Consider the following 54640-nt stretch of genomic DNA (forward strand, 5'->3'; position numbering starts at 1 on the left):
GGTGCGAGATCTACATCGCTGGCTTTGAGCCTAAGGGCGGATACGGCATCCAGTTACCCGGTCTTGATATGCCTACCGAGAATTTTGACAGCGGTCGATGTTGTTCGCAACACCACCAACCGCATGAGAGGAATAATACAAGGTCGGATTAGGCGCAAAGCGCCGTAATCCGACAACATTGTTGGCGCCGGTGGTGTTGTCGGATTACGGCCTGCGGCCTAATCCGACCTACGGTGATTTACTTGAGTATCAATTTCAACGCCGGCTTCTCGCCATAATCCTCATAGCGCTCGTTGATGCCGGCGATACAGAACGTCACTTCTTCCAGCAGGTCCGGCGCCTGCGCCTTCAGCGTGTCGGCATCCTGCACCACGATCTCCAGCACTTCGTTCGGCTTCAAACGAAATTTGCTCATGCCGTCCTCGTCGCGCAGGTAGCTGAGGCAATCGACCCAGGCGTCCATGCTGTTGCCATAAAACTCAGGGAAACCGAAGGCCTGCACGCATTGCGCGTGAAAGCTTGCTTCGTCGGTAATTGCTTTTCCATTCAGGATGGCAGTGGCCATGGTCTTCCTCAGTTCTTCAGCGACAGCACGTCCTGCATGTCGTACAGACCGGTAGGCTTGTCGGCCAGGAAACGCGCGGCGCGCAGGGCGCCGTGGGCGTAGGTGACGCGGCTGCTGGACTTGTGGCTGATCTCGATGCGCTCGCCGATGCCGGCAAACAGCACCGTATGGTCGCCGACGATATCGCCGCCGCGGATGGTGGCAAAACCGATGGTCGACGGGTCGCGTTCGCCCGTCACGCCTTCGCGGCCGTACACGGCGCATTCCTTCAGGTCGCGGCCCAAAGCCCCCGCCACCACTTCACCCATTTGCAGGGCGGTGCCCGACGGCGCATCGACCTTGTGGCGGTGATGGGCTTCGATGATTTCGATATCGTAGCCTTCGGACAAGCTTTTCGCGGCCAGTTCCAGCAGCTTCATGGTGACGTTCACGCCCACGCTCATGTTCGGCGCGAACATGATGGCGGTCTTTTCGGCGGCGGCGGCAATCGCCGCCTTGCCGGCCTCGTCGAAACCGGTGGTGCCGATGATCATCTTGATGCCGTGCTCGGCGCAGTACGCCAGGTGCTGCAAAGTGCCTTCGGGACGGGTGAAGTCGATCAGGTAGTCGGCATGGGCCAGGCCTTTGGCCAGCTCGGATTCGATCGCCACGCCGGCCGGCTTGCCGAGGAAAGCGGCGGCATCCTGGCCGATCGATGGCGCACCGGCACGGCCGAGCGCGCCGGCCAGCACGGCGTCGGGCGCGTTGCCGACGGCTTCGATCAGGATATGGCCCATGCGGCCACTGGCGCCGGCGATTGCAATTTTCAGTTCAGTCATTTTAATGTGTACAGCAACTTATTTGGTGGGGGCAGGTGCCGGCTCGGCCGGCGTCGCGGCTGGCGTCACGACGGGCTTGGTCACCGGGATCATCGCCGGCGTATTGTCCGGGTTGGCCGGCACGGCGGACGGCGCCACCGGCGACGGCACCACGGCGGCCGGCGCACCGGCCTTGGCCAGCTTGGCGAATGGCGACGGGCCGGCGATGCGGTCGATATATTCTTTTTCGGTCGGCAGGTTGCCGCCTTCGAAGCGCGCGACCTTGCCTTCCTTGTCAAAGTAGACGACCACGCGGCTGCTGGTGGTTTCGCCACTACCGCGGGCCAGGCGGAACGGGTAATCCCAGCGGTCGGCGTGGAACAGGTCGGCCAGCAAAGGCGTACCGAGGATAAAACGCACCTGGTCGCGCGTCATGCCTTCTTTCAGCTGGGCCAGCATCTCTTCGGAGACAAAGTTGCCTTGCTGAATGTCCGGGCGATATGGCGAGAAAAACCACATGAATTTCTGCAGCGGTGTAACTGTCGTGGTCTGGGCGCCCTGGTCGGGCACGACTTCCTTGCCTTCTTTCTGGGTGATCGCCGGTTTTTCACCAAGGATGCCACGGCTGGCACAGCCGGTCGCCATCAGCGCAACGCAAACCAGGCCTGCAACGACCGGTGCTCGGAATGAAATACGGTGACGCAAGGATGGCAATACAGCCGGTGTGACGCGCATAAATGACCTCAATTTGATGAACAAAACGCCAGGAGTGACTGGTCCACCCAAAAATGCTTATTTTGGCACTCGCCGACAAAACGCTATATGATAAAGCACCTGACCCACATACGAGCAACAAACATGAGTAACAATCCTAGTGATCTCAAGGCAAGCGGCCTGAAAGCCACCCTGCCACGGCTGAAGATACTCGATATCTTCCAGAGTAGCCCGGTACGCCACCTGACGGCGGAAGACGTCTATAAAATTCTTCTGGCCGACAATATGGACGTCGGCCTGGCAACTGTCTACCGTGTCCTGACCCAGTTCGAACAAGCTGGATTGCTTAACCGCAACCATTTTGAAACGGGCAAGGCCATTTTCGAGCTCAATGAAGGCTCGCACCACGATCACCTGGTGTGCCTCGATTGCGGCAGGGTCGAAGAATTCTTCGACGAGTCGATCGAAATACGCCAGCAGAAAGTGGCTGAAGAGCGCGGCTTCAAGATTGCCGAACACGCGCTGGCCATCTATGGCAACTGCATCAAGCCAGCCTGCCCGCACCGGCCAGCCTGACGCAACGCTGCTACGGCCTTAATGATGGCTCAATGCATTTGAGAGCAATTTGGCCGTAATATCGACAATCGGAATGACCCGCTCGTAGGCCATGCGGGTCGGTCCGATGACTCCCAACGTTCCCACGATCTTGCCGTTGACTTCATACGGCGCCGTCACCACGCTCATTTCGTCCATCGGCACCAGGTTCGATTCGCCGCCGATAAAAATCTGCACGCCGGTGGCCTTGCTCGACACATCGAGCAATTGCATCAGCCCCGTCTTCTGCTCGAACATGTCGAAGAGCTGACGCAGCGAACTCATGTTCGATGACAGATCGCTCACGCTGAGCAGGTTGCGCTCGCCCGAAATCACCATGTCGTCGCTATGGTCGGCCATCACTTCGCTGCCCGCCTCGACCGCCACCTGCATCAGGCTGCCCATATCGTCGCGCAACTGGCGCAGCTCGCCCTGCAGGCGCACGCGCACGGCGTCGAACGACAGGCCGCCATAATTCTGGTTGATATAGTTGGCCGACTGGATCAGCTGCGACGGCGTATAGTCCGCTTCCGTCAGCAGCAGCCGGTTCTGCACGTCGCCGCCCGGCCCGACGATCACCAGCAGGATGCGTTTTTCGGACAGGCGCAAGAATTCGATCTGCTGGAACACGGATTCACGGCGCGGACTCAGGACCACGCCGGCGAACTGCGACAGCGAGGACAGCATCTGCGCGGCGTTGGCGATGGTTTTTTGCGGCTGCTGGGTCTGCAGGCGCAGGCGCGAGTCGACCATGTGCTCGTCCAGATGCCGGACCGTCAGCAGGGTGTCGACAAAGATGCGGTAGCCGCGCGGCGTGGGAATGCGGCCAGCCGAGGTATGCGGGCTGGACACATAGCCCTGCTCTTCCAGGTCGGCCATGATGTTGCGGATGGTGGCCGGCGACAGGTCGAGGCCGGAAATCTTCGACAAGGCGCGCGAACCGACCGGCAGGCCGTCGGCGATATAGCGCTCGACCAGGGCTTTCAGCAGGGTTTGGGCACGAAGTTCGAGTTGCATGGTGTTTTCAGTTATACAAGTAGGCTGGCATGCAACAGGCGAACGCCGGCGCTGCAGCAACAGCAGCCATTATGCACGTTCGCCCGCGCAACGGCGATCAATCTTCCAGTTGCGCCTGCAGCCAGAGCAGCAATTCATCAAAGTTGGCGCAGATGGCGTCGGGCCGCACGCCGGCCGCCAGGTGGGCGTCGCTGCCGCGCCGGTTCATCCAGACGGCCCGCATGCCCGCATCCTGCGCCCCCGTTACATCGAAATACAGATCGTCGCCCACATACACGGCCTCGTGCGGCGCCACGCCCAGTGCTTCGCAGCCGGCCAGGAAAATCGACGCGTCGGGCTTGGCCACGCCAAACTCGCTGGCGGCGATCGATACTGTAAAGTGCTGCGCCAGGCCGATAATTTCAAGGTCGGCATTGCCATTCGAGATCGAACCGACCAGCAGCCGCTGCTGCATCCAGGCCAGGCCGGGCAAGACGTCGTCATACGGCGTGACCCGGTTGCGGGCGGCCAGGAACTGCCTGACGGCGTCATCGACCAGGGCCGGATCTTCACCGGCCGCGGCGAACGCCGTCAGCAGGCCGGCGCGGCGCAACTCGATCAGATTGCCGTGATAGTGCGGCTGTGCATTGAGCATGTCGAGCCGGTGCCGGCGCAGCGCCTCGATGGAAAACTGCTGCGCCACCCGGGGCGCGTGGCTGGCCAGCCAATCGTGCAGCAGGGTTTCGGCGGCGGCGATCACGGGCGCGATCGGCCACAAGGTATCGTCGAGATCGAACAGGATGGCCTTCGGCGGAACAACGGTGTGGACAGCGGTAGTGGTCATGGCGGCAATCATTATCAGGGCACAGGCAAGCCCTATTGTCGCACCGATCGCAGGGCGCGGCATGCCGGCTGGCGCCGCATATGCGGACGAATCAGGGCTGGCGCGGGAAAAATTGTTACAGGGTGATACAAGGCAAGATCAATCGCCTTGCCAGATAGACTAAAATAGGCGCCATTCCAATGCGGCGCCAGCGTCCGTGTTGCGCTACCCTACCTAATTCGTTTTGGAGAATGTATGAAAAATGTATACCTGCGCTCGATGCTGGCGGCGGCTTGCGCTGCCACACTGGCAGCCTGCGGCGGCAGCGGCGGCAATATGTATTTGAGCGGTTCGGTGATCGGCCTGGCCAAGACCGGCCTGATTCTGCAAAATGGCGGCGAAGAGCTGCCCGTGACAGCGGGCGCCAGCAGCTTTGTGTTCGTCAACCTGATCAAGTCCGAAGACCGCTACGATATCAAGATCAAGCAGCAACCGAAGGGAGCGACTTGCACGATGACCAATGGCAGCGGCAAGGCGAACAGTTATTCCGTCTCGACCGCCTATGTCTCCTGCATTACCGACACGTATGCCCTGGGCGGCTCGATCACCGGCCTGAACGCCAGCGGCCTGACCCTGGTCAATGGCATCAGCGGCAGCATCAGCCCGCTGCAGGGAGCGTTGACCTTTACCTTCCCGGCGGTCGCCGACGGTTCCACCTATAACCTGTCCATTTCCAGCCAGCCGGCCGGCCTGACCTGCAAATTCCAGGGCTCGACCAGCCCCGACGGCCACGATATCGTTGGCGTCATGGGCTCCGGCCCCGTCAGCTCGTTGGCACTCAACTGCGCACCGAAGTAAGCCGTGCGATCCGTGAACACCCTTTTGGAGAAATACATGAAGTCATCCTGCCTGCGCCCTCTCGCCGCGCTGTTGCTGACCGTCGGCCTGGCGGCTTGCGGCGGCAAGGCCTCGTACGATGTATCGGGCACCATTTCGGGCCTGAGCAATGCTGGCCTGGTGCTGGCCAACGGCAGCGACACCGTGTCGCCGGCCGTCGGCGCCACCACGTTCACGTTCCCGAAGCGCATCGACTACGGCACCAACTACACCATCACGGTGAAAACGCCGCCGGCGCACATGAATTGCAGCGTATCGGGCGGCACCGGCTCGGCAGGCCTGTATGTCAGCATTCAGGCAGCTGTCAGCTGCCAGCAAAACGCCTATACGGTCGGCGGCACCATCACCGGCCAGACGGTGGACGGCCTGGTACTGGGCAATGGCAGCACTGCAGCCCAGTTGACGGTGGCCAAGGCAACGGCCACCTTTGTCATGCCCGATTCGGTGGCCGATGGCAATTCCTACGGCATCAGCGTCATCACCAGCCCGGTCGGACAGACCTGCACGGTGGCGACCAATCCCGCCACCGGACTGTCGACCGGCGTCGGCATCATGGGCGAGGCAAAAGTCGAGAGCGTCCGTATCGTCTGCACCACGCCTTGATCGGCCGGCACACAATCAGATATCACCAATTCGTATACTCGGTATTTGAAAGATAAATTGGAGTTATATGTGGCGATGCAGCATACTGCATCTGTCTCCTCCAACTCTTCCAAGAATTGGATTTAGCCCGCTTTTACCAGCGGGCTTTTTTTTGCCCAAAAATAATCAAGCGGCGGCAGGCTTGCCCGGCGCGCCATGGAACAGTTGCACGATGCTGGAAAAATCCTGGCCGCCATGGCCGGCCTGCGCATGCAGCTGGTACAACTGGCGCACCAGGCCACCCAGGGGCGTGGCCGCGCTGGCCGACAGGCTGGCTTGCTGGGCCAGGCCCAGGTCTTTCAGCATCAGGGCCGTGCCGAAGCCGCCGCTGTAATTGCGTGACGCGGGCGCCGTGTCCATCACGCCCGGCCACGGGTTGTAGACTTCCAGGGTCCAGTTGCGGCCCGAACTCTTGGCCATGATGTCGGACAGCACGGACGGATCGAGCCCGTGCGCCACGCCCAGGTTCAGCGCTTCGGCCGTGCCCGCCATCAAGATTCCCAGCAGCATGTTGTTGCAAATCTTCGCCACCTGGCCCGCGCCAGCGTCGCCCGCATGGAAAATATTCTTGCCCATCTTTTCCAGCAGCGGACGGGCGCGCTGCAAGGCGTCCGCTTCGCCGCCGACGATAAAGGTCAACGTACCGGCTTGCGCCCCCGCCGTGCCGCCGGACACGGGGGCGTCCAGCATGGCAAAGCCGCGCGCGCTGGCCGCCTGCGCCACCTGGCGCGCCACCTCGGCGGCAATCGTGCTGCAGTCGATCAGCAGGGCGCCCGGCTTGGCCGAGTCGAGCACGCCACCATCAAGAAGGTACAGCTCCTGCACGTGTTTGTTAGCCGGCAGCATGGTAATGACGGCGTCGGCCGCCTGCACCGCCGCACTGGCGGACACCGCCGCCGTGGCGCCGGCGGCGACCAGCGAGGCCATGGCCTCCGGCGCCAGGTCGAATACCGATACATGAAAGCCGGCCGCGACCAGGTTGCGCGCCATCGGCGCCCCCATGTTGCCCAGGCCGATAAAGGCGATATGTTGCATGGTGTCTCCTCTTGTTTGTCTTATGCCAGGTCGGCCAGCGGATGCTGTGCCCATGGCGCCTGGAAATAGCCGTCCAGGTAGCGGTCGTCCAGTTCGCCCAAGCTGGCGGGGCGCCATTGCGGCGCATTGTCCTTGTCGATCAGCAAGGCGCGCACGCCTTCGGCAAAGTCGGGATGGGCGCAGCACTGCACCGCCACGATCAGTTCCAGTTGAAATACTTGCGCCAGGCTCAGGTGCCGTGTGCGCTCGCGCATGGCCCACACCAGGGCGGCCGAACTCGGCGCGCCCTTGACCAGCGAGTGGGCCGCTTTTTGCAGCCAGGCGGACTCGCCCTCGTAGGCGGCAATCGCCGCCACCACCTCTTGCAAGGTCGGTGCTTGCGTCAGCGCGGCGATGGCGTCGAAATTGGCGCGCACCGGCGAGGCAGGCAGCAGCGAGGCGGGCGCCGCTAGGGCGCGCAGCAAGCGGTCCAGCTGCTGGTGATTCGCTTGCGCTTCAGGCTGCCATTGCGCCAGCGCCAGCGCATCGAGCACCAGGGCGCGCGCCTCCTGCTGCAGGAAATAATCGCCCAAGCCGACGAACAGCGCATCGGCCGCATTCATCGGCGCGCCCGTCAACCCCAGGAACAGGCCGCTGCGCCCCGGCATGCGGCCCAGGAACCAGCTGCCGCCCACGTCGGGGAACAGGCCGATGGTAATTTCCGGCATGGCGATGCGCGTGCTTTCCGTTACCACCCGGTGGCTGGCGCCCGCCATCAGGCCCAGGCCGCCACCCATGACGATGCCGCCGCCCCACACCAGCAGCGGTTTCGCATAGGTATGGATGCGGTGGTCGAGCCGGTACTCCTCGGCAAAGAAGGCCAGCGCCTGCGGGTTCGGCACCACCCCAGGCTGCTCGACCACGGCCGTGCGCAGGCTGCGCACGTCGCCGCCGGCACAAAAGGCCTTGTCGGTCGACGACTGCAGCACCACGCAAGCAATCTGCGCGTCATCCGCCCAGCGCAGCAGCGCGCCGTCGATGGCGCGTATCATCTCCAGGGTCAGGGCATGCAGGGACTTCGGTGCGTCGAGCGTGATGACGCCCAGCTTCATGCCGCCGGGGCAGGCGCGCTCTTCAATGTTTACAGTCTCAACCATTCTTCCACTCCGCCGTGCGTTTTTCCAAAAAGGCCTGCACGCCCTCCTTCTGGTCCTGCGTTTCGAACAGGCCCAGGAACAGGGTGCGTTCATCGGGCAGCGACTGCGCCAACGGTTTGCTGCGCGCGCCCTGGATCAGCGACTTGGAGGCCGCCACGCTGCCCGGACTCTGGCGCGCCACCTTGGCCGCCAGCGCCAGCGCGGTGGACAACGCTTTGCCGGTCGGCACGACTTCCTCGACCAGGCCAATCGACAAGGCCTTGGCCGCGTCCACCCGCTCGCCACATAAAATCATGCGCTTGGCCCAGCCTTCGCCGACCAGCCACGGCAGGATCTGCGTGCCGCCCGCGCAGGGCAGCAAGCCCACCGACGCTTCCGGCAAGGCCATCTGCGCATGCTCTTCGGCGATGCGGATATCGCAGGCCAGCGCGCATTCGAGTCCGCCGCCCATGGCGTAACCGTTGATGGCGGCGATGCTGACGCCACGGAATGCCGACAGCGCCTCGAACGCCTCGCCAAACGCGGCCGCCATATTGAAGGCCATGTCCTTGTCGCCGTCGGCAAACAGTTTCAAATCGGCGCCGGCCGAAAAGAACTTGGCGCCGCCACCGGTGATCACCAGCGCGTACACCTGGTCGTCGGCGTTCAGGTCGGCCACCAGCTCCCTGAGCGCGCCCAGGCTGGCCAGGGTCCAGGTATGGGCCGGTGGATTGTCCAGGGTGATCTGCACCACATGGTCGTGGCGTTCCACTACTAAGTTGCTGTAAATCTTGGTCATCGTAAAGTCTCCGTGGCGCCATCCTTGAGGATCGCTCGCGCGATAATCAGGCGCATGATTTCATTGGTCCCTTCCAGGATCTGGTGTACCCGCGTGTCGCGCACATGGCGCTCGAGCGGATACTCGCGTATATAACCATAGCCGCCATGCAGCTGCAGCGCTTCATTGCAGACATTGAAGCCGATATCGGTGGCGAAGCGCTTGGCCATCGCGCAATAGGCGGACGCGTCCGGACTTTGCTGGTCGAGTTTCCAGGCGGCCAGGCGCACCATCTGGCGCGCCGCCACCAGTTCCGTCAGCATGTCGGCCAGCTTGAATTGCAGGGCCTGGAACTGGGCCAGCTCGCGGCCGAACTGCTTGCGCTCCTGCATGTAACCCTGGGCGCGCGTCAAGGCGGCCTGCGCCGTGCCCACCGAGCACACGGCAATATTGATGCGCCCGCCGTCGATGCCCTTCATGGCAATGCTGAACCCTTCGCCTTCCGCGCCGAGCAGGTTGGCTGCCGGCACGCGCACCTGGTCAAAACTGATAATGCGCGTGGGCTGGCTGTTCCAGCCCATTTTTTCTTCCTTCTTGCCGTACACGATGCCGGGCAGGTCGGCCGGCACGGCAAAGGCCGAAATGCCGCCCGCGCCTTCGCCACCTGTTCTCGCCATGACGATCAGCATGTGCGTCTGGCCGGCGCCGGAAATAAACGCTTTCGTGCCGTCGAGCACATAATGGTCGCCATCCTTGACGGCTTTGGTGCGCAGGGACGCCGCATCGGACCCCGACTGCGGTTCCGTCAGGCAATAGCTGGCCAGTTTCCGGCCGGCGGCCAACTCTGGCACCCACGAGTCGCACAAGGCTTCCGATCCCCAGCGCGACAGCATCCAGGTGGCCATATTGTGGATGGTGATATAGGCCGTGGTCGAGGTGCAGCCGCCGGCCAGCTCCTCGAAGACGATGGCCGCATCCTGGCGGCTCAAACCCAGGCCGCCCCAGCGCTGCGGCGTGTACAGGCCGCAAAAGCCCATCTCGCCGGCTTTCGCAATCGTCTCGACGGGAAAGATCGACTCCGCGTCCCAGTGCGCCGCATGCGGCGCCAGTTCGCCGGCGGCAAACGCGCGCGCGGCGTCCTGGAACTCGCGCTGCTCGTCGCTCAGTTCAAAGTCCATGGCCGCTCCTTACTTGAGGCTGATGGTGGTATTGACCTTGCCCACCGAGGCCGAGTCCGTGAACCAGCGCTGGGTAATCGTCTGCGTCTGCGTGTAGAACAGCACCACCTGCTTGCCGAACGGCCCCAGGTCGCCCAGCTTGGAGCCGCGCGAACCGGTAAAGCTGAACAGGGGAACAGGCACGGGAATCGGCACATTGATGCCGACTTGCCCCACGTCGATTTCTTCCTGGAAGTAGCGCGCGGCCGCGCCGCTCTGGGTGAACAGCGCCGTGCCATTGCCGTTGGGATTCGCGTTCACCAGGGCGATCGCTTCGTCCAGCGTGTCGACCTCGACCACGATCAGCACCGGGCCGAAGATTTCCTGGTCATACACGACCATGCCGGGCTTCACGCCAGAGAGTATCGTCGGGCCGACAAAGTTACCGTTCGGATAGCCATCGACTTTTACGTCGCGCCCGTCCAGGGTCAGGGTGGCGCCCTCGTCGACACCCCTGGCGATCAGGCCGAATACACGTTCTTTTGCCGCGCACGAGATCACGGGACCGAGGTCCGGATTGTCCTTGCCGGCGCCCACCGTCAGGGTCTGCGCCTTGGCGGACAATTCCGGCAGCCAGTCGCGCGCCTCGCCCACCAGCACGGCCACCGAGGCCGCCATGCAACGCTGGCCGGCCGCGCCAAAGCCGGCGCCCAGCAGCTGGTTCAGGGTCTGCTCCTTGTTGGCGTCCGGCAGCACCACGGCGTGGTTCTTGGCGCCCATCATGCACTGCGCGCGCTTGCCATTGAGGCTGGCGCGCTGGTAGACATGGGTGCCGACCTTGCTCGAACCGACAAACGAGATCGCCTTGATATCGGGATGGTCGCACAGCGCGTTGACCACGTCCTCGCCGCCATGGATCACGTTCAGCACCCCGGCCGGAATACCCGCCTGCAAGGCCAGGCGCACCAGCTTTTCCGTCACCAGCGGGTCCTGCTCGGACGGCTTCAAGACAAACGTATTGCCGCAGGCGATCGCCATCGGGAACATCCACAGCGGGATCATGGCGGGGAAGTTGAACGGCGTAATGCCGGCGCACACGCCCAGCGGCTGCAGCACGCTATAGGTGTCGACGCCGCCGGCCACATTCTGCGCATATTCGCCCATCTGCAGGGTGCCGATATTGGCCGCATGTTCCACCACTTCCAGACCACGGAACACATCGCCTTCCGCGTCGAGCAGGGTCTTGCCCTGTTCCATGGTGAGGGTGGCGGCCAGGTCGGCCATGTTTTCGCGGATCAGCTGCTGCAGTTTCAGAAAGATGCGGGCGCGCGCGCCAATCGGCGTCTTGCGCCATGTCTTGAAGGCGCGCTGGGCCGAGGCGATGGCCGCGTTGACTTCGTCCGGCGTGGCAAACGGCACGCGGGCCAGCACTTCCTGGGTGGCCGGGTTGACGACATCGCGCCAGACGGTGGTGGTGGACTCCACCCACTCGCCGTTGATCAAAAGGGGGACGGTTGGAACAGCAGCTTGATGGGTCACGCGGTCTCCTGGGTTTTATGGAATAAGGTGTTTGCATTATTCGCACAATGGCGGCGCCGTACAAGGCGTGAAAATGCGAGCATCTGCCAAGCCAGTTCTGTTAATCTGCGAAGATTGCAAATTTACAGACTCCACAGGAGACCACAATGGCCAAGGTATTCATGGGCGTGCGCCTGCAGCGCCTGCGCGAGGAGCGGCGCATGACGCAGGCGGCGCTGGCCAAGTCGCTGGGCATCTCGCCCAGCTACCTGAACCAGATGGAGCGCAACCAGCGCCCGCTGACGGTGCCTATCCTGCTGCGCATCGGCAGCGTGTTGAATGTCGATCCGCAGATCTTTTCCGAGCACGACAGCGCCAGCCTGGTGGCCGATGTGCGCGATGTCTTCGGCGAATTGCCGGACGCGCCGCCGACCTCGATGGCGGAATTGAAAATGCTGGTGGAGAACATGCCCGACCTGGCGCGTTCGATCCTGCTGCTGCAGCGGCGCTACCGCGTGATGGCGGAACGGGCCGATACCCTGGCCGCGCGCCTGGACGACGGCAGCCGCGGCGACAGCACCCTGGCGCTGGCGCCCTCGACCGATGAAGAAGTGCGCGAATACCTGAACCGGCGCCAGAACTATATCGATGAACTGGACCGGGCGGCCGAGCTGGTGGCCGGTGAACTCGTCCCGCAGCTGCGCATGCGCGACGCGCTGCAGGCGAGGTTATTGGAGCGGCACGGCATCCGTGTTGAACTGTCCGACGGCGACGCCGGCATGGTGCGCAAGCACCGCTACGACGCGCAGCAGAAAATCCTGTGGCTGCCCGACACGCTGACAGGCGGCCAGCGCGCGTTCCAGATGGCGGCGCAGATCAGCCTGCTGGAACACAGCGCGCTGATCGATGCGCTGGTGCTGGCCGCGCAGTTTTCCGGCGCCGGCGCGCAGAGCAGCGCGCGGCTGGCGTTGTCGAATTATTTTGCCGGCGCCCTCCTGATGCCGTACCAGCGCTTTTTGCAGGCGGCCGAAAGCCGCGCCTACGATATCGAACGCCTGGCGCAGCAGTTCGGCGTGGGCTTCGAGGCCGTCTGCCATCGCCTCAGTACCCTGCAACGGCCCGAAGCGGCCGGCCTGCCGTTTTTCTTTGTGCGCGTCGACCGCGCCGGCAATGTCTCAAAGCGCCAGTCGGCCACCGATTTTCACTTTTCAAGGGTCGGCGGCACCTGCCCGCTGTGGATCGTCTACGACGCCTTCAGCCATCCGGGCCAGGTACTGACGCAAGTGGCCAGCATGCCCGACGGCTGTACCTATCTGTGGATCGCGCGCCAGGTCAGCACCGGCGCGCCGGGCTTCAGGGCGCCCGGCAAGACCTTTGCGGTGGCGCTGGGCTGCGATATCTCGCAGGCGCACCGGCTGATCTATTCCAAGGGACTCGACCTGCGCGACCCGCAGGGCGCCACGCCGATCGGCACCGGCTGCAAGGTGTGCGAACGCCAGGCCTGCCCGCAGCGGGCGTTTCCGTCGCTGCTGCGGGCGCCTGGACCGCTGGCGTGATGCCACGCAGGCAGGCGTCAACCATGTTGTCGGATTACGGCCTGCGGCCTAATCCGACCTACGCTGCCTGGCGTGATGCGGTCATGGATGCGTCAACAATGCCAGGGCCGTAGGTCGGATTAGCCGAAGGCGTAATCCGACATGCCCCGCCCCAACGCCTCCAATTACTCCACCACGCGCGCGCGCAATGCATCGAAGGCCGCCGTAAATTCCATGCGCCAGGCCTGCCGCGTGGCCTCGTCTATCCACGCCGCGTCCAGGCCATTCAACATGAAACCGCGCATGTCGTCGATGCCGAAGCCGAACTCGCGCATCATCAGCCAGGCGCCGGTCGGCGTCACATGGTGCAGGGTCGGGTCGTCCGTATTCGGATGCAGCTTCAATCCCAGTTGCGCCATCGCGCGGATCGGATGGTCAAACGCCCAGCGCTCGGGCGCCAGGGTGCGCAGGTAGTAGGAATTGGTCGGCACCACGGTAAATACAATGCCACGCTCCGCATACTGGCGGGCCAGCTCGGGGTTGTCGACGATGGTATAGCCATGGTCGATGCGATCGACGTGCAGTTCGTCGACGGCGGTGGCCACGTTCATCCACGGCATGCCGAATTCGCCCGCGTGCGCGGTGCACTTGAAGCCGGCCTCGCGCGCGGCGCGGTAGGCTTGCAAAAACAGTTCGGGCGGCCTATCGTTTTCACGGTAGTCGATGCCGATGCCGATCACCTCCGGCGCGCGGTGCTCCTTCATCCATTCCACCATCTGCACGGCTTCTTCGGGCGATGCTTCGCGGTCGATGCTGGGGATCAGGCGGCCGATCACGCCAAAATCGCGCTCGGCGTCGCGGATCGCCGCCACGATGGCGTCCTGCGCCGCCTCATAGCGGATGCCCGACACGCGCACGGTGCCGGTCGGGTTCCAGAAAAACTCGGCATATACCACGCCGTGGCCGTGCGCGTCTTCCAGGTATTCATACGTCAGGCAGTACAGGTCGGCAGGCGCCACGATCAGGTGCGCATCGAGCGCGCGCAGCACGCGCAGCACGCCCACCGGTTTCTCGCCACGCGTATAGAAGGCATCGATTTCCTCGGGCGTGACGATATTGTTCGTCTTGGCGGCCAGGTTGCGGAAGGTGGCCTGGCGCACCGTGCCGAACAGATGGCAATGCAGCTCCACCTTCGGGATGGCGCGGACAAACTGTTCGATGCTCAAAGCGGAATGGGACATGAGTCGTTTCGTGTAAAGGCTAAGGGTAGGCGTAACGGCGTCAGGCGAGGATGGCCGACAGCCGTTGCATCAGGAGTTCAATCGCGGCCGGGCCGTCGGCCAGGTGCGCCACCTGGGTGGTGACGGGGGCGCGGCGCGGCACGCGGAATTCGCACACCGTCATGCCGCGCGTCAGCTCGCCTTTCAGTTCGATGGCGACGTGGGCCGGCAGGAACTGAAACAGCTCCGGCGCTTCCAGGTACAGGGCCACCACCGGGTCATACATCGGCATCGGCACGGAACCGTCGCTGCTGCGGATGCGCACATACGCTTCCAGGTAGCCGGCCAGCATGGTGGCGCGCGCGGTGCCCAGCGCGCGCAGCCGCTCCACTTCCACATTGGTCACCAGCAGCTGGCGGCACAGGTTCAAACCGAACATGCGCAGCGGGATGCCGGCCCTGAAGACCACATCGGCCGCTTCCGGATCGGCATAGATATTGAATTCGGCCGCCGCCGTATGGTTGCCCTGGTCGGTCGAGCCGCCCATCAGGATGATCTCGACGATCTTGCCGGCGATATCGGGCGCTTTTGCCAGTGCGGTGGCGATATTGGTCATCGGTGCGATCGCGATCACAGTGATCTCGCCCGGATGGGTGCGCACGGCGGCGATCAGGGCGTCGACCGCATGGCCGGGCGCGTCCACGGCGGCACCGGGCGGCAGGATGGCTCCCGTGGTCGGCATGCCGCTGTCGCCGAGGATGCGCTGCGCCGTTTCGATGGCGCCGGCCAGCGGCTGTTCGCAGCCGCGGTAGACCGGCACGCTCAAACCGTCATGCGCCTTGATGCGCAGCGCGTTGTCATAGGTGATGTCGACCGGCGCATTGCCGGTGACGATGCTCACGCCCAGCCAGTCGACCTCCGGATTGCTGCCCAGCAGCAGCATGGTCAGCCAGTCGTCGAAGCCGGGGTCGGTGTCGAGCCAGATTTTTTTCAGGGGTTTGTCCATGGCGGTCTTCCTCACTCGGCCAGGCACAGCGCGCTGTCGGGCGGCAGCACGAAGGAGACCGCCGTGTCTTCGCGCCAGGCCGCGCCGCCGGCCGCGCAGATGCCCTTGACGGGCCCCAGCGGGGTGTGCAGCAGGTATTCGACGGTGTCGCCCAGGAAGCCGCGCGCCAGCACGGTGCCGGGGTATTGACCTGCGGCATCGTCTGCCGCGCAGACGCGCACCCGGTCCGGACGCCAGCCCAGCACGCTGGTGCCGGCGTTGACGGGCGCCGGGTACGGCAGGCTGGCGCCCGCGTGGTGCAGCGCGCCGTCGCGGTAGTCGAACAGGTTTTCAAAGCCCATGAAGTTGGCGACAAAGCGCGTCGACGGCGTGTTGAACACGGCTTCCGGCGCGGCCAGCTGCTCGATGCGCCCGCCGTTCATGACAACGATGCGGTCGGACAGCGCCAGCGCTTCTTCCTGGTCGTGGGTCACGTACAGCATCGTGATGCCCAGCTCGCGCTGGATGCGGCGCAGCTCGGCGCGCATCTGCACGCGCAGCTTGGCGTCCAGGTTCGACAGCGGTTCGTCCAGCAGCAACAGCGCCGGCTCGACCACGATGGCGCGCGCCAGCGCCACGCGCTGCTGCTGGCCGCCCGACATCTGCGCCGGCAAGCGGGTCTCGAAACCGGTCAGTCCCACCGCGGCGATCACCGCTTCCACCTTGCTCTTGATCTGCGCCGGCGCGACCTTGCGCAGGCGCAAACCAAAAGCGATATTGTCGTACACGTTCAGGTGCGGGAACAGCGCATACGACTGGAACACCATGCCGATATTGCGTTTGTTGGGCGCCAGCTTGCCGATCTCGCGGCCATTCAAAACGATGCGGCCCGACTGCAGCGGCATCAGGCCGGCGATCGCGCGCATGGTGGTGGTCTTGCCGCAGCCGCTGGGGCCCAGCAGGGAAATCAGTTCGCCCTGCTCCACCTGCAGGTCCAGGTCCTTCACGGAGGTCGTGTTCTTCGCGTAGCCGAGGTTCAGCTTGTGCAGTTCCAGATAACTCATGGTGGTGTGCCTTACATGTATTTTGAAATGCCCAGGACCTTCTCGGTCACCATCACGAAGGCCATGGTGAACAGGACCAGCAGGGTCGACAGGGCGGCGATCGAGGGATCGAAACTGTTTTCCATATGGCCCAGCATCTCGATCGGCAAGGTGCTGATGCCCGGTCCCGTGAGGAACAGCGACACCGGCACCTGGTTGAACGAGGTGACAAAGGCGAGGAAGAAGGCGGCGATCACGGCGTTGCGGATATTCGGCAGCACGATCATGAAAAACGCGCGCAGGCGCGAGGCGCCCAGGGTAATGGCGGCGTCCTCGATATCGACCCGCAGGTTGACCAGGCTGGCGTACACCACGCGCACCGAATACGGGATCAACAGCGCGATATGGCCGATCAAGAGGCCCGCATACACCGGCGCATTGATCGTCAATACCAGGTGGTGCAGCAGGCCCAGGCCAACCAGGATCGCCGGAATGATCAAGGGGGACGTCAGCACCTGGCGGATCGCGCCGATGCCGGGCGGCGGCATGCGCGAAAACGCATACGCGACCGGAATGCCCAGCGCCAGTGCAATGATGGTGGCGATCAGGCCGATCTCCAGGCTGGTCTGGAAGGCGCGTCGGAACTCGGGCGCGGCCCACACTTCCAGGATCCAGCGCAGCGAGTAAGACTCGGGCGGGAAGGCCAGCGTTTCGCCGCCGGAGAAGCCCGCCAGCAGCACGATGGCGAACGGTCCCAGCAAAAACAGGAACACCAGCCACAGCACCACGCGGGAAAAATAGCTTTCTTTCATACCGAACTCCGACTCGAGGAAATGCGTTTAAGGCCGGCGTTGACCAGCAAGGTCATGGCGACCAGGATCACGGCAATCACATTGGCCGCGCCGAAATCGCTCTCCACGCTGACCTTCTGATACAGCAGGGTTTCCAGCATCAGCACCTTGGTGCCGCCCAGCAGGGCCGGCGTCACATAGGCCGTCACGCAGCCCGTAAATACCAGGGTGCCGCCGACCACCAGGCCTTCCTGCGTCAGCGGCAGGGTGACCTTGCAGAACACCTGCCAGGGATTGGCGCCCAGGGTGGCGGCAGCCGGTTCCACGTCGCGCGGCAGGTTTTCCAGCGCGCCGGCCAGCGACATCAGCATCAAGGGCAGCAGCAGCTGCAGCAGGCCGACGAAGACGGCAAATTCGCTGAACAGCAAGCGCAGCGGCTCGTCCGTAAAAGCCATGTTGACCAGCGCCGCGTTGACGGCGCCGTTGCGGCCCAGCAGCACGATCCAGGCGTAGGTGCGGGCGATCGGCGAGACCATCAGCGGCAAAATCATCATGCCGACCACCAGCCCGCGCCACTTCGGCGACACGCGCGCCACGGCCTGGGCGGCCGGGTAGCCGAGGATGATGGAGGCCAGCGTCACCATGGCGGCGATGCGCAGGGTGCGCCAGAAGATGGTGCGGTTGAATTCCTGCGAGAAGAACTCGACGAAGCGGTCGACGCCCCAGTGCAGGCCGTCGCCGACGCGGAAGGCGTCGACCAGCAGCGCCAGCACCGGCAGCAGGAAGCAGACGACGATGAAGATCAGCGCCGGCAGCACCAGCAGCAAGCCGGTGCGTTTTTTCGGATCAGCAAACATGAGAACCTTTTGTCAGCGTTGCCAGGAAAATCAACATCATTTGCTCATGGCCTTGTTCCACTGCTCCATCCAGCCGGAACGCTGCTTGAGGATGACCGATGGCTTGACGAATTTGAGCGAATTGATCTGGTCCTGGCCATAGGTATTGAACTGCGCGGCCGCCACCGACAGGCGCACGTCCTTGTTGACGGGGGAGTCGACCAGGTTGGTCGCCAGCTGGGTCTGCACTTCCTTGGACAGCCAGAAATCCATCAGCTGGTAGGCGAGATCCGCGTTCTTCGAGCCGGCGACGATGCCCATCACGTTCATGCCGGCCGCCTGGCCTTCGGCCGGGATGCTCCATTTCAGCGGCAGGCCCGTCTTGAGCATCTGCGACCAGGTAAAGCGCGCCACCGGGGCGGCCCAGATTTCATCCTGGGCAAACAGCGCGGCCAGCTGGGCGCTGTTTTTCGAGAACGTCACCACATTGCCCTTCAGGCCGACGATTTTCGCAAAGCCGGTCGCGTAGTCGTCGGTCTTGCCGCCCCAGGTCGCATCGGCCATGCGCAGCATCAGTGGCCCCTGCGTGGTGCTGACGTCAGGCAAGGCCACACGGCCCTTCAGTTCGGGGCGCCACAGGTCCTTCCAGGACGTCAGCGGGGCGATCTTGTCGGTGCGGTACACCAGGCCCACCGAGTACAGCGTATAGCCGACGGCGAAATTGCCGCCGATCGGGTCTTTCGCCGCGTCATACAGCTGGCTGTAGTTCGTCAATTTCGCATAATCCATCTTCTGGATCACGCCCTTCTGCGCCGCTTCCAGCATGCCGGAGTCCGACAGCAGCACCAGGTCGATCACCGGGTTGTTGCGGTGGACCACCAGCTTGGCGATGCGGTCGGCATTGTTCCCCGTTTCCACCTTGATATCGCAACCGCATTTGGCCTTGAACGGCTCGTACACATACTTCATGAACAAGGGCTGGGCGATCGGATAGGCCGAAATGACCAGCTCGCGTTTTTCCGCGTGGGCGGCGTTCGCGGCAAGGCCAAGGCTCAGGGCCAGCAGGAGGGATGTTTTCAAGATGCTTCCTTTCAGGGAACGGCGCTGGCGGGCAGCGCCGGTAAAGATGGGACAGATGTCAGAAATAATGGCGCATACCAAGGATCAGCACGCTTTGCGTCTTGCCGGACGAGGCGCCGAAGCCGAACACGCGCGCGAACGTCGCGTCGCCGGCCGCCTTCTGGTAGCTCCAGGTGATGGCCACATCGGTGCGCTTGGACAGGAAGTAATCGGCCTGAAAGTTGACCTGGTGCCATTTCGGCGTCTTGTTGATCACGTCGTATTTGCCGGTGGTATAGAAATACGAGGCGCCCAGGTTCAACGCTTCCGTCAGCTTGTGGTTCAGGTTCACGTCCACGTTCTGCAGGGTCAGATTGCTCTGGTCCATATAGTGGTAGCGCACATTGGTGTACAGCGCGCCGAACTTGGTCTTGCCCACATTATAGAAGCCGCCCGTGCCGACGATGGCCTGGCTGTCCACGCCCACGCCTTTGACCGCGCTCTTGTTAAAGATCAGCAAGGAGCTGCCATAGTCGTTGCCGATGGCGCCGTTCGGCGATTCGGCCGCGTTCGGATGGTCGAGCTTGGAATACGCCAGCGCCCAGCTGAACGCGTCGGCCTTGTACTGCGCACCGGCGCTGTAGACGCGGTTGCGGCTGGAGCTTTCCGGGTTTTCGCTGAAACCGTACAGGCCGGTGAAGGCAACATTGCTGATGGTCGGGCTGACATACTTGATGGCATTCTGCACGCGCAGGTTGTTGTAGCCATTGTCGTTGTCGCCGATATGCACGCCGTTACTGGCGATCACCACCGGGCCCAGCAGGTCCTTGACGGCCTCGTACTGGCGGCCCAGGGTCAAGGTGCCCTTGTCGTTGCTGGACAAGCCGACGAAGGACTGGCGGCCGAACAGGCGCCCGCTTTGCGCGGCCGTGCCGGTCATCACATTGAAACCATTTTCCAGCACGAACAGCGCCTTGTTGCCATTGCCCAGGTCTTCCTGGCCGCGAAAGCCGATGCGCGGGTTCTGGTTGGTGCCGCTCAGGGCATGTGTCAGGTTGCGGCCATTTTCATCCGAGGTGTAGCCGATGCCGGCCGAGATCAGGCCATACACCTGCACGCTGCTTTGCGCCTGCGCTGCGCCCTGCGCCGCCAGCAAGCCACCCACCACCATCGTTCCCGTCATCCATTTGTTCATTGCCGCCGCCCTGTTCAAGTTATCCGCTGAGTTATTTTTTGAGTTGTACTGTCTGCAGGCGTGGCTGCAGCCGCTGGTGACGGTGCGCCATTCCATGGCTTGCGGGAAAATGTTGCTTTCATAACAAGGCAAGACCAGTTCAGAATATGGTAAATTGCAGGATAAGAAAATTTGTTTATTTTTATAAATCCATTACTTTTTTTGATAAACAGATCCATGCATGAGCTGAATAAAAAAATTTCCTTACGTCATTTACAAGCTTTTGCCACGCTAGCCCGTGTAAACAGCTTCAGCAAGGCTGCACAGGAACTGTGCGTGACCCAGCCGGCGCTGAGCGCCTCGATCAAGCTGTTGGAAAATCAGTTGGGCAATAAGTTGTTTAACCGCACAACCCACCAGCTGGAACTGACGCGCGAAGGCAGGCTGGCGCTCGATTACACCATCCATTTATTGAATACGGCCAGCAATACCTTTGCCGATATCCAGCGCGCCATCGGCAGCGGACGGCACCGCATCCGCATCGGCGCCATCCCGTCGGCGATGGCGATGACGGCGGTGGTGGTGGCGCGCTACAACGAAGAGCATGGCGATGAAGTGGAAATCATGTTATCGGACATGCCCAACGACGGCCTGCTGCAGGCGCTGCATTCAGGCCAGCTCGACTTTTGCGTCGGCATCGAAGTGCCGGGCGCCGTCTCGCTGGAAACGGTGGGCCTGTTCGAAGACGAGCTGGTGCTGGTGACGGCGCGCAGCCATGCGCTGTCGGCGCTGCAGGAAGTGCGCTGGGATCAGTTGTCGGGCCAGGAGATCGTGGTATTCACCAAGGGCAGCATCTGGGAATTCGCCTCGAGCGCGCTGCGCCAGCATGGCCTGCACCCGTCGTCCCTGTACCAGATGGTGCACAGCGAGTCGCTGTACGGCGTGGTGCGCGCAGGCATCGCGGTGGGCGTCATGCCCAGCCTGTACACGACGTTTCTCAACGACGACGACCTGCACGTGGCGCCGCTGCGCCAGCCCACCTGCAAGCGCAAGATCGCGCTGATGCGGCGCAATGAAATCAGCCGCAACCACCATGTCGATCACTGCTTTCTGGCGCTGAAGCAGGATTTGAAGCAGGTGGATCAGTGGTTCTGATCAGGCCGGCGCTTTCAACAAATTCGCCAGCGCCACATACTGCTCCAGCCCCACGGTTTCCGGACGCTTGGTCGGGTCGATGCCGGCGGCGATGATCTGCTCTTCCGTAAACATGCCGGCCAGGCAGTTGCGGATCACCTTGCGGCGCTGCGAAAACGCCTTCATGACCACCGCTTCCAGGGTTTCCTGGTCGCACGGCAAACGTTGTTCAACGGGAATCATGCGCACGATGGCGGACTCGACTTTCGGCGGGGGATCGAAGGCCGTCGGCGGCACGATGAACAGCAATGACATCTTGTAGCGCCATTGCAGCATCACCGACAGCCGGCCATAGGCCTTGCTGCCCGGTTCGGCCACCATGCGCTCGACCACTTCCTTTTGCAGCATGAAATGCTGGTCCAGCACCAGCGGCGCGAAGTCCGCCAGGTGGAACAGCAGCGGGCTGGAAATGTTGTACGGCAGGTTGCCGACGATGCGCAGTTTTTGTCCTTCCGGCACCGGAATCTGCGCGAAATCGAATTTCAGCGCGTCGCCCGAGTGGATCGTCAGCTTGGCAGGATTAAATGTTTTTTCCAGGCGCACGATCAGGTCGCGGTCCAGTTCCACCACGTGCATCTGCTTCAGGTGGCGCAGCAGCTGCTCCGTCATCGCGCCCAGGCCGGGGCCGATCTCGACCATGGCGTCGTCCGGCTGCGGCGCGATGGCGGCCGTAATGTCGTCGAGGACGAAGCGGTCATGCAGGAAGTTCTGGCCAAAGCGTTTGCGGGCAACGTGTTTCATAGTCTGTTTTCTATCAATGCGGTAAAGCCGGCACGGGCCGGCGGGATTGGTTGAGCGGGCAGTGTCGGGTTACGCCGTGCCGGCTAACCCGACCTACGCTCCTGCTTCAGGTCTGGTTGCTGGCATGCAGCATGTCGTGCGCCGTGCGCAAGGCCTGCTGCATGCTGCCGCAGTCGGCCAGGCCCAGGCCCTGCGCCGCCACGTCCAGCGCCGTGCCATGGTCGACCGAGGTGCGGATCAGGGGCAGGCCCAGGGTGACATTGATGCCGCGGCCAAAGGTGGCGTATTTCAATACCGGCAAGCCCTGGTCGTGGTACATGGCCAGCACGCAATCGGCATCGGCCAGGTATTTCTGCTGGAACAGGGTATCGGCCGGATACGGGCCGCGCGCATCGATGCCGCGCGCCTGGGCGGCGGCAATCGCCGGCGCGATCACGTCGATCTCCTCGCGCCCCAGGTAGCCACCCTCGCCCGCATGCGGGTTCAGGCCGGTGACCAGGATGCGCGGCGCGGCGATGCCGAATTTGCTGCGCAGGTCGGCGTGGATGATGTCGAGCGTGGTGGCCAGGCCGTCCGGCGTGATGGCGGCCGGCACGTCTTTCAAGGGCAGATGGGTGGTGGCCAGCGCCACGCGCAGCACCGGCTGGCCCTGGCCGGGCTCGCCTGCCAGCATCATCACCACCTGTCGGGTAGCCGTTTTGTCGGCCAGGTATTCGGTGTGGCCCGTAAAGGCGATGCCGGCGTCATTGATCGTGCTTTTTTGCAAGGGCGCCGTCACCATAGCGCCGAACCAGCCGGCTTGTATGCCTTCGACGGCCGCATCGAGCGTGTCGAGCACGGCGCGGCCATTGTCCTTGTCGAGCACGCCGGGAATCACATTGTTGACGGTGGGGATGTCGATCACCGCCAGGCGGCCGGGACCGAAGTTCGGCAGGCCGCTGTTGCGCACCGCCTGCAGCGACAGCGCCGCCAGGCGGATCTCGGGGTCGATCAGGCTGGCGGTCAGCGCCAGATAGGCCGCGTCGCCGAGCAGGATGCAGTTCGCTTCATGGCGCATGGCCCAGGCCGCGCGGATCGAAATTTCCGGACCGACGCCGGCCGGTTCGCCACAGGTGATGGCGATGGCCGGACGCCGTGTAGTTGCTGTCGACATTACTGGTCGTCGGCGCGGAATTCGACGTAGGCACGGTCGCGCACTTCGCGCGCCCAGCTCTCCGTCGCTTCTTCCAGCTTGCGCTCGCGCAGGGCGTTGCGGGCGGCGTTGCGTTCTTTTTCTTTCGACACGTCGTCGCTCTTGCGTTCCAGCACTTCGATCAAATGGAAACCGAAGCTGGTCTCGATCGGCTCGCTGACCTGGCCCGGTTTCAGCGCGTTCATGGCGGTCTCGAATTCCGGCATGGTGTCGCCCGGCGCCAGCCAGCCCAGGTCGCCGCCCTTGGCCGCCGAACTGTCGTTCGAGAACAAGCGGGCCAGGTCTTCGAACTTGGCGGCCTTGTTATCGAGGCGTTCCTTCAGGTCCACCAGCTTGCGCTTGGCTTCGGCGGCCGACAGGGTCGGCGTGACTTTCAGCAAGATATGGCGCGCATGGGTCTGCTGCACGGCGGCCACCGCCTGCGCTTCGGCCGCGCTGCGGCGGTCCACCAGCTTCAGAATATGGAAACCGGTGTTGCTTTTGATAATAGGCGTGATCTGGCCCGGCTTCAGCTTCAGCAGCTGCTCGGTAAACAGCGGCGGCAGGCGGTTGCTGTCGCGCCAGCCGATATCACCACCGCTCAGCGCATCGCTGGCGTCGGAATAGGTGGCGGCCATCTTGGCGAAATCGGCGCCGGTGCGCAGCTGGCGGCTGACTTCGTCGGCGCGCGCGCGGCGGGCCGCGATCTGTTCCGGGCTGGAATTTTCCGGGATGCGTACCAGGATCTGCGCCAGGTTCATCTCGACCTGCTCGCTGGCGGCGGCTTTTTCGGCCGCCAGGAAGTTGTCCACTTCGGAGTCCGAAATCTGGATCTTGGCGTCGACTTCATGTTCGCGCAGGCGCTGCATGATGATTTCGTCACGGATTTCCTCGCGGAAAGTGGCAAACGGCGTGCCTTCCTTTTCCATCTGGTTGCGCAAGTCCTGGATGGTCATTTTTTGCTGTTCGGCGATGCGGCCGATGGCGCGGTCCAGCGTCTGGTCATCGACGCGCACGCCCATTTCCTTGGCCAGCTGCATCTGTGCGCGCTCGACGATCATGCGCTCAAGCAATTGACGGCGCAGGTCGGCAGGGTCGGGCAAGGGCACGTTCTGCGCCTTCATGCGCTGTTCCACACTCTTGATGCGCGCCGCGACTTCATTGCGGGTGATCACATCGTCATTGACGACGACGGCGATCGAATCGATGGTCTTGCCGCTGCTGGACGCTGGCGGGGTAAAACCCTGGACCGGCGCGGGCTTGGCGGCGGCAGGCTTGGCAGCGGCGGCAGGAGCGGCCTGTTGCGCCCAGACACTACTGGTCGTGGCGCCGGACATGGCGCACAACAGAACCGCGGCAATTTTGAGTTGGTGCATACTGGCATTACGCATAATGTGTAGAGCGCTCATGAGTTCAGGTGAATAAAAAAACCGGTTTGCGCCAGCGCCGGGAACACCGGCGGCGGCAGCAGCGCCCATCTTAACGGATAGGCGTGCTCAATGCCTGATAGCCAGGGATCGTTTTTGTAAATGTTTCCAGGCCATTCGCGCCCAGGCCCAGGCCATTCGACAGGCCAGTCAGTTCCAGCTGGAAAAAGATCGGGGTCGACGATTTCTGTGCCGACGTCACGAAACGCTGCGCACCCATGCGGAATACCCAGCAGTCGCCCTTGTATTCCAGGCCGATCAGGCCTTCGAGCAGGCGGCGGTCGAGCAGCGAGTAGCTGACCCGGCCCACGCCATACAGGCGCTCGCTCAGCGGCCACTGCCCCGACACTTCGGCATTGCGGAAGCTGCCGCGCTGGAAACGGCTGCCGACGTTCAGCACTTTTTTCGGACCCGGCTGGTATTGTACCGAATAGGTCGAACTGACCAGCTGGCTGTCGCTCGGGTTGTACTGTACCAGGCTGTCGACGGTCCAGGTTTCCGACACGCGGCCGGTGGCGGCCAGCAGAATGTCCGAGCGCGCCTGGTTGACCGGCGTGGTCGACGCCAGCTGCACGCGCTGGTCGGCAAAGTAGAAACGCTGGCCGAAGGTCAGGCGCAGGCGCTCGGCGCCATCGGCCTGCAGGAAGCGCGAGACGACGGCCGCCGTCACCTGGTTGGCGTCGCCGATGCGGTCGCTGCCGACAAAACGGTTTTCCGTGAAGATCTGCGTCAGGTTGAACGTCGCGTCGGCCGTATCGAAATTCGGGAACTGCGACTGGTCGCGGTAAGGCGTGTAGACATAGAACAGCCGCGGCTCGAAGGTCTGCGTGCCACCCTTGGCGCCGAACAGGTTGCTGTCGCGTTCGAACACCAGGCCGCTGTCGACCGAAATGGTGGGAATCGCGCGCGAAAACGAGGTATTCGGGAACGACGCCTTGGTGGTGGCGTTGTTGTCGAGCTGGTAGGCGCTGGCGTTCAGCATCAGCTTGGGCGTAATGAAGTAGCCGGGGCGCACGATCGGGAAACTGATCTGCGGCACCACCACCATGCGTGTCCCCTGCACCAGGGTCGGGTGCGCGAAACGCGTCACTTCGCTGTCGAGCGTCCAGTCGAAACCGCCCCAGACATCATATTTGCCTGCATGGAAGTTAATCGACGGCAAACGGTCATACGGCCGCGTGACGGTCAGGCTGGGGTCGGTCGCGGCGGCCGGGTCCTGCAGCACCTGGTAATTCTGCACGCGCGCCGTCAGGCTCCAGTCCTCGGTGCGGTAGTCGGTGCGCAACTCGCGCAGCAGCTGGCGCTCGGTGGCGCCGGCCACGTTTTTCGAAAAGTCGCTCGGATAATTATTGTCGGACGCTTCGCGCACATCCCAGCCATAGGTCCAGCCCACGGCCAGCGCCTGCTCATGCTTGGACCTGATCATGTAGCGGTCGGTCTTGGTCTGCTTGTCGTTCGGCAAGTACTCGATCGCGGTCTCGCCGCTGTACAGGCCGGCGTCCGTCTCGCCCAGGTAGCGCCCGACGGCGCCCAGCTGGATGCCGCGCCGCTGTATGTATTTCGGATACAGGGTCAGGTCGCGGTTCGGCGCGATATTGAGGTAGTAGGGCACCAGCAGTTCAAAGCCGTTTTTCGAGTTGAAGCCCGGTGTCGGCGCCAGCCAGCCCGAGCGGCGCGCGCCCGACAGCGAGAACGAGATGCCGGGCGTGCCCAGGATCGGCACGTCCTTGAAATAGATGATGGTCTTGCTGCCGGTACCCACGTCGCGCCCGGAATCGAGGTTCAGGGTGCTCGACTTCAGGTACCAGTCGGGGTTCGGACCTTCGCAGGTGCTGTAAGTACCGTCGATGACGGTCGCTTCGTCCTGGTTGATGAAGTCGACTCGCTCGGCCTTGCCGCGCCCGCCGCCGACTTCGAAGCGATACGTGGGGTTGAGCAGGAAACCCTTGCCGGTCTCCATGTTCAGCTTCATCACGTCGCCCGTGTAATAGTCGCCGAAACGCCACATCTTGATCTTGCCCTCGGCGTCGAACTCGTCTTCAACTTGTTTGTAACAAGCTGTATCGGCCGTCATTTTGGTGGTCGTGCCCCGCTCGATCACCACATTATTATTGAGATTGAGCTCGCGTTCCGGCCGGCCGCTCATGCTGTCCGCCGTCATGACGGTGGGCGCCTCCGGCTCTTCCACATGCGCCGGGCGAGGCGCTTTCTCCACATGCGGGCGGGGCGCTTTCTGGGCGTGGGCAGGCACCGCGGTGGCGGTGACGAGCGCGCTGATGGCAAAAGCCCAGCGCTGTGAAGAGGGGGAGGCCGAAAACCAGCTCATGAATTCGAAGGGGCAAGCACCATTGACAGGCGATTTTTTGATTTGAATCCCTTATTATATGGGAATCCGCACGATCAACCCGATTCCACAGGCCGCTTAATGTCATTCTCTTCCAATTCCACCACCGCGCCGGCGCAGGCCGACGCTCGCCTGACCCTGTTGAAAGCCTGGTTGACCACGCTGAACCTCGTCGCCCCCGATTCGGCCCGCCCCGCCTCCAGCGATGCGAGCTTCCGCCGCTACTACCGGCTCGACGTGCTGCCGGGCGCTGCCAACGTGCCGGGCGCCACCCTGATCGCCATGGATGCGCCGCCCGAGCGCGAAAACGTGCCCGCCTTCGTCAAGGTGGCAGGCCTGCTGAAAAGCGCCGGCGTGTCGGTGCCCGAGATCGTCGCGCAAGACCTGGACAACGGCTTTTTGCTGCTGTCCGACCTGGGCACCACCACCTATCTCGACGCGCTGAACCACGACAACGCGGCCGTACTGTACGCCGAAGCGCTGGAGTCGCTCATGAAAATCCAGCAGGCCAGCGAGCCGGGCGTGCTGCCCGAATTCGACCGCGCCTTCATTTTGCGCGAAATGAATCTGTTCCCGGAATGGTTTATCGGCAAGCATCTGGGCGCCACCCTGACCGACGTGCAGGAAACCCAGCTGAACAAGGTGTTCGAGGCCATCACGGCGAATATCTTGTCGCAGCAACAAGTTTTCATGCACCGCGACTACCATTCGCGCAACCTGATGCATGTCAACGACGGTTCCCTGCCCAATCCCGGCATCCTCGACTTCCAGGACGCCGTGTTCGGCCCCATCACCTACGATATCGCCTCGCTGCTGCGCGACGCCTACATACAGTGGGATGAAGAACTGGTGCTCGACTGGGTGATCCGCTACTGGCAGCGCGCCAAGCAGTTGGGCCTGCCCGTCAATCCCGATATCGACGCCTTTTACCGCGACTTCGAATTCACGGCCCTGCAGCGCCACCTGAAGATCCTCGGCCTGTTCGCGCGCCTGAACTACCGCGACGGCAAGTCGCTGTACATGGGCGACCTGCCAACCGTGCTCGACTACGTGCGCAAGACGGCCAACCGCTATACGGAATTGAAACCGCTGGTGCGCCTGCTCGACGCGCTGGAAAATAAAGCGCCGCAGGTTGGTTACACATTCTGATCAGAAAAGATTTCCATGAAAGCCATGATTTTTGCCGCAGGCCGCGGTGAACGGATGCGTCCGCTCACCGATACCTGCCCCAAACCGCTGCTGAAAGTACGCGGCCGTCCGCTGATCGTCTGGCATGTGCTGAACCTGGTGCGCGCCGGCATTACCGAGATCGTCATCAACCATTCCCATTTGGGCCATTTGATCGAGGAAACCCTGGGCGACGGCAGCGCCTATGGCGCGCGCATCGCGTATTCGCCCGAGACCACCCCGCTGGAAACGGCCGGCGGCATCGCCCAGGCCCGTCATCTGCTGGGCGAGGAACCGTTCCTGGCGATTTCCGGCGATATCTATTGCCCGTATTTCGACTTCAAGCAGGTGCTCGACGTGCTGGCCGACAAGGACGTGCTGGGCACGCCCTACCCGCAAGACGAACGCGATATCGCCTGGACCTACCTGGTGCCGAATCCCGATTTCCACCCGAACGGCGACTTCGGCCTGACCCTGTATGCGATCAACAATACGGGCGAGCCGAAATGGACGTTTGCCAATATCGGCGTGTACCGGCCTGAAATGTTCGACGGCATCGCCCCCGGCAGCCATGCGGGCCTGGGCGATTTGCTGCGCAAGTATGCCGAGCTGGGCCGCATTGGCGGCGAAATCTATCCGGGCGAGTGGACCAATGTCGGCACGCCGGCCCAGCTGGACGTGCTCAATGGCGTCAAGCCAGGCACGCCCGCAGCATGATGGCCAATCACGCGGCGCGCCGCGCGGCCGTGATGGCGCAGATGGCGCCGGGCAGCGTGGCCATCCTGGCCACCGCGCCCGAGGTGGCCCGCAACAGCGATTGCGACTACCCCTACCGCCACGACAGCGCGTTTTATTACTTGAGCGGCTTTACGGAGCCGGACAGCGCGCTGGCGCTGGTGGCCGCCAGCGGCACCGCGCCGGCGCGCGCCATCCTGTTTTGCCGCGCCAAGAATACCGAGCGTGAAATCTGGGACGGTTTTCGCCATGGCCCGGAAGCGGCGCGCGCCGCCTTCGGCTTCGATGCCGCGTTTGCGATCGAGGAACTGGACGTGGAGATGGCGCGCCTGCTGACCGACGCGCCGGCGATTTACTACCCGATGGGCGGCAGCCTCGATGTGCAGGTCAAGCTGTGGCGCCATACGGTGCAGCAAAAGGCCCGCAGCGGCGTCACGCCACCGGCAACCGCACATGACATCACCGGCATGCTCGATGCCATGCGCCTGCTGAAAGACCCGGAAGAACAAACCGTGATGCGGCGCGCCGCGGCGATTGCCAGCGCGGCCCACGTGCGCGCCATGCGCGCCACCCGCCCCGGCCTGCATGAATACGCGATCGAAGCGGAACTGCTGTACGAGTTTCGCCGCAGCGGCGCGCAGTTTCCCGCCTATACCTCCATCGTGGCCGGCGGCGCCAACGCCTGCATCCTGCATTACAGCGCCAACGACGCGGTATTGCACGATGGCGAACTGCTGCTGGTCGACGCCGGCTGCGAACTCGATGGCTATGCCTCCGACATCACGCGCACCTGGCCCGTCAGCGGCCGTTTCAGCGCGCCGCAGCGCGACTTGTATGAACTGGTGCTGGCGGCGCAGCAGGCGTCGCTCGACATGGTGCGCCCGGGCCTGCGGCAAAGCCTGATCCACGAAGCGGCGCTGCTGGTGCTGGCGCAAGGCATGCTGGACCTGGGTTTGCTGGACCGCCAGAAGAGCGGCGGGGTGCAGGACGTCATCGCCGACAAGGCCTACATGCCGTTCTACATGCACGGCACCAGCCACTGGCTGGGGATGGACGTGCACGACGTGGGCGCCTACCGCGACACCGGGGCCGAAGGCAAGCCATGGCGGCCGCTGGAAGCGGGCATGGTGCTGACGGTCGAACCGGGCATCTATGTGCGCCCGGCGCCCGGCGTGCCGGAACACTTCTGGAACATCGGCATCCGCATCGAGGATGATGTGCTGGTGACGCCGCAAGGCCATGAAATCTTCAGCTCGGCGCCGAAAAGCGTGGCTGAAATCGAACAACTGATGTCACCGGATTGAAGCCACCGCATGCCTATATCGTCTTCGTTTGACCTTGCCATCTGCGGCGCCGGCCCGGTCGGCATGGCGCTGGCCGCCCTGCTGGTACGGCGCGGCGCCAGCGCGCCGGGCATCGCCCTGATCGACGCCAAGTCGGTCGAGCAGGCCAGGCGCGACCCGCGCACCATCGCCCTGTCGTACGGCAGCCGCCAGATCCTGGAGGAAGCGGGCGCCTGGCCGGTGGCCGCCACCGCCATCCATGAAATCCATGTGTCGCGCCGCGGCCGTTTCGGGCGCAGCCTGATGGACCGCGCCGAACATGGCGTTGATGCGCTCGGCTATGTGGCCCGCTATGGCGATGTCGTCACCGTGTTGTCGGAAGAATGCGCGCGGCTGGACATCGCCACCTTGCGCCCGGCGCTGGTCACCGGCAGCACCGAAGACGCCGAGGGCGTCACCGTGGCGCTGGAACAGGACGGCGTGGTGTCCGATATCCATGCACGCTTGCTGGCGCAGGCCGAAGGCGGCCTGTTTGGCCAGCAGCTTGAGCGCGCCGTCAGCCGCGACTATGGCCAGAGCGCCATCATCGCCTGGGTCAAGGTCGATGCGCCGATCGCGCACCGCGCCTATGAACGGTTTACCGACGACGGCCCGCTGGCGCTGCTGCCGCAGGACGACGGCTATGCGCTGGTGTGGTGCGTGCCGCCGACGCGCGCCGAGCAACTGCTGGCGCTCGACGATGCGGCGTTTCTCGCGCGCCTGGGCGACGCCTTTGGCGGCCGCCTGGGGCGTTTTACGCATGCCACGCCGCGCCTGGCCTATCCGCTGGGACTGAACGCGCAAGCGCCAGGGACAGCGCGCACGGTCGCCATCGGCAATGCGGCGCAAACCCTGCATCCGGTGGCCGGCCAGGGCCTGAACCTGGGCCTGCGCGACGCCGCCGTGCTGGCCCGCGTGCTGGCGCAGGACCATGGTCCGGCCGGGCTGGCGCGCTATGCCGGCCTGCGCCAGGCCGACCGGGGCGCCACCGTGCGCGTGACCGACACCATGGCGCGCATCTTTACGGGATCAACGCCGGCGCAGAGCGTGCTGGGTCTGTCGCTGGGGCTATTGGATATCGTCGGCCCGGCGCGCAAAACTTTAGCGGAACTGATGATGTACGGCCGCCGCTGAAGACAAAGCGGGCGAAAAAGTCACAGCTGGCAAGACCGGCATGGAGTAAACGTCCGGTCGATGCGACAATGGGGTTCAACCGGATCCTCGTCCCCATGACAGATGCCTTGCCTGCGGCTTCCCCTGCCGCGCTTCCCGAAGTACTGTATTCCCGCCTGCTGGAAGACGCGCTCGACGCCGTCATCATCATCGACGAGCAATGCCGCATCTGCTATATCAATGGCGCCATGCAGGCGCTGTCGGGCTATGCCAGCGGCGAACTGCTGGGCCAGACCCTGAACGGCCTGCTGCCCGATGCGGTGGCCGCGCAGCACGATGATATGGTGATGGCCTATATCCGCAGTTCGCGCACCTCCAGCGTGCTGGGCAAAATCCGCGAGTTCGCCATCCGTCACCGCAATGCACAGATGATCCCGATCGAAATGAAAGCGCTGGACCTGGGCATGGTCGACGGCATGCGCTACTTCGGCGCCTTTCTGCTCGATGTGCGCGTACGGCGCGAGCTGGCGGCCAAGAACGCCAGCCTGCTGGCGCAGCTGGAACAGCAGGCGCTGTGCGATGCGCTGACGTCGCTGCCGAACCGGCGCGCCTATGAAGCGCAGGCCGAGCAGGCGATGGCGCGGGCCGCGCGTGGCGGCGGCCTGCTGGCGGTCGGCGTGGCCGACCTCGATCACTTCAAGAAAATCAACGACCGCCATGGCCATGCCGTCGGCGACGCCGTGCTGCGCACGGTGGCGCGGGTATTGCGCGAGGCGGGCCGCGTGAGCGATGTATGCGCGCGCCTGGGCGGCGAGGAATTCGGCCTGCTGTTCCCCGACGCCAGCCTGGAACAGGCCTGCAAGGTGGCCGAGCGCATCCGCGCGGCGGTGGCGGCCGCCCCCACGCCGCTGCCCGACGGCACGGCGCTGCATGTGACGATGAGCATCGGCGTGGCCACCCTGGCTTTAGGGGCGACGCTGGACGCGGCCATGTCGGACGCCGACCGCGCCCTGTACCAGGCCAAGCACCAGGGCCGCGACCAGGTGGCCGCGGCCGGGTAAAGGCGTTACTCCACCGCCTTGAGCATGTCCTCGATCACCTTTTTCGCGTCGCCGAACACCATCATCGTATTGGCCTGGTAGAACAAATCATTGTCCAGGCCCGCATAGCCGGAGGCCATAGAACGCTTGTTGACGATGATGCTCTTGGCTTTGTACGCTTCCAGGATCGGCATGCCGGCGATTGGCGACTTGGGATCCTTCGCCGCCGGGTTGACGACATCGTTCGCGCCCAGCACCAGCACCACGTCGGTCTGGCCGAATTCGCCGTTGATGTCCTCCATCTCGAACACCTGGTCGTACGGCACTTCGGCTTCGGCCAGCAGCACGTTCATGTGGCCCGGCATGCGCCCGGCCACCGGGTGGATCGCATACTTGACGGTGACGCCCTTGTGGGTCAGCTTTTCCACCAGCTCTTTCAACGAATGCTGGGCGCGCGCCACGGCCAGGCCGTAGCCGGGCACGATGATCACGGTTTCCGCATTGCCCATGATAAAGGCGGCGTCGTCGGCCGACCCCGATTTCACGGGCCGCTGTTCCCGCGCACCGGCCGCACCGGCCGCCGGCGCATCGCCGCCGAAGCCGCCCAGGATCACGTTGAAGAAGGAGCGGTTCATGGCCTTGCACATGATGTACGACAGGATCGCGCCACTCGATCCCACCAGAGACCCCGCGATGATCAGCATCGAGTTATTCAGCGAAAAGCCGATGCCGGCCGCCGCCCAGCCGGAATAACTGTTCAGCATCGAGACCACCACCGGCATGTCGGCGCCGCCGATCGGAATGATGATCAGCACGCCCAGCGCAAAGGCGATGATGGCCATGATCACGAACGGCGTCCAGGCAGGCTGCACGCCGTCGGCGAAGCAGAACGCCAGGCCCAGGCCCACCATCACCAGCGCCAGCACCAGGTTGAGCATGTGCTGGCCCTTGAAGCTGACGGGCGCGCCCTGGAACAGGCGGAACTTGTATTTGCCCGACAGCTTGCCGAATGCGATCACCGAACCGGAAAACGTGATGGCGCCGACAAAGGTGCCGATGAACAGTTCGAAGCGGTTACCGATCGGCAGCGCCTGGCCCTGTTCGGCGATATTGAAGGCCCACGGTTCCGACACGGCCGCCACCGCGATGCAGACGGCCGCCAGGCCGATCAGCGAATGCATGGCCGCCACCAGTTCCGGCATCTTGGTCATTTCCACGGTTTTCGCCAGGTAGGCGCCGATCGCGCCGCCCGTCACGATGCCGATGATGACCAGGGTCAGGCCCATGCCGCCCGTCTGCTGCTCCTTCAGTTTCAGGATCAAAGCGACGGTGGTGACGGCGGCGATGGCCATGCCGGAAATCCCGAAGGCATTGCCGCGGCGCGCCGTGGCCGGTGATGACAGCCCTTTCAGGGCCTGGATAAAGCACACCGAGGCGATCAGGTACATCATCGTCACCAGGTTCATGGTGACGAAGCTCATGGCGTGGCTCATTGTTTATCCCCCTGCTTGGCCTTCGGTTCCTTTTTGCGGAACATCTCGAGCATGCGCTGGGTGACCATGAAGCCGCCGAACACATTGACCGCCGCCAGCGCCACGGCCAGGGTGCCGGCCGCCTGCGCCAGCGGGCCTTGCGTCAGGCCGGCGGCCAGCATGGCGCCGACGATGATGATGGCGGAAATGGCGTTGGTGACGGCCATCAGCGGCGTATGCAGCGCCGGCGTGACGGTCCAGACCACGTGGTAGCCCACATAAATGGCCAGCACGAAGATGATAAGGTTGGTGATGGTGTGACTGATATCCATGGTGCCGCTCTCCCGATGTCGATTGTTATTTTCTAACTTATTTGCGTAACACTTCGCCGCCCGTGCACACCAGGCTGGCCTTGATGATTTCATCCTCGCGGTCGATCAGGAGCGCATCGTCCTTGTCGAAGATCAGCTTCAGGAAGTCGAGCACGTTGCGCGCATACAGGGCCGAGGCGTCGGCCGCCACCAGGGTTGCCAGGTTCGGCTCGCCGACGATGTATACGCCGTGTTTCACCACCGTCTTGCCCAGCTCGGACAGCGGGCAGTTGCCGCCCTGCTCCACGGCCAGATCGACGATCACGGAACCGGGTTTCATCGCTTTCACCGTCTCTTCGGAGATCAGCACCGGCGCCGCGCGGCCGGGAATCAAGGCGGTGGTGATGATGATGTCGGCCAGTTTCGCCCGTTCATGCACCAGTTCGGCCTGGCGCCGCATCCAGTCGGCCGGCATCGCGCGCGCGTAGCCGCCCGAACCCTTGGCGATTTCCTTTTCCTCGTCGGTAAGGAAGGGCACGTCGAGGAATTTGGCACCCAGCGACTCGACTTGTTCCTTGACCGGTGGTCGCACGTCGGACGCTTCGATCACGGCGCCCAGGCGCTTGGCCGTGGCGATCGCCTGCAGGCCGGCCACGCCCACGCCCATGATCAGCACGCGCGCCGCCTTGACGGTGCCGGCCGCCGTCATCAGCATCGGCATGAAGCGCTGGTAGGTATTGGCCGCCACCAGCACCGCCTTGTAGCCGGCGATATTGGCTTGCGAGGACAGCACGTCCATCGACTGCGCGCGCGTGATGCGCGGCACGGCTTCCAGCGCGAAGGCGGACAGGCCGGCCGCCGCCATGGCGGCGATATTGTCGGCGTCAAACGGATTGAGCATGCCGATCAGCACCGTACCAAAGGCCATCAGCGCGCGTTCATCGGCGTCGGGGGCGCGCACCTTGAGCACGATGGCGCAGCCGTAGGCTTCCCGGGCGCTGCCGATCTGTGCGCCGGCGGCGGCGTAGGCCTCGTCGGGAATCGAGGCCTGCAGGCCTGCCCCCGCCTGCACGACGATCTGGTGCTTGGCCGCCAGCTTCTTGACGGTCTCGGGCGTGGCCGCGACCCGGGTTTCGCCGGGCCGCGTTTCGGCCGGTATGCCTATCCTCATGATGCCTCCAGAAATTATTAAACTGACTAGAATCTAACACGTAAACTGCGGCCGTAAACATTTGTGAAGCAGCAACTTATAGAGTCCCGGCACTGATTTTTGAAGGGCCGCCGCCTGCCGCGCCAGCACGGCTGCCGCGATAACTTGTGACAATTTCGCCACATCAAAGCATGCGTGCGCGCTTGTTTTGACCACGCAGAGCGCCTATATTGACGGGCGCACCGGGCGCCTTGCCATCAACTTGCCCATGCTAGTGCGCGCCGCCGGCACGATGTAAGTGCCTCTCCCTTTTATTTGCAAAAATGTTGTCTTTTATCAATATGTCGGTGCAAAGCGAGCCGGGTTCAGACCGTGCGCGCAGAACAAGATAAAATGTCGGCTCTTTCAAGGATGGATCATGCCGAGAATCTGGAAACCCTCTGTCACCGTTGCCGCCATCGTCGAGCGCGACGGCCTGTTTTTACTGATTGAAGAAGAGACCAGCGAGGGCGTCAAGATCAATCAACCGGCCGGCCACCTCGACCCGTTCGAGTCGCTGGAGCAGGCGGTGATCCGCGAAACGCTGGAAGAAGCGGCCTACGATTTCATCCCCACGGGCCTGGTCGGCATGTACATGTCGCGCTACCAGTCGGTGCGCACGGGCGAAGACGTCACGTATTTGCGCTTCACCTTTTGCGGCACCGCCGGCGCCGAGCATGACCGTCCGCTCGACGAAGGCATCCTGCGCACCATGTGGCTGACGCGCGATGAACTGGCGGCCTGCCAGGACCGCCACCGCAGCCCGCTGGTGCTGCAATGCGTCGACGAATACCTGGAAGGCCGTCGCGCGCCGCTGGCGTTGCTGCACACGCATGCGTCTGTATTCAACAGCGCATAGCGATTATTCAAGTTATTGGAAAGCAAGATGAGCAAGAAGAAAGTCGTGATCGGCATGTCCGGCGGGGTCGATTCCTCGGTCGCCGCATGGATGCTGAAGGAACAGGGCTATGAAGTGATCGGCCTGTTCATGAAAAACTGGGAAGACGACGACGATTCGGAATACTGCTCGACGCGCCAGGACTGGATCGACGCGGCCAGCGTGGCCGACGTGATCGGCGTCGATATCGAGGCCGTCAATTTCGCCGCCGAATACAAGGACCGCGTCTTCGCCGACTTCCTGCGCGAATACCAGGCCGGCCGCACGCCGAACCCGGACGTGCTGTGCAACGCCGAGATCAAGTTCAAGGCCTTCCTCGACCACGCCATGACCCTGGGCGCCGACCTGATCGCCACCGGCCACTATGCGCGCGTGCGCCAGGCGCCAGGCGACACCGCCCGCTACGAGCTGATGAAAGCCGTCGACGCCAGCAAGGATCAAAGTTATTTCCTGCACCGCCTGAACCAGGCGCAGTTGTCGAAGACCCTGTTCCCGCTCGGTGAAATCCCGAAGACGGAAGTGCGCAAGATCGCCGAAAAACTGGCGCTGCCGAACGCGCAGAAGAAGGATTCGACCGGCATCTGCTTTATCGGCGAGCGCCCGTTCCGCGAATTTTTGAACCGCTACCTGTCATACAAGCCGGGCCCGATGAAGACGGCCGACGGCAAGACCGTGGGCGAACACGTGGGCCTGAGCTTTTATACCCTGGGGCAGCGCAAGGGCATCGGCATCGGCGGCGTGAAGTCGTACCAGAACGCCGACGGCAGCAGCGACGCCTGGTATGTGGCGCGCAAGGATATCGTCAACAACACCCTGTACGTGGTGCAGGGCCATGACCATCCGTGGCTGCTGTCGCCGGCGCTGTCGGCCGACCAGGCCAGCTGGATCGCGGGCGTGGCGCCGCAGGCGGGCGCCCTGTCGGCCAAAACCCGCTACCGCCAGGCCGACGTGGCCTGCCAGCTGCTGCCGAACGGCGATGACTTGTTCGGCCTCGCCTTCGACCAGGCCCAGTGGGCGGTCACGCCCGGCCAGTCGGCGGTGCTGTATGACGGCGACGTGTGTCTGGGCGGCGGCATTATCGCCAGCGCCACCGGGTTGCTGTAATCAATTGTATGCATCAAGTTCAGTATCGACGCCTGAGAAAATCGTAGCGAGCGGCAGTGAGTTGTGGCCGAGAAGCGCAGCTGTACTTTAGTACAGCGAGCATCGCCGGCCGCAAATCGCGACGCGCAGTAGATTTAATCAGGCGTCCTTCTGAGCGGCGGCCAAGGCCTGCTGCTTGCGCACCATGGCGATGACGGTATTGCGCACGGTTTTCAGGACCGTGTCGGCCATGAACGGTTTGACGATAAAGCCGGACACGCCCATCGCGTGCGCCTGCTGCAGCGAGGCGGCGTCGATGCCGCCCGAGACCATGAAGATCAGCGTTTTCGGATACTGCTCGCGGATGGTCTGCACCACGTCGCTGCCGTCTTCCACCTGCTCGCGCGCGATGCACACGAAATGCGGGCGGTGCTTGACCAGCAGCGCCAGGCCCAGCGCGCTGGTATGGCCCTGGCCACACACATCGTAGCCGCCATCGGTCAGGACCGTGTTGAGCAGGCCGCGCGCCACGGCACTGCTATCGATCAGGACTGCCTTTAACATCATGATGACTTCCCTTGCTTGATTGTTGCCTGGCCCGCGATTACTTTTCCCACGCCAGCATATTCCATGTGACACCCAGCTTGACGTCGGTTTTCAGTTCGACGAGCTTTCTTGAAAGATACAGTATTTCGCGCTCTTTCCGCAGGCTTTCACCGAGCGCCCCGGGCAAAATGCCGGCGCCGGCCATCACGGCGTCGATATTGCCGTAGGCACGCAACAGTTTGGCGCCGGTTTTCAGGCCGATTTTCGCCACCCCGGGAATCGAGTCGGTGACGTCGCCCATCAGCGCCAGCAGGTCGGGCAGCAGCTCGGGCGGCACGCCGAATTTCTTCTCGACCCAGGCATGGTCGTGCCAGGCGCACTTGAAGTGGTCCCACACCAGCGCGCCGTGCGCGATCAGGCCATGCAAGTCCTTGTCGGTGGTGGCAATCACCGCCGCGCCGCGGCCTTCCTGCAGCCAGCGCATGACGGCCGTGCCGATCACGTCGTCCGCTTCCACTTCGGGGATGCTGACCACGTGCAGGCCGAAGCCGGCCAGGGTGGCGTAAAAGCCGGGCAAGGCGTCGCGCAGCACCTGCGGCATCGGCTGGCGCCCTTCGCGGTAGCCCGCATACAGGGCGTGGCGCCAGGTCGGGCCGCCATAGTCGAAAGCCGGCAGGATATGCGTCGGCTCGTGGTCGTTGATCAGGGTGCGGAAGGACGACAGCGCATGGCGCAGCGCGATCTCCGCCTTCAGGTCGGAATCGGGTTCAGGACTGGCTTCGTAGACGCGGCGTACGATATTCAAGCCGTCGATAGCGAGGAGTCGGGCCATGCGGTAGGTTGATGCTGGTTGAATCGCTCATTTTACCGTAGCGTGGCCCGGCGACAGCGATTACTTGGCGTAGTCGTACGGTCCGCCGCGCTCCAGCGCCCGTTGATACGCCGGCCGCGCATGGATGCGCTGCAAGAACGCCGTCAGTTTCGGCAGGCGCGCATCGAGCCCAGCGCGCGAGGCGGCCGCTTCCAGCGGAAAGCTCATCTGGATATCGGCGGCCGAGAACTCATTGCCGGCAAACCATTTGTTCTTGTCCAGTTCCGCTTCCATATACGCCAGCTGGTTGTCGATGTTCGGCTGCACGAAGGTGCTTTTGACTTTTTGCGCAATCCCGCGCGCGATCGGTTTGGCAAAAAACGGCATGGGATTGGCTTCGACCTTGTCGAACACCAGCTTCATCAGCAGCGGCGACATGGCCGAGCCTTCGGCGAAATGCAGCCAGTAGGTATAGCGCAGCTTTTCCGGCGTACCGGCGGCCGGGACCAGGCGGCCATTGCCGTAGCGCTCGACCAGGTACTCGATGATGGCGCCCGATTCGGCCACCGTATTGGCGCCATCGGTAATCACGGGCGACTTGCCCAGCGGGTGCACGGCCTTCAGGGCGGCCGGCGCCAGCATGGTTTTCGGATCGCGCTGGTAGCGCTTGACTTCATATTCCAGCCCCAGTTCCTCGAGCAGCCACAGCACGCGCTGCGAGCGCGAATTGTTAAGATGGTGGACAACGATCATGGTTTTCCCGTCAGCGATAAAGTGACTGCCAGTATAGCCGCCGCGCTTCGGGAGGGCCGCGCACGCGGCAGAACCAAAAAATATTGCGCACGATCAATATTTCAATTAACAACATCTTGCCGATCCATCATCTTGCTTATTCTTTAATTGCAAGGATCATCCGCGTGGATATCGACAACCAACCAGCAATCATCAAGCGTGAAGCGATCACCTTCAGCGCCACCGGCAGCGAATACTTTCGCATCTGGATCGTCAACCTGCTGCTGAGCATCGTCACCCTGGGCATTTATTCGGCCTGGGCCAAGGTGCGCCGCAACCGCTATTTCTACTCCAGCACCCACCTGGCCGGCAGCAGCTTCGAATACCATGGCAACGCGATTGCCATTTTGAAGGGCCGCATCGCCGCCGTGGTGCTGATCGCCGGCTACAACATCGCCTTCCAGGTCTCGCCTTTCATCGGCTTCATCATGTTCGTGCTGATGGCCGCCATCCTGCCCTGGCTGGTATGGAAAAGTCTGCAGTTCAAGCTGTACAACACCAGCTACCGCGGCATCCGCTTCGGCTTTGGCGGCAGCGCCAAACAGGCGTATCTGTACTTCCTGCTGCTGCCGATCCTGAACGCCTTCACCCTGGGCCTGCTGACGCCGTTCCTGCACCAGCGCATGAAGCGCTTCCAGCACACGGAAAGCCGTTTCGGCACCGCCCACTTCAGCTTTGACGCCACCGTCGGCAGCTTCTACAAGACCTATCTGCTGTTCTTCGTGATCCTGGTGGCCGGCCTGCTGGCGCTGATCTTCGTGGTGTTTGGCGGCGTATTTGCCGCCTTTGCCGCGAATGCCAACAACCCGGCCAAGGTCGGCAGCCTGCTGGTGGCTATCGGCGCGCTGTACCTGTGGGCGTTTACCGTGCTGCCGCTGTTCCTGACCATGATCCAGAACCTGATCTGGAACCATACGCGCCTGCAGCAGCACCAGTTCTCCTCGCAGCTGACCTGGGGCCGCACCACCTTCATCATGCTGACCAACCTGCTGGGCATCGTCATCACGCTGGGCCTGTTTACGCCATTCGCCCATGTGCGCTGGCTGAAATACCGCCTGGAAGCGACCGCGCTGCTGGCGCACGGCAGCCTCGATGAATTCGTCGCCGCCACCGGCCAGCAGGTATCGGCCACCGGCGAAGGCGTGGTCGACCTGCTGGACTTCGACCTGTCGATCTGACGCGATGACCGAGCCAGTCTCCGCGCGCTACTTCGACGGCCAGACCTCGCGCCTGTACCACGTCACGCTTGCCGTGGACGCGGACCAGGCCGTGCTGGCCGGCGACATCGAGCGGCGCTGTCCTTTGGCGCAGCTGCATGTCTCCGAGCGCACCAGCCACGCCGTGCGCAAGGTCAGCTTTCCCGACGGCGCCTACCTGGAGATCACCGACCAGGCGGCCTTCAACAGCCTGCTGCACACCAGTGGCCACCGCGACAGCCTGGTGGTGCGGCTGCAGCAAAGCTGGCGCGCTACCGTGCTGGCCCTGCTGGCCACCGTGCTGGCGCTGTTCCTGTGCTACCAGTATGTGCTGCCGCTGGCCGCCAAGGGCCTGGCCTACGCGCTGCCGCCGGCGGTGGAGCGCCAGCTGGGCCAGGGCGTGCTGGACATGCTCGACCGCCACGTGTTCGCGCCCAGCGAACTGGCGCACGCGCGCCAGGACGGCTTGCGCGCGCAGTTTGCCCGCCTGGCCACGCCGGACGACAGCCGGCTGGAACACCGCATCGTTTTCCGCAAAAGCAAGATCGGTCCGAACGCCTTCGCCCTGCCCTCGGGCGATATCGTGCTGACCGACGAAATGGTGGAACTGATGCCCGACGACCAGGCCATCATGGGCGTGCTGGCGCATGAACTGGGGCACCTGCAGCGGCGCCACCTGACGCGGCGCATCATCCAGACCTCGGCCGTCGGCGCCGGCGCGGCGCTGCTGTTCGGCGACGTCTCGACGGTGGTGGCGACCTTGCCGCCACTGCTGCTGGACCTGAAATACTCGCGCGACGTCGAACGCGAGGCCGACGACTATGCGATCGCCATGCTGCGCCATAACGGCATCGCGCTGGAACACCTGGCGCAGGTGTTCGTGGCGCTGGGCAAGCTCGATCACGGCACGTCCTACCTGTCCAGCCATCCGGCCAGCGCGGAAAGAGTCGCGCGCATTCGCGCCGCACAATAGCCTGAACAGCCGTGGCGGCAGCCGCCGCCACGGCCTGTGCAAATCACCGGTACACTCTGCGGCTAGAGCGACCTTACCGGAGTGTCCATGCCCCTTGTTTCCATCCGCTACCTGACCCTGATTGCGACGGCAGCCATCTTTGTTCTCTCCCTGTTCTTCTACGATCATTACTGGCTGCCGCTGCTGGCTGGCGCGCTGACTTTGCTGGGCGTCAGCGACCTGCTGCAAACCAAGCACGCGCTGCGCCGCAACTATCCCATCCTCGCGCATTTCCGCTATACCTTTGAAAGCGTGCGCCCCGAGATCCGCCAGTATTTCCTGGAGAGCGACAGCGAGGCCACGCCGTTTTCGCGCAACCAGCGCAGCATCGTCTACCAGCGGGCCAAGCAGGAAACCGACAAGCGCCCTTTCGGCACCCAGCTCGATGTGTATGAGGCCGGCTATGAATGGATCAACCATTCGATCGCGCCGGCCGTCGTCACCGGCCATGACTTCCGCATCGAGATCGGCAACCATCCCGATTGCCCGCGCGCCCGGCCGTATTCGGCCAGCGTGTTCAATATCTCGGCGATGAGCTTTGGCGCGCTGTCGGCCAATGCCATCCTGGCGCTGAACGGCGGCGCGAAGCGCGGCGGCTTCATGCACGATACGGGCGAAGGCAGCATCAGTCCCCACCACCGCGCCAATGGCGGCGACCTGGTCTGGGAAATCGGCTCCGGCTACTTCGGCTGCCGCAACCCGGACGGCACCTTTTCGGAAGAGCGCTTTGTCGCCAACGCCAGCGCGGAACAGGTAAAAATGATCGAGCTGAAAATGTCGCAGGGCGCAAAGCCCGGCCACGGCGGCGTGCTGCCGGGGCCGAAGGTGACGATCGAGATCGCCGTCACGCGCGGCGTGGAAGCAGGCGTCGACTGCATCTCGCCGGCCGCCCACAGCGCCTTTTCCACGCCGATCGAGATGCTGCACTTTATCGAGCGCCTGCGCAATCTGTCGGGCGGCAAGCCGACCGGCTTCAAGCTGGCCATCGGCCACCCGTGGGAATTTTTCGGCATCGTGAAAGCCATGCTGGCGACCGGCATCACGCCCGACTTCATCGTCGTCGACGGCAGCGAAGGCGGCACCGGCGCGGCGCCGCTGGAATTTACCGACCATGTCGGCACGCCCTTGCAGGAAGCGCTGGTGCTGGTGCATAACACCCTGGTCGGCGCCAACCTGCGCGAAAAGATCAAGATCGGCTGCTCGGGCAAGATCATCACCGCCTTCGACATCGCGCGCCTGCTGGCGCTGGGCGCCGACTGGTGCAATTCGGCGCGCGGCTTCATGTTCGCGCTGGGCTGCATCCAGTCGCAAAGCTGCCATACCGACCGCTGCCCGACCGGCGTGGCCACGCAGGACCCGCAGCGCCAGCGCGCGCTGGTGGTGCCCGACAAGATCGAACGGGTGGCCCACTTCCACCAGAATACCCTGAAGGCGCTGGCCGAGTTGATCGCCGCCGCCGGCCTGGCCCATCCGCAGGAACTGCGCCCGCACCACCTGGTGCGGCGCATCTCGCCCAACCAGGTGCGGCTGGCGTCGGCCCTGCTGCCCTTCCTGGAGCCGGGCCAGCTGCTGGACCCGGACCAGTTGCCCAAGCTGCCGCCCGTGTTCGGCCTGTACTGGCCGAAGGCGCAGGCGGAGTCGTTCAAATCACTGGACTGACAAGCCATAATACCAATTACAAACCACTTGCCCTTTTTTTCGAATCCAATACAATACCAGGCAGACGACGTACCATCATAACGACCGGAGAGTGGCAATGGAGCAGGGCTTGCGCGAAAAAATAGGACAGCTGTTCATGGTGGGCTTCGACGCCCTGGAAGCGAATGACCATATCAAGACACTGATCCGGCAACACAGGGTCGGCGGCGTGATCCTGTTTCGCCGCAATGTGCACACGCCACAGCAGGTATCCGCCCTGTGCTGCGAACTGCAGGAAATCAATGCGGAAGTCTCCGATATTCCCCTGTTGATTTCGATCGACCAGGAAGGCGGCATGGTGATGCGCATCGAACAGGGCGTCACGCCCATCCCGGCCGCGATGGCCTTCCAGGCGGCCGGCTCGATGGCGGACTGCGAACGCCTGAACCAGGTCAGCGGCGACGAGATGCGCCAGGTCGGCATCAACATGCTGCTCGCGCCCGTGCTCGACGTGAACAACAACCGCAGCAACCCGGTGATCGGCGTGCGCGCCTATGGCGAAGACGCCGCCACCGTGATCGACTACGGCATGGCCGCCATGCGCGGCCAGCAGTCGACCGGCGTGGCCGTCACCGCCAAGCACTTCCCCGGCCACGGCGACACCGCCACCGACACGCATTACGCGATGGCGCTGGTGCCGCATGACAAAGCGCGATTGCACGCGGTGGAACTGGCGCCGTTCCGCGCGGCGATCACCGCGGGTGTCGACGCCATCATGACGGCGCACGTGGTGTTTCCGGCGTTCGAGACGGACACCAGCGTGCCGGCCACCCTGTCGAAAGGGGTGCTGACCGATTTGCTGCGCGGCGAGATGCAATATGACGGCGTGGTGATTTCCGACTGCCTGGAAATGGCGGCGATCGCCGACGGCGTGGGCATCAGCGGCGGCGCCATCGCCACCCTGCAGGCGGGCGCCGACATCGTGCTGATCTCGCACCGCGAAGCGCAGCAGCAGGCGGCGATCGAGGCGGTGGCGGCGGCGGTGGAAAGCGGCGCGATCCCCCTCGCGCGCATCGATGAAGCGCTGGCGCGCGTGGCAAAGCTCAAGCACGTGCACGCGGTGCGCGACTGGCGGCAGCGCGCCGTCACGCCGCCGGCGCTGATGCGCCCCGAGGCGATGGCGCTGGCAAAACAGGTGCAGCAGGCGGCGCTGCGGGTAGAGGGAGCTTATCGCCCGCTGGACGCGGACTTGCCGGTGACCCTGATCACGGTGGAAGTGCGTTCGCGCAGCGAGATCGACGAAGTGGCGCTGGGCCGCAACAAGGAAGCGCGCAGCTCGATGCTGCCGGCGCTGCTGGCGGCCGGCCTGGACGTGCGCGAGTTTGCGCTGTCGGCCCAGGCCGAACCGCAGGAAGTGGAGGCCGCCATCGCCTTTGCGCAAGGCGCGCGGCAGATCGTGCTGCAGACCTATAACGCCCTGTTCATCGACGGCCAGCGCCGCCTCGTGGACGCCCTGCCGCACGACAGACTGTGGCTGGTGGCGGGCCGCCTGCCGTATGACCTGGACCTGGCGCCCGACGCGCAGGGCCGCCTGGCCGCCTTCGGCTGCCGCCCGGCCGCCCTGGCGCCGGTGGTGGACAAGCTGGCCGGCCAGGCTTGATCAGCTGGCTGGATTGAAGGCCACCCCCGTCATCCGCTCGCTGAGCGCCCATAGCCGGCGCGCCAGTTGCGGATCGACGGCGCTGCGGCGCACGCCCGCTCCCATGCCGTCGTCGGCCATCACGCAAGCGATATCGCAGTCCTCGCAATACACGCCGCCCATGCCGTCGAGCTGGGAGCTGGTGGCGCACCAGACAGCCGTCGCCGCGCCCTGCTGCACGGTCTTGAAGTTGGACTCGGGCGGCGGATTGACGCGGTCGTGTTCATCGAGCGCGCCCACGCTGCGCAAGTCTTCCAGGTCCAGATGGCGCGCCAGCGGCGTCAGGATGGAGCCCGGATGCAGCGAAAACGCCCGCACGCCGTGCGCGGCCCCAACACGATCGAGTTCCACCGCAAACAGCGCGTTGGCGTTTTTCGACTGCGCGTAGGCCTGCCATTTGTCGTACGGCCGATGCTGGAAATGCAGATCGTTCAAATCGATGGGCGCGATCACATGGCCGCGCGACGAGACCGACACCACGCGCGCGCCATTCGCCCGCCGCAGGGCCGGCCACAAACGCGCCGTCAATTGAAAATGGCCCAGGTGATTGGTGGCGAATTGCGCCTCGTAGCCGCGTGCATCGCGCCGCAAGGGGCAAGCCATGATGCCCGCGCTGTTGACCAGCATGTGCAACGGCGCGCCGGTGGCCAGAAAAGCGCTGGCGAAGGCGTCGATCGAGGACGGATCGAGCAGGTCCAGCGCGGCGATGTCGACGCCGGCAATGCCCTGCAGCGCCAGCTGCGCCTGCGCCAGGTCGCGGCCAGGCACGGTGACGCGGGCGCCGGCGCCGGCCAGCACACGCACGGTTTCCAGGCCCAGGCCGGAATAGCCGCCCGTGACGATGGCGTGCCGGCCCGATAAATCACGCCCGGCCAGTGCCTCGATGGCGGTGGTCTGCGCGCCCAAGCCGGAGTGCAATGCGATTTGAGGAGTAGCAATGGTGCTCATGTCTGCCTTGTGGTGAATGGTGTGACCATCATTGTGCGCGCCAGGGCCTGGACTGTGAATGCAGTAAAATCCGTAGTTCTATCGCCATCGTCCAAAAAGAACACCATGGATTTGCTGTCCGACGTGCTGTCCCTGTTCGACACGCGCAGCTCGCACTTTGCCGGCCTGCGCGCCGGCGGCGACTGGGCGATCGCCTTTCCGCCGCCTGACGGCATCAAATTCAATGCCGTGCGCGAGGGCAGTTGCTGGCTCGGCGTGGAAGGCGTCGAGACCGCCGTGCAGCTGCATACGGGCGACTGCTTTTTGCTGGCGCCGGGGCGCGCGTTTACGCTGGCCAGCACGCCGGGCTGGCCAGCGGCCGATGCGCTGCAGGTGTACCGCCATGCCGAGCATGGCGTGGCCAGTCATGGCGCCGGCGAGAAGGATTTTTTCCTGATCGGCGGGCGCTTTGCGTTTGGCGACGAAGCGGCCATCCTGCTCGACTGCCTGCCGCCGCTGATCCATGTGCGCGCCGACACCGACCAGGCCGGCGTGCTGCACTGGACCTTGCAGCGCCTGGCGCAGGAACTGCAGGCCACCGCGCCCGGCGCCGCGCTGATGACGCGCCACCTGGGCCACATGATGCTGCTGCAGGTCTTGCGCCAGTACCTGGCGGCGCAGACCACGCAGCCGGCAGGCTGGCTGTTTGCGCTGGCCGACCCCAGGCTGCGCGCCGCCATCGAAGCGATGCATGCGCAGCCGGCGCGGCGCTGGACGCTGGCGCAACTGGCCGCCGTCGCCACGCAGTCACGCTCGGCGTTCGCCCTGCATTTCAAGACCCGGGTGGGCGTCGCGCCGCTGGAATATCTGCTGCGCTGGCGCATGCGCCTGGCCACGCGCCGCCTGAAGGACGGCAATGCCACCATCACCTCGATTGCGCAGGCGCTCGGCTACGAATCGGACAGCGCCTTCAGCCACGCCTTCAAGCGCGCGATGGCGTGTTCGCCGCGGCAGTACCGTCAACAGCACGCCGGCGCGCAGGCGTAAAAAAACCCGCACACGGCGGGTTTGTTTTCAGCGCGGAGGCGATGTCGGCAGGGCCGGCAAGGCCGCCACCGCCAGCAAGGCAAACGGCCCAAGGAACAGGCCGATGCCGAACCACAGGCCGCCGTGGCGCCCGCGCCGGCTGGCCAGGAAGCAGGTGGCCAGCGCAAACAGGAACATGAACATCAACAGGATTGCCATGGCTACTCCTTTACGCTGTATCTATACGGCAATAGTAACGCAGTAGCACGCTTAACGCTGCACCTGCATCAGGATCACGCGTTTTTTGCCGGCGCCGCCGTCATCGGCCGACGGCGGCGCCGGCGTATCGCAGGAGCCGCAGGAACCGCAGCCGCTGCCGCAGCCCGGCGCGACCTTGAACAGCACCGACATCTTTGCCTCGTTCAGGCCGCAGCGCACCAGGCCGCGCACGATGGCGCGGCGGGCGCCGACCGGCAGGTACTTGGTGCAAAAGTGCAGCAGCGCGGCTGCGACGATCAGGGTGACGATCAGGGTTTGCCACATACAGGTCTCCTCAGGCGCCCAGCAGCAGGGCGACGCGGTAAGTGATGAACGAGGCGCCATAGGCCAGCGCGAACATGTAGCCGGCCATCAGCAGCGGATAGCGCCAGCCGCCCGTTTCGCGTTTCACGACCGACAGGGTCGACAAACACTGCGGCGCGAACACGTACCAGGCCAGCAGCGACAGGGCGGTGGCCATCGACCACGAATGGGCGATCAGCGGCTCCAGGGTCGAGGCCAGCGCGTCGCCGCTTTGCGACAGCGCGTAGACAGTGCCCAGGGCGCCGACAGCCACTTCGCGCGCGGCCATGCCCGGCACCAGCGCGATGCAGATCTGCCAGTTGAAGCCGATCGGCGCGAAGATCACTTCGAGGCCACGGCCCAGGATGCCGGCCAGGCTGTAGTAGATCGGCGGATGGATCGCGTTGTCCGGCGGGCCGGGGAAGGTGCTGAGGAACCACAGGATGATCATCAGGGTCAGGATGATGGTACCGACGCGCGTCAGGAAGATCTTGGCGCGCTCCCACAGGCTGACGGCCAGGTTGCGCAGATGCGGCCAGTGATAGCTGGGCAGCTCCAGCAGCAAGGCCTGCTTGGTCTTGCTGCCCATGCTGCGCTTCATGACCCAGGCCACGGCCATGGCCGAGATGATGCCGGCGAAGTACAGCGTAAACAGCACCAGGCCCTGCAGGCTGAGGATGCCCCACACCTGCTGCTCGGGAATAAAGGCGGCGATGATCAGGGCATACACGGGCAGGCGCGCCGAGCAGGTCATCAACGGCGCGATCATGATGGTGACCAGGCGGTCGCGCGGATTCTGGATGGTGCGCGCCGCCATCACGCCGGGAATCGCGCAGGCAAAGCTCGACAGCAGCGGAATGAAGGCGCGGCCGGACAAGCCCACGCCGCCCATCATGCGGTCGAGCAGGAAGGCCGCGCGCGGCAGGTAGCCGCAGTCTTCCAGGCTGAGGATGAAGAAGAACAGGATCAGAATTTGCGGCAGGAACACCAGCACGCTGCCGACGCCGCCGATCACGCCTTCGACCAGCAAACTCTTCAGATGCCCGTCGGGCATATTGGCCGTCAGGATGGCGCCCAACTGCTCGACGCCGCCGGTGATCATTTCCATCGGCGTGGCGGCCCAGGTAAATACGGCCTGGAAGATCAGGAACATCAGCACGGCCAGGATGATCGGGCCGAACACGGGGTGCAGCACCACGTTGTCGATTTTTTCGGTCAGGTTGCCGCTGTCGGCGGCGTCGTTGCTGACGGCGGCCAGGATGCGGCGCACTTCGCGCTGGGTCTCTTCCACCGACACGCTGTCGATGTTCGACAGCGGCTGCGGATCGGCCGGCGGCAGCGGCAGCATGGCGTCGATGGCGTTCAGCAGCGCTTTTTCGCCGTCGTGCTGCACGGCGATGGTCTCGACCACCGGCATGCCCAGTTCCTGCGACAGTTTGGCCGTGTCGATCTGCATGCCACGCTTTTTCGCCACGTCGGTCATGTTCAGCGACAGCAGCATCGGCAGGCCCAGGCGCTTGACTTCCAGCACCAGGCGCAGATTGAGGCGCAAATTGGTGGCGTCGACCACGCAGATGATGGCGTCCGGCCGCGGATCGCCGGGGCGCAGGCCGCCGACCACGTCGCGCGTGATGGCTTCATCGGGGGTGGTCGGCGACAGGCTGTAGGCGCCCGGCAAGTCGAGGATGCGCACCGGCTTGCCGGCCGGCGAGGTGAAATGGCCTTCCTTGCGCTCGATGGTGACACCGGCGTAGTTCGCCACTTTCTGGCGCGAACCGGTCAGGCGGTTGAACAGGGCGGTCTTGCCGCAGTTCGGATTGCCCAGCAGGGCGATTTGTGGCTGGTGCGTCGGCTTGTGCAAGCCGGCACCGGTGATGTTTTCTACGGCACCCATAATTGTTCCGGTCAGGTCAGCGGTTGAATCGTGATCAGCGCCGCTTCAAAGCGGCGCAGTGCGAACGTGGCGTTGCCCACGCGGATGGCGAGCGGGTCGCCGCCGGGCAGGCCGCGCTTGAGCATGCGGATCCGTTCGCCGGGTACGAATCCCAGCTCCATCAACCGGCGCGCAAGGTCGACGCCGTCTTCCATCTGGTCCGCCGGCAAGGGCGTGATATGCAACACCGTACCGCTCTGGCCAACCGCCAGCGCGTCGAGCGTCATCAAATTTGGAACTAGAGTCATGAGCAATTCCGTTCAAGTAGTAAGACATTCCACGACTATGTTGTGAAATGCCGACAACCGGGCCTGAAAAAGAGGGGCAGGCGCCGACCGTCCGAGACAATACCAGCATTATAAGCACGAATGCGAATTGTTTTTATTTAGCCCCACGGATGGCCTCTGATCAAGGCCGTAATGCCCGGCCGGCGGGCTGCGGCCCGCAGCCCGCCCCACCGCCACGATCAAGCCGGCGCATCAAATCGCTTGCAAAGTCAGCGTCTTTGCGAGACAATTGAAACGTAATGATAATGATTCTCATTAAAACGATAGCAACAGTGTCGGGTGAGACCAGTTTTTCTTCTTGTGTTTCCTGTGACTTTATCCAGAAGGTGCATCAATGATTGTATGTGTCTGCAACAACATATCTGATCGTGAAATTCGTCAAGCCGTCGACCTGGGCCTGTCCACCATGGCCGAGCTGCGCCGTGACCTGGGCGTTGCCACCTGCTGCGGCAAATGCCATACCTGCGCGCGGGAAGTGCTTGCCACCCACCTCGATGCCACCATGGGCGCCACTGCAGCCCTGCGTGAAACGGTCATCTCGCGCACCGAGGTTCCTGTCTTTACCAATTAAAAAAAGAAAGCGATGAACGCCATGACGATGATGCCCCCGCCCATTACGGTGCAGGCTGTGGAACAATTTGCCGTCTTCGAGAAGAAGCGCAGCAAGTTCGTGCCGCTGACGCTCATCCTCGTGCTGCACGTGGCCGCTTTCTACGCCATCCAGAGCGGCTTGCTGAGCCGCGTGGTCAGCGCGGCCATGCCGACCATCACCACCGTCAGCATCATCGCGCCACCGGCGCCGCCGAAGCCGCCAACGCCATCCGTACCGAAGACGGTGGAACTGAGCGCGCCCATGCCGCGCGCCGTGATTCCACCGCTGCCGATGATCGCCGTGGCGCCGACCGAGCCGACCATCACGCCGCCGCAGCCAAGCCGCGCCGAAGCGGCGCCGCCGGCCACCAGCGCGCCGGCCGCGCCATCGACGCCGGCGCCATCGCCGCCGGCCCCATCCACGCCGCGTACCGTCAGCAGCGTCGAATACATCAAGGCGCCGCAACTGGTCTACCCGAATTTGTCGCGCCGCCTGGGCGAAAGCGGCACCGTGGTGCTGCGTATCCTGATCAATGAAAAAGGCTTGCCCGAGCAAATCCTCGTACATAAATCGACCGGCTACAGCAACCTCGACGAAGCGGGCCGCCAGGCCGCCATGCGCGCGCTGTTCAAGCCGATGATCGAAAACGGCAAGCCGGTGCCGGTGTATGTGCTGGTACCCCTGACGTTCCAACTGAGCTAGCCTCCCGCGGCCTCGCGCCGCCGCCAGCCGCAAGCATCGCACCACGTGCCCTGCTTGCTTTTTCGCGCCCTTTTTTAGTCAAGCGATTTGCTTGTTGAGTCTGCCAGCCTACATCCCCGGGCCCGGCAGACTTTTTTTTGGACCAGAACACCAGTAAAGCGTATTAAAACTCCAGTCCTCAGCACAGGCACTACGGGCCAAGCGAGCCTGAAAAATGTCGAGGGCAAGGCGCAGCGACGAAGACAGTACGCATGTACGGCGAGGAGCTGCAACGCCGCCATCGGCATTTTCTCGGGCTCGCGTCTCCGGCCCGCCATTTTTTGCGTCGGACAGCTTAAATGAACGGCATTGGATACCTTATCGCGAGCGCTAAATCTCCGCCCACATCCTCAGCAGATTATGATAATGCCCCGTCAACCCCACGGTCGCCTCCGAATCGCCATGCGCGGCGCGCACCTGCTGGATATTCTGGTCCAGCTCGAACAGCATGCTGCGTTTCCAGTCGTCGCGCACCATGCTCTGGGTCCACAGGAATGAGCAGATGCGCTCGCCACCGGTGACGGGCAGCACGCGGTGCACGCTGGTCGACGGGTAGACGATGACGTCGCCGGCCGGCAGCTTGACTTCATGCGTGCCGTAGGAATCGACCACCACCAGTTCGCCGCCCTCGTATTCTTCCGGTTCGCTCAGGAACACGGTCGACGAGACGTCGGCGCGCATCGACTGCATGCCGCCCTTGGGCGTGCGGATGGCGCCGTCGATATGCAGGCCATAGTGCTCGCCGCCGGCATAGCTGTTGAAGAACGGCGGCAGGATGCGCAGCGGCAGCGCGGCGGCAAAGAACAGCGGATTGGCCATCAGGGCGCGGCTGACGATCTCGCCCAGCTCCAGCGCCAGCGGCGAGCCTTCGGCCAGCTGCCGGTTGCGCTTGACCTGCGCACCCTGCTCGCCGACACTGGCACGGCCATCGACCCAGTCGGTCTGCGCCAGGCGCTGGCGAAAATACGTCACCTGTTCCGGCGTCAGCACGCCAGGTATATGCAGCATCATCTTGCAGTCCTTTTTGAATGAAAATCATTACCAGATTATCGCACCGGCCACCATGCCAAAACAGGCCTGAAAGCAAGAACCGCACAGGTCGCAACAGGCAGCTGAAATGCGAATGCGAATGGCCTTCATTTGCTTTGACAAATAAAAATTGGCGAAGTGTGGCAATCCATTTGAGAATGGGTTTTATTCGCGCGATATTTACGTTAAAAATACGGAAAAACCATGTTTCAGGTCAAAAATGGCCAACCTTTTGCGCTATCATGCGGGCATAGCGAGACCGGCAAGCCAGCAAGATATGTGCGTCACCAGGCAGCCCAGCGCCACCCGGCAGTGACCGCCCCAGCATCCGGTTTCATCATTGACCGCAGCACAGAACAAAGGAAATCCCATGAAGGGCGATAAAGAAGTCATCCGCATGCTCAACGCACAGCTCACCAACGAACTGTCGGCCATCAACCAGTACTTCCTGCATGCACGCATGTACAAGCACTGGGGCCTGGAAAAGCTGGGCAAGAAAGAATACGAAGAATCGATCGGCGAAATGAAACACGCCGACAAGCTGATCGACCGCATCCTGATGCTCGACGGCCTGCCTAACCTGCAAGCGCTGCACAAGCTGCTGATCGGCGAGAACACGCCGGAAATGCTGGAATGCGACTTGAAACTGGAACGCGCCGCACACGCCACCGTCAAGGAAGGCATCGCCATCAGCGAAAAGGCCGGCGACTATGTGTCCCGCGACCTGTTCCTGATGATCCTGGAAGACACCGAAGAGCATATCGACTGGCTGGAAACGCAGATCGACCTGATCGCCAAGATCGGCCTGCAAAACTACCTGCAAAGTCAGATGGCAGTCGAAGAGTAACGAGGACACCTGCCAAAACCTACTGCGCGTCGGCATAGGCGGCCTGCGATGCTCACCGTACCAGAGTACGGTTGCGCTTCTCGGCCACCTCTTCCTTCCGCTCGCTACGGTTTTGTCAGGCGTCGTAACGTCGAAGGTGAAATAAAAAAACCGGCAAATTGCCGGTTTTTTTACGCCTGCGGCACGGTATCCTTGAATGACTGCCGCTCGGACAGTTTGTCGAACAGGCGCGCCAGCGCCGGGTGCGCGCCGCGCCAGTCGATCTCGGGAAAGCGGAAGCTGAGCCAGCCCAGCGCGCAGCCGACCGCCACGTCGGCCAGGGTGTAGTTCTTGCCGGCGCAATACACGCTTTCGCCCAGGCGCGCGTCGAGCGCCGCCAGGCCGCGCGTGACCTTGTCGTGCTGGCGCGCGATCCACGCCTCGCTTTGCTGTTCCGGCGGGCGCTGGGCGCGCTCCAGGCGCATCAGTACACCGGCATCGAGGATGCCGTCGGCCAGCGCTTCCCAGTTCTTGATATCGGCCCGTTCGCGGCCGTTGCCGCCGGCCGGCAGCAGCTTGCATACGGGCGTGAGCGTGTCGAGGTATTCGACGATCACGCGCGAATCGACCAGCGCGCTGCCGTCTTCCATCACCAGGCAGGGCACTTTGCCCAGCGGATTGGCTTCGGCGATGCGAGTCTCGGGCACCCACACGTTTTCCAGCTCGAAGGCATAGTCGAGCTTTTTCTCGGCCAGCACGATGCGGACTTTGCGGACATACGGGCTGGCGAGGGAACCGATCAGTTTCATGGACACTTTAAAGTAGACGAGGTGCTATCAGTATAGCATCGGCGCAGCCCGCATTTGGCAGCGCGCAGCATGCCTGTTGACCAGTGTGGCGGACATGCCGCATTCGCGCCATCCTGCGCCCGCCAGCGGTAATACCATCGCCGGCAGTGGTAAAATCGCTGTTTTCCCGTGGCGCCTCCCTCCTGCCAGCGCATTTGCAGCGCGCTGGCCCACGCTCTGCTGCGCGCCACGCGCCCACCGTTTCATTAACTTGCGTCCGCTCTCATGACCTCTACTACTCCGTATTCCACGCTGTCGGCCCTGTCTCCGCTCGATGGCCGCTACGCCAGCAAGACCGACCTGCTGCGCCCGATCCTGTCCGAAGCCGGTTTCATGCACCACCGCGTGAAAGTGGAGATTTCCTGGCTGCAAGCGCTGTCGCAAGCCGGCTTTGCCGAAATCAAGCCGTTCTCGGCGGAAGCGAACGCCCTGCTCGACAAAATGGCGAGCGACTTTTCGGAAGCCGATGCGGCCCGCATCAAGGCCATCGAAGCGGTCACCAACCACGACGTCAAGGCAGTTGAATACTGGCTCAAGGAACAGGTCGCCGACGTGCCGGAACTGGTGGCCGCCTCGGAATTCATCCATTTCGCCTGCACCTCGGAAGACATCAACAACACCTCGCACGGCATGATGCTGAAAGCCGCGCGCGATGGCGTGATGCTGCCGGCCTTGACCGGCCTGATCGACAAGCT

The 54640-nt window shown here is 63.6% G+C and carries 56 protein-coding genes (1 of these 56 cut by a window edge); 21 read left to right on the top strand and 35 right to left on the bottom strand.

Features of this window, described 5'->3' with window-relative positions; genetic code table 11:
- Nucleotides 1-238: 238 nt before the first annotated feature.
- From ACP7B7_RS22110 to bamE, 3 genes are read right to left on the bottom strand one after another with little or no spacing between them, the layout of a single operon-like run.
- Nucleotides 239-565, bottom strand: a complete 327-nt coding sequence (locus tag ACP7B7_RS22110; protein ID WP_426078086.1) for a barstar family protein — start codon at nt 563-565, stop codon at nt 239-241.
- Nucleotides 566-573: 8 nt separating this feature from the next.
- Nucleotides 574-1383 carry a 4-hydroxy-tetrahydrodipicolinate reductase gene (gene dapB / locus ACP7B7_RS22115; RefSeq protein ID WP_426078087.1) on the bottom strand — a complete coding sequence of 270 codons (810 nt, stop codon included), beginning with the start codon at nt 1381-1383 and terminating at the stop codon, nt 574-576.
- 18 nt (nt 1384-1401) lie between these two features.
- Nucleotides 1402-2097 carry an outer membrane protein assembly factor BamE domain-containing protein gene (gene bamE, locus ACP7B7_RS22120; protein WP_426078088.1) on the bottom strand — a complete coding sequence of 232 codons (696 nt, stop codon included), beginning with the start codon at nt 2095-2097 and terminating at the stop codon, nt 1402-1404.
- A gap of 123 nt (nt 2098-2220) precedes the next feature.
- Between bamE and fur the strand changes: the two genes are divergently transcribed.
- Nucleotides 2221-2652 (top strand): ferric iron uptake transcriptional regulator, encoded by a 432-nt coding sequence (gene fur, locus ACP7B7_RS22125; RefSeq protein ID WP_308924116.1) that lies wholly within the window; start codon nt 2221-2223, stop codon nt 2650-2652.
- Between the two features lie 18 nt (nt 2653-2670).
- On the opposite strand, the gene hrcA is transcribed toward fur, so the two are convergent.
- Both hrcA and ACP7B7_RS22135 read right to left on the bottom strand, forming a co-directional pair.
- Nucleotides 2671-3687: a heat-inducible transcriptional repressor HrcA gene (hrcA, locus tag ACP7B7_RS22130; protein WP_308924115.1), complete on the bottom strand. Its 1017-nt coding sequence runs from the start codon at nt 3685-3687 to the stop codon at nt 2671-2673.
- Between the two features lie 97 nt (nt 3688-3784).
- Entirely contained in the window at nt 3785-4510 is a 726-nt protein-coding gene (locus ACP7B7_RS22135; protein WP_426078089.1) for an HAD family hydrolase, read from the bottom strand.
- 234 nt (nt 4511-4744) lie between these two features.
- Between ACP7B7_RS22135 and ACP7B7_RS22140 the strand changes: the two genes are divergently transcribed.
- Both ACP7B7_RS22140 and ACP7B7_RS22145 read left to right on the top strand, forming a co-directional pair.
- Nucleotides 4745-5347 (top strand): hypothetical protein, encoded by a 603-nt coding sequence (locus tag ACP7B7_RS22140; RefSeq protein WP_426078090.1) that lies wholly within the window; start codon nt 4745-4747, stop codon nt 5345-5347.
- A gap of 36 nt (nt 5348-5383) precedes the next feature.
- On the top strand, nt 5384-5989 hold the full coding sequence (locus tag ACP7B7_RS22145; RefSeq protein ID WP_426078091.1) for a hypothetical protein: 606 nt from the start codon (nt 5384-5386) through the stop codon (nt 5987-5989).
- Between the two features lie 165 nt (nt 5990-6154).
- On the opposite strand, the gene mmsB is transcribed toward ACP7B7_RS22145, so the two are convergent.
- Genes mmsB through ACP7B7_RS22170 form a run of 5 tightly spaced genes read right to left on the bottom strand, consistent with a single transcriptional unit; the run spans nt 6155 to nt 11652 of the window.
- On the bottom strand, nt 6155-7063 hold the full coding sequence (mmsB, locus tag ACP7B7_RS22150) for a 3-hydroxyisobutyrate dehydrogenase (protein WP_426078092.1): 909 nt from the start codon (nt 7061-7063) through the stop codon (nt 6155-6157).
- Nucleotides 7064-7083: 20 nt separating this feature from the next.
- The gene (locus tag ACP7B7_RS22155) at nt 7084-8199 is read right to left on the bottom strand and encodes an enoyl-CoA hydratase/isomerase family protein (RefSeq protein WP_426078093.1); all 1116 of its coding nucleotides are present in this window, start codon (nt 8197-8199) and stop codon (nt 7084-7086) included.
- Nucleotides 8192-8977, bottom strand: a complete 786-nt coding sequence (locus ACP7B7_RS22160) for an enoyl-CoA hydratase (RefSeq protein ID WP_426078094.1) — start codon at nt 8975-8977, stop codon at nt 8192-8194. The genes ACP7B7_RS22155 and ACP7B7_RS22160 overlap by 8 nt, the downstream gene beginning before the upstream one ends.
- Nucleotides 8974-10134, bottom strand: a complete 1161-nt coding sequence (locus ACP7B7_RS22165) for an acyl-CoA dehydrogenase family protein (protein ID WP_426078095.1) — start codon at nt 10132-10134, stop codon at nt 8974-8976. The genes ACP7B7_RS22160 and ACP7B7_RS22165 overlap by 4 nt, the downstream gene beginning before the upstream one ends.
- A 9-nt stretch (nt 10135-10143) precedes the next feature.
- On the bottom strand, nt 10144-11652 hold the full coding sequence (locus ACP7B7_RS22170) for a CoA-acylating methylmalonate-semialdehyde dehydrogenase (RefSeq protein WP_426078096.1): 1509 nt from the start codon (nt 11650-11652) through the stop codon (nt 10144-10146).
- A gap of 146 nt (nt 11653-11798) precedes the next feature.
- Between ACP7B7_RS22170 and ACP7B7_RS22175 the strand changes: the two genes are divergently transcribed.
- The gene (locus ACP7B7_RS22175; RefSeq protein WP_426078097.1) at nt 11799-13187 is read left to right on the top strand and encodes a short-chain fatty acyl-CoA regulator family protein; all 1389 of its coding nucleotides are present in this window, start codon (nt 11799-11801) and stop codon (nt 13185-13187) included.
- Between the two features lie 164 nt (nt 13188-13351).
- Here ACP7B7_RS22175 and ACP7B7_RS22180 read toward each other — a convergent pair whose 3' ends face one another.
- Genes ACP7B7_RS22180 through ACP7B7_RS22215 form a run of 8 tightly spaced genes read right to left on the bottom strand, consistent with a single transcriptional unit; the run spans nt 13352 to nt 20513 of the window.
- Nucleotides 13352-14407, bottom strand: a complete 1056-nt coding sequence (locus ACP7B7_RS22180; protein WP_426078098.1) for an adenosine deaminase family protein — start codon at nt 14405-14407, stop codon at nt 13352-13354.
- A gap of 40 nt (nt 14408-14447) precedes the next feature.
- On the bottom strand, nt 14448-15392 hold the full coding sequence (locus tag ACP7B7_RS22185; RefSeq protein WP_426078099.1) for a nucleoside hydrolase: 945 nt from the start codon (nt 15390-15392) through the stop codon (nt 14448-14450).
- Between the two features lie 11 nt (nt 15393-15403).
- On the bottom strand, nt 15404-16435 hold the full coding sequence (locus tag ACP7B7_RS22190; RefSeq protein WP_426078100.1) for an ABC transporter ATP-binding protein: 1032 nt from the start codon (nt 16433-16435) through the stop codon (nt 15404-15406).
- 11 nt (nt 16436-16446) lie between these two features.
- Nucleotides 16447-17226 carry an ABC transporter permease gene (locus ACP7B7_RS22195; protein ID WP_426078101.1) on the bottom strand — a complete coding sequence of 260 codons (780 nt, stop codon included), beginning with the start codon at nt 17224-17226 and terminating at the stop codon, nt 16447-16449.
- The gene (locus ACP7B7_RS22200; RefSeq protein WP_426078102.1) at nt 17223-18062 is read right to left on the bottom strand and encodes an ABC transporter permease; all 840 of its coding nucleotides are present in this window, start codon (nt 18060-18062) and stop codon (nt 17223-17225) included. The genes ACP7B7_RS22195 and ACP7B7_RS22200 overlap by 4 nt, the downstream gene beginning before the upstream one ends.
- Nucleotides 18063-18098: 36 nt before the next feature.
- Nucleotides 18099-19121, bottom strand: coding sequence for an ABC transporter substrate-binding protein (locus ACP7B7_RS22205; RefSeq protein ID WP_426078103.1), 1023 nt, complete (start codon nt 19119-19121; stop codon nt 18099-18101).
- Between the two features lie 58 nt (nt 19122-19179).
- Nucleotides 19180-20295: a porin gene (locus ACP7B7_RS22210; RefSeq protein ID WP_426078104.1), complete on the bottom strand. Its 1116-nt coding sequence runs from the start codon at nt 20293-20295 to the stop codon at nt 19180-19182.
- A 14-nt stretch (nt 20296-20309) separates the two neighbouring features.
- The gene (locus tag ACP7B7_RS22215) at nt 20310-20513 is read right to left on the bottom strand and encodes a hypothetical protein (protein ID WP_426078105.1); all 204 of its coding nucleotides are present in this window, start codon (nt 20511-20513) and stop codon (nt 20310-20312) included.
- On the opposite strand from ACP7B7_RS22215, the gene ACP7B7_RS22220 reads away from it, so the two are divergent.
- Nucleotides 20512-21429, top strand: a complete 918-nt coding sequence (locus tag ACP7B7_RS22220; protein ID WP_308924098.1) for a LysR family transcriptional regulator — start codon at nt 20512-20514, stop codon at nt 21427-21429. The genes ACP7B7_RS22215 and ACP7B7_RS22220 overlap by 2 nt on opposite strands.
- Here ACP7B7_RS22220 and rsmA read toward each other — a convergent pair whose 3' ends face one another.
- From rsmA to ACP7B7_RS22240, 4 genes are all read right to left on the bottom strand, one after another.
- On the bottom strand, nt 21430-22209 hold the full coding sequence (rsmA, locus tag ACP7B7_RS22225) for a 16S rRNA (adenine(1518)-N(6)/adenine(1519)-N(6))-dimethyltransferase RsmA (RefSeq protein ID WP_426078106.1): 780 nt from the start codon (nt 22207-22209) through the stop codon (nt 21430-21432). It lies immediately after the preceding gene.
- Between the two features lie 106 nt (nt 22210-22315).
- Nucleotides 22316-23362 carry a 4-hydroxythreonine-4-phosphate dehydrogenase PdxA gene (gene pdxA / locus ACP7B7_RS22230; RefSeq protein ID WP_426078107.1) on the bottom strand — a complete coding sequence of 349 codons (1047 nt, stop codon included), beginning with the start codon at nt 23360-23362 and terminating at the stop codon, nt 22316-22318.
- Nucleotides 23362-24771, bottom strand: a complete 1410-nt coding sequence (locus ACP7B7_RS22235; protein ID WP_426078108.1) for a peptidylprolyl isomerase — start codon at nt 24769-24771, stop codon at nt 23362-23364. The genes pdxA and ACP7B7_RS22235 overlap by 1 nt, the downstream gene beginning before the upstream one ends.
- Nucleotides 24772-24859: 88 nt before the next feature.
- Complete coding sequence (locus ACP7B7_RS22240) at nt 24860-27133, bottom strand: LPS-assembly protein LptD (protein WP_426078109.1); 2274 nt, start codon at nt 27131-27133, stop codon at nt 24860-24862.
- A 99-nt stretch (nt 27134-27232) separates the two neighbouring features.
- Between ACP7B7_RS22240 and ACP7B7_RS22245 the strand changes: the two genes are divergently transcribed.
- The 5 genes from ACP7B7_RS22245 to ACP7B7_RS22265 all read left to right on the top strand — a co-directional run bounded on the left by ACP7B7_RS22245 (nt 27233) and on the right by ACP7B7_RS22265 (nt 32549).
- A complete protein-coding gene (locus tag ACP7B7_RS22245; protein ID WP_426078110.1) occupies nt 27233-28300 on the top strand; it encodes an aminoglycoside phosphotransferase family protein in 1068 nt (355 codons plus the stop codon).
- A 15-nt stretch (nt 28301-28315) separates the two neighbouring features.
- Entirely contained in the window at nt 28316-29035 is a 720-nt protein-coding gene (gene murU / locus ACP7B7_RS22250) for an N-acetylmuramate alpha-1-phosphate uridylyltransferase MurU (protein ID WP_426078111.1), read from the top strand.
- A complete protein-coding gene (locus ACP7B7_RS22255; RefSeq protein WP_426078155.1) occupies nt 29035-30357 on the top strand; it encodes an aminopeptidase P N-terminal domain-containing protein in 1323 nt (440 codons plus the stop codon). The genes murU and ACP7B7_RS22255 overlap by 1 nt, the downstream gene beginning before the upstream one ends.
- Nucleotides 30358-30366: 9 nt before the next feature.
- Nucleotides 30367-31509, top strand: coding sequence for an FAD-dependent monooxygenase (locus ACP7B7_RS22260; protein ID WP_426078112.1), 1143 nt, complete (start codon nt 30367-30369; stop codon nt 31507-31509).
- 95 nt (nt 31510-31604) lie between these two features.
- The gene (locus ACP7B7_RS22265; RefSeq protein ID WP_426078113.1) at nt 31605-32549 is read left to right on the top strand and encodes a GGDEF domain-containing protein; all 945 of its coding nucleotides are present in this window, start codon (nt 31605-31607) and stop codon (nt 32547-32549) included.
- Nucleotides 32550-32554: 5 nt separating this feature from the next.
- Here ACP7B7_RS22265 and ACP7B7_RS22270 read toward each other — a convergent pair whose 3' ends face one another.
- From ACP7B7_RS22270 to ACP7B7_RS22280, 3 genes are read right to left on the bottom strand one after another with little or no spacing between them, the layout of a single operon-like run.
- On the bottom strand, nt 32555-34009 hold the full coding sequence (locus ACP7B7_RS22270) for an NAD(P)(+) transhydrogenase (Re/Si-specific) subunit beta (protein WP_426078156.1): 1455 nt from the start codon (nt 34007-34009) through the stop codon (nt 32555-32557).
- A gap of 8 nt (nt 34010-34017) precedes the next feature.
- The gene (locus ACP7B7_RS22275; RefSeq protein WP_308924089.1) at nt 34018-34332 is read right to left on the bottom strand and encodes an NAD(P) transhydrogenase subunit alpha; all 315 of its coding nucleotides are present in this window, start codon (nt 34330-34332) and stop codon (nt 34018-34020) included.
- Between the two features lie 37 nt (nt 34333-34369).
- Nucleotides 34370-35482, bottom strand: a complete 1113-nt coding sequence (locus ACP7B7_RS22280) for a Re/Si-specific NAD(P)(+) transhydrogenase subunit alpha (RefSeq protein ID WP_426078114.1) — start codon at nt 35480-35482, stop codon at nt 34370-34372.
- 397 nt (nt 35483-35879) lie between these two features.
- Here ACP7B7_RS22280 and ACP7B7_RS22285 point away from each other — a divergent pair, with 397 nt between their 5' ends.
- Nucleotides 35880-36359 (top strand): NUDIX hydrolase, encoded by a 480-nt coding sequence (locus ACP7B7_RS22285; RefSeq protein WP_065307038.1) that lies wholly within the window; start codon nt 35880-35882, stop codon nt 36357-36359.
- A 27-nt stretch (nt 36360-36386) separates the two neighbouring features.
- A complete protein-coding gene (gene mnmA / locus ACP7B7_RS22290; protein ID WP_308924087.1) occupies nt 36387-37502 on the top strand; it encodes a tRNA 2-thiouridine(34) synthase MnmA in 1116 nt (371 codons plus the stop codon).
- Between the two features lie 138 nt (nt 37503-37640).
- Here the strand turns inward: mnmA and ACP7B7_RS22295 are convergent, their stop codons facing one another.
- From ACP7B7_RS22295 to ACP7B7_RS22305, 3 genes are read right to left on the bottom strand one after another with little or no spacing between them, the layout of a single operon-like run.
- The gene (locus ACP7B7_RS22295) at nt 37641-38045 is read right to left on the bottom strand and encodes a response regulator (RefSeq protein ID WP_308925665.1); all 405 of its coding nucleotides are present in this window, start codon (nt 38043-38045) and stop codon (nt 37641-37643) included.
- A gap of 40 nt (nt 38046-38085) precedes the next feature.
- Nucleotides 38086-38859 carry a 5'-3' exonuclease gene (locus tag ACP7B7_RS22300; RefSeq protein WP_308924086.1) on the bottom strand — a complete coding sequence of 258 codons (774 nt, stop codon included), beginning with the start codon at nt 38857-38859 and terminating at the stop codon, nt 38086-38088.
- A gap of 60 nt (nt 38860-38919) precedes the next feature.
- Nucleotides 38920-39591 carry a glutathione S-transferase gene (locus tag ACP7B7_RS22305; protein ID WP_308924085.1) on the bottom strand — a complete coding sequence of 224 codons (672 nt, stop codon included), beginning with the start codon at nt 39589-39591 and terminating at the stop codon, nt 38920-38922.
- A gap of 164 nt (nt 39592-39755) precedes the next feature.
- Here ACP7B7_RS22305 and ACP7B7_RS22310 point away from each other — a divergent pair, with 164 nt between their 5' ends.
- From ACP7B7_RS22310 to nagZ, 4 genes are all read left to right on the top strand, one after another.
- Nucleotides 39756-40808: a YjgN family protein gene (locus ACP7B7_RS22310; RefSeq protein WP_426078115.1), complete on the top strand. Its 1053-nt coding sequence runs from the start codon at nt 39756-39758 to the stop codon at nt 40806-40808.
- 4 nt (nt 40809-40812) lie between these two features.
- Nucleotides 40813-41799 (top strand): M48 family metallopeptidase, encoded by a 987-nt coding sequence (locus tag ACP7B7_RS22315; protein ID WP_426078116.1) that lies wholly within the window; start codon nt 40813-40815, stop codon nt 41797-41799.
- A gap of 87 nt (nt 41800-41886) precedes the next feature.
- Complete coding sequence (locus ACP7B7_RS22320; RefSeq protein ID WP_426078117.1) at nt 41887-43497, top strand: FMN-binding glutamate synthase family protein; 1611 nt, start codon at nt 41887-41889, stop codon at nt 43495-43497.
- A gap of 109 nt (nt 43498-43606) precedes the next feature.
- Nucleotides 43607-45136: a beta-N-acetylhexosaminidase gene (nagZ, locus tag ACP7B7_RS22325; protein WP_426078118.1), complete on the top strand. Its 1530-nt coding sequence runs from the start codon at nt 43607-43609 to the stop codon at nt 45134-45136.
- On the opposite strand, the gene ACP7B7_RS22330 is transcribed toward nagZ, so the two are convergent.
- Nucleotides 45137-46114, bottom strand: a complete 978-nt coding sequence (locus ACP7B7_RS22330) for an oxidoreductase (RefSeq protein WP_426078157.1) — start codon at nt 46112-46114, stop codon at nt 45137-45139. It lies immediately after the preceding gene.
- A gap of 114 nt (nt 46115-46228) precedes the next feature.
- Between ACP7B7_RS22330 and ACP7B7_RS22335 the strand changes: the two genes are divergently transcribed.
- A complete protein-coding gene (locus ACP7B7_RS22335; RefSeq protein ID WP_426078119.1) occupies nt 46229-47149 on the top strand; it encodes a cupin domain-containing protein in 921 nt (306 codons plus the stop codon).
- A 27-nt stretch (nt 47150-47176) separates the two neighbouring features.
- Here ACP7B7_RS22335 and ACP7B7_RS22340 read toward each other — a convergent pair whose 3' ends face one another.
- The 4 genes from ACP7B7_RS22340 to ACP7B7_RS22355 are packed head-to-tail and all read right to left on the bottom strand — an operon-like array spanning nt 47177 to nt 49870.
- Complete coding sequence (locus tag ACP7B7_RS22340; RefSeq protein WP_426078120.1) at nt 47177-47347, bottom strand: hypothetical protein; 171 nt, start codon at nt 47345-47347, stop codon at nt 47177-47179.
- A 51-nt stretch (nt 47348-47398) separates the two neighbouring features.
- Nucleotides 47399-47671, bottom strand: coding sequence for a DUF6587 family protein (locus ACP7B7_RS22345; protein ID WP_426078121.1), 273 nt, complete (start codon nt 47669-47671; stop codon nt 47399-47401).
- Between the two features lie 10 nt (nt 47672-47681).
- Complete coding sequence (gene feoB / locus ACP7B7_RS22350; protein ID WP_426078122.1) at nt 47682-49583, bottom strand: ferrous iron transporter B; 1902 nt, start codon at nt 49581-49583, stop codon at nt 47682-47684.
- 11 nt (nt 49584-49594) lie between these two features.
- Nucleotides 49595-49870, bottom strand: a complete 276-nt coding sequence (locus ACP7B7_RS22355) for a FeoA family protein (protein ID WP_065307047.1) — start codon at nt 49868-49870, stop codon at nt 49595-49597.
- Between the two features lie 373 nt (nt 49871-50243).
- Here ACP7B7_RS22355 and ACP7B7_RS22360 point away from each other — a divergent pair, with 373 nt between their 5' ends.
- Together ACP7B7_RS22360 and ACP7B7_RS22365 are read left to right on the top strand one after the other, a co-directional pair.
- The gene (locus ACP7B7_RS22360; protein WP_308924074.1) at nt 50244-50480 is read left to right on the top strand and encodes a (2Fe-2S)-binding protein; all 237 of its coding nucleotides are present in this window, start codon (nt 50244-50246) and stop codon (nt 50478-50480) included.
- A 21-nt stretch (nt 50481-50501) separates the two neighbouring features.
- Nucleotides 50502-51203 (top strand): energy transducer TonB, encoded by a 702-nt coding sequence (locus tag ACP7B7_RS22365; protein ID WP_308924073.1) that lies wholly within the window; start codon nt 50502-50504, stop codon nt 51201-51203.
- Between the two features lie 369 nt (nt 51204-51572).
- On the opposite strand, the gene ACP7B7_RS22370 is transcribed toward ACP7B7_RS22365, so the two are convergent.
- Nucleotides 51573-52253, bottom strand: coding sequence for a Fe2+-dependent dioxygenase (locus ACP7B7_RS22370; RefSeq protein WP_426078123.1), 681 nt, complete (start codon nt 52251-52253; stop codon nt 51573-51575).
- A gap of 388 nt (nt 52254-52641) precedes the next feature.
- Between ACP7B7_RS22370 and bfr the strand changes: the two genes are divergently transcribed.
- Nucleotides 52642-53118 (top strand): bacterioferritin, encoded by a 477-nt coding sequence (bfr, locus tag ACP7B7_RS22375; RefSeq protein WP_065307050.1) that lies wholly within the window; start codon nt 52642-52644, stop codon nt 53116-53118.
- Nucleotides 53119-53288: 170 nt separating this feature from the next.
- On the opposite strand, the gene ACP7B7_RS22380 is transcribed toward bfr, so the two are convergent.
- Complete coding sequence (locus tag ACP7B7_RS22380; RefSeq protein ID WP_426078124.1) at nt 53289-53906, bottom strand: glutathione S-transferase N-terminal domain-containing protein; 618 nt, start codon at nt 53904-53906, stop codon at nt 53289-53291.
- Nucleotides 53907-54170: 264 nt separating this feature from the next.
- On the opposite strand from ACP7B7_RS22380, the gene purB reads away from it, so the two are divergent.
- A protein-coding gene (gene purB, locus ACP7B7_RS22385) for an adenylosuccinate lyase (protein ID WP_426078125.1) crosses the window boundary here: on the top strand, nt 54171-54640 show its 5' portion. 910 nt of this gene lie beyond the right edge of the window; 470 of the gene's 1380 nt are visible here — the first part of the coding sequence; the start codon lies at nt 54171-54173; the stop codon falls past the right edge of the window.

The sequence above is a fragment of the Janthinobacterium sp. PSPC3-1 genome (assembly GCF_049896105.1).
In the GTDB taxonomy this organism is placed as follows: Bacteria; Pseudomonadota; Gammaproteobacteria; order Burkholderiales; family Burkholderiaceae_D; genus Janthinobacterium.

What these genes read in the sequence shown, in the direction of transcription:
- ACP7B7_RS22155 (WP_426078093.1), bottom strand. Translation starts at nt 8,199, where the DNA reads ATGGTTGAGACTGTAAACATTGAAGAGCGCGCCTGCCCCGGCGGCATG.
- ACP7B7_RS22365 (WP_308924073.1), top strand. Translation starts at nt 50,502, where the DNA reads ATGACGATGATGCCCCCGCCCATTACGGTGCAGGCTGTGGAACAATTT.
- mmsB (WP_426078092.1), bottom strand. Translation starts at nt 7,063, where the DNA reads ATGCAACATATCGCCTTTATCGGCCTGGGCAACATGGGGGCGCCGATG.
- ACP7B7_RS22210 (WP_426078104.1), bottom strand. Translation starts at nt 20,295, where the DNA reads ATGAACAAATGGATGACGGGAACGATGGTGGTGGGTGGCTTGCTGGCG.
- ACP7B7_RS22190 (WP_426078100.1), bottom strand. Translation starts at nt 16,435, where the DNA reads ATGAGTTATCTGGAACTGCACAAGCTGAACCTCGGCTACGCGAAGAAC.
- murU (WP_426078111.1), top strand. Translation starts at nt 28,316, where the DNA reads ATGAAAGCCATGATTTTTGCCGCAGGCCGCGGTGAACGGATGCGTCCG.
- ACP7B7_RS22165 (WP_426078095.1), bottom strand. Translation starts at nt 10,134, where the DNA reads ATGGACTTTGAACTGAGCGACGAGCAGCGCGAGTTCCAGGACGCCGCG.
- ACP7B7_RS22265 (WP_426078113.1), top strand. Translation starts at nt 31,605, where the DNA reads ATGACAGATGCCTTGCCTGCGGCTTCCCCTGCCGCGCTTCCCGAAGTA.
- ACP7B7_RS22305 (WP_308924085.1), bottom strand. Translation starts at nt 39,591, where the DNA reads ATGATCGTTGTCCACCATCTTAACAATTCGCGCTCGCAGCGCGTGCTG.
- ACP7B7_RS22260 (WP_426078112.1), top strand. Translation starts at nt 30,367, where the DNA reads ATGCCTATATCGTCTTCGTTTGACCTTGCCATCTGCGGCGCCGGCCCG.
- ACP7B7_RS22315 (WP_426078116.1), top strand. Translation starts at nt 40,813, where the DNA reads ATGACCGAGCCAGTCTCCGCGCGCTACTTCGACGGCCAGACCTCGCGC.
- bfr (WP_065307050.1), top strand. Translation starts at nt 52,642, where the DNA reads ATGAAGGGCGATAAAGAAGTCATCCGCATGCTCAACGCACAGCTCACC.
- rsmA (WP_426078106.1), bottom strand. Translation starts at nt 22,209, where the DNA reads ATGAAACACGTTGCCCGCAAACGCTTTGGCCAGAACTTCCTGCATGAC.
- fur (WP_308924116.1), top strand. Translation starts at nt 2,221, where the DNA reads ATGAGTAACAATCCTAGTGATCTCAAGGCAAGCGGCCTGAAAGCCACC.
- ACP7B7_RS22240 (WP_426078109.1), bottom strand. Translation starts at nt 27,133, where the DNA reads ATGAGCTGGTTTTCGGCCTCCCCCTCTTCACAGCGCTGGGCTTTTGCC.
- ACP7B7_RS22145 (WP_426078091.1), top strand. Translation starts at nt 5,384, where the DNA reads ATGAAGTCATCCTGCCTGCGCCCTCTCGCCGCGCTGTTGCTGACCGTC.
- ACP7B7_RS22300 (WP_308924086.1), bottom strand. Translation starts at nt 38,859, where the DNA reads ATGGCCCGACTCCTCGCTATCGACGGCTTGAATATCGTACGCCGCGTC.
- ACP7B7_RS22180 (WP_426078098.1), bottom strand. Translation starts at nt 14,407, where the DNA reads ATGTCCCATTCCGCTTTGAGCATCGAACAGTTTGTCCGCGCCATCCCG.
- ACP7B7_RS22185 (WP_426078099.1), bottom strand. Translation starts at nt 15,392, where the DNA reads ATGGACAAACCCCTGAAAAAAATCTGGCTCGACACCGACCCCGGCTTC.
- ACP7B7_RS22355 (WP_065307047.1), bottom strand. Translation starts at nt 49,870, where the DNA reads ATGACTCTAGTTCCAAATTTGATGACGCTCGACGCGCTGGCGGTTGGC.
- ACP7B7_RS22275 (WP_308924089.1), bottom strand. Translation starts at nt 34,332, where the DNA reads ATGGATATCAGTCACACCATCACCAACCTTATCATCTTCGTGCTGGCC.
- ACP7B7_RS22110 (WP_426078086.1), bottom strand. Translation starts at nt 565, where the DNA reads ATGGCCACTGCCATCCTGAATGGAAAAGCAATTACCGACGAAGCAAGC.
- ACP7B7_RS22215 (WP_426078105.1), bottom strand. Translation starts at nt 20,513, where the DNA reads ATGGATCTGTTTATCAAAAAAAGTAATGGATTTATAAAAATAAACAAA.
- ACP7B7_RS22220 (WP_308924098.1), top strand. Translation starts at nt 20,512, where the DNA reads ATGCATGAGCTGAATAAAAAAATTTCCTTACGTCATTTACAAGCTTTT.
- feoB (WP_426078122.1), bottom strand. Translation starts at nt 49,583, where the DNA reads ATGGGTGCCGTAGAAAACATCACCGGTGCCGGCTTGCACAAGCCGACG.
- dapB (WP_426078087.1), bottom strand. Translation starts at nt 1,383, where the DNA reads ATGACTGAACTGAAAATTGCAATCGCCGGCGCCAGTGGCCGCATGGGC.
- ACP7B7_RS22235 (WP_426078108.1), bottom strand. Translation starts at nt 24,771, where the DNA reads ATGCGTAATGCCAGTATGCACCAACTCAAAATTGCCGCGGTTCTGTTG.
- ACP7B7_RS22335 (WP_426078119.1), top strand. Translation starts at nt 46,229, where the DNA reads ATGGATTTGCTGTCCGACGTGCTGTCCCTGTTCGACACGCGCAGCTCG.
- ACP7B7_RS22320 (WP_426078117.1), top strand. Translation starts at nt 41,887, where the DNA reads ATGCCCCTTGTTTCCATCCGCTACCTGACCCTGATTGCGACGGCAGCC.
- mnmA (WP_308924087.1), top strand. Translation starts at nt 36,387, where the DNA reads ATGAGCAAGAAGAAAGTCGTGATCGGCATGTCCGGCGGGGTCGATTCC.
- ACP7B7_RS22255 (WP_426078155.1), top strand. Translation starts at nt 29,035, where the DNA reads ATGGCCAATCACGCGGCGCGCCGCGCGGCCGTGATGGCGCAGATGGCG.
- ACP7B7_RS22380 (WP_426078124.1), bottom strand. Translation starts at nt 53,906, where the DNA reads ATGAAACTGATCGGTTCCCTCGCCAGCCCGTATGTCCGCAAAGTCCGC.
- ACP7B7_RS22200 (WP_426078102.1), bottom strand. Translation starts at nt 18,062, where the DNA reads ATGTTTGCTGATCCGAAAAAACGCACCGGCTTGCTGCTGGTGCTGCCG.
- ACP7B7_RS22295 (WP_308925665.1), bottom strand. Translation starts at nt 38,045, where the DNA reads ATGTTAAAGGCAGTCCTGATCGATAGCAGTGCCGTGGCGCGCGGCCTG.
- ACP7B7_RS22270 (WP_426078156.1), bottom strand. Translation starts at nt 34,009, where the DNA reads ATGAGCTTCGTCACCATGAACCTGGTGACGATGATGTACCTGATCGCC.
- ACP7B7_RS22370 (WP_426078123.1), bottom strand. Translation starts at nt 52,253, where the DNA reads ATGATGCTGCATATACCTGGCGTGCTGACGCCGGAACAGGTGACGTAT.
- ACP7B7_RS22135 (WP_426078089.1), bottom strand. Translation starts at nt 4,510, where the DNA reads ATGACCACTACCGCTGTCCACACCGTTGTTCCGCCGAAGGCCATCCTG.
- bamE (WP_426078088.1), bottom strand. Translation starts at nt 2,097, where the DNA reads ATGCGCGTCACACCGGCTGTATTGCCATCCTTGCGTCACCGTATTTCA.
- ACP7B7_RS22345 (WP_426078121.1), bottom strand. Translation starts at nt 47,671, where the DNA reads ATGTGGCAAACCCTGATCGTCACCCTGATCGTCGCAGCCGCGCTGCTG.
- ACP7B7_RS22360 (WP_308924074.1), top strand. Translation starts at nt 50,244, where the DNA reads ATGATTGTATGTGTCTGCAACAACATATCTGATCGTGAAATTCGTCAA.
- ACP7B7_RS22340 (WP_426078120.1), bottom strand. Translation starts at nt 47,347, where the DNA reads ATGGCAATCCTGTTGATGTTCATGTTCCTGTTTGCGCTGGCCACCTGC.
- ACP7B7_RS22160 (WP_426078094.1), bottom strand. Translation starts at nt 8,977, where the DNA reads ATGACCAAGATTTACAGCAACTTAGTAGTGGAACGCCACGACCATGTG.
- pdxA (WP_426078107.1), bottom strand. Translation starts at nt 23,362, where the DNA reads ATGTCGACAGCAACTACACGGCGTCCGGCCATCGCCATCACCTGTGGC.
- ACP7B7_RS22245 (WP_426078110.1), top strand. Translation starts at nt 27,233, where the DNA reads ATGTCATTCTCTTCCAATTCCACCACCGCGCCGGCGCAGGCCGACGCT.
- ACP7B7_RS22280 (WP_426078114.1), bottom strand. Translation starts at nt 35,482, where the DNA reads ATGAGGATAGGCATACCGGCCGAAACGCGGCCCGGCGAAACCCGGGTC.
- ACP7B7_RS22195 (WP_426078101.1), bottom strand. Translation starts at nt 17,226, where the DNA reads ATGAAAGAAAGCTATTTTTCCCGCGTGGTGCTGTGGCTGGTGTTCCTG.
- ACP7B7_RS22285 (WP_065307038.1), top strand. Translation starts at nt 35,880, where the DNA reads ATGCCGAGAATCTGGAAACCCTCTGTCACCGTTGCCGCCATCGTCGAG.
- ACP7B7_RS22175 (WP_426078097.1), top strand. Translation starts at nt 11,799, where the DNA reads ATGGCCAAGGTATTCATGGGCGTGCGCCTGCAGCGCCTGCGCGAGGAG.
- hrcA (WP_308924115.1), bottom strand. Translation starts at nt 3,687, where the DNA reads ATGCAACTCGAACTTCGTGCCCAAACCCTGCTGAAAGCCCTGGTCGAG.
- ACP7B7_RS22140 (WP_426078090.1), top strand. Translation starts at nt 4,745, where the DNA reads ATGAAAAATGTATACCTGCGCTCGATGCTGGCGGCGGCTTGCGCTGCC.